General features: G+C 68.8%; 62 protein-coding genes (2 of these 62 running past the window's edge). 40 read left to right on the plus strand and 22 right to left on the minus strand.

Annotated elements, in window-relative coordinates; translation table 11 throughout:
* The 4 genes from nagA to ACWF7A_RS12640 form a co-directional block, all read right to left on the minus strand.
* On the minus strand, positions 1–191 hold the 5' end (the start) of the coding sequence (nagA, locus tag ACWF7A_RS12625) for an N-acetylglucosamine-6-phosphate deacetylase (RefSeq protein ID WP_452250550.1). The gene continues 961 nt to the left of window position 1, outside the view; only the first 191 of its 1,152 coding nucleotides appear in the window; the start codon lies at positions 189–191; its stop codon lies beyond the left edge, outside the window.
* The gene (locus ACWF7A_RS12630) at positions 191–1,099 is read right to left on the minus strand and encodes an ROK family protein (RefSeq protein WP_452250551.1); all 909 of its coding nucleotides are present in this window, start codon (positions 1,097–1,099) and stop codon (positions 191–193) included. Before ACWF7A_RS12630 ends, nagA begins: the two co-directional genes overlap by 1 nt.
* Positions 1,100–1,202: 103 nt before the next feature.
* The gene (locus ACWF7A_RS12635) at positions 1,203–1,784 is read right to left on the minus strand and encodes a GNAT family N-acetyltransferase (RefSeq protein ID WP_452250552.1); all 582 of its coding nucleotides are present in this window, start codon (positions 1,782–1,784) and stop codon (positions 1,203–1,205) included.
* Positions 1,785–1,793: 9 nt separating this feature from the next.
* Positions 1,794–2,357: a SigE family RNA polymerase sigma factor gene (locus ACWF7A_RS12640; protein ID WP_030477748.1), complete on the minus strand. Its 564-nt coding sequence runs from the start codon at positions 2,355–2,357 to the stop codon at positions 1,794–1,796.
* 40 nt (positions 2,358–2,397) lie between these two features.
* Between ACWF7A_RS12640 and ACWF7A_RS12645 the strand changes: the two genes are divergently transcribed.
* Entirely contained in the window at positions 2,398–2,676 is a 279-nt protein-coding gene (locus ACWF7A_RS12645) for a YciI family protein (protein ID WP_452250553.1), read from the plus strand.
* Between the two features lie 64 nt (positions 2,677–2,740).
* Here the strand turns inward: ACWF7A_RS12645 and ACWF7A_RS12650 are convergent, their stop codons facing one another.
* Entirely contained in the window at positions 2,741–3,592 is an 852-nt protein-coding gene (locus ACWF7A_RS12650) for an SDR family oxidoreductase (protein WP_452250554.1), read from the minus strand.
* Positions 3,593–3,637: 45 nt separating this feature from the next.
* On the minus strand, positions 3,638–4,564 hold the full coding sequence (locus ACWF7A_RS12655) for an aldo/keto reductase (protein WP_452250555.1): 927 nt from the start codon (positions 4,562–4,564) through the stop codon (positions 3,638–3,640).
* A 38-nt stretch (positions 4,565–4,602) separates the two neighbouring features.
* On the opposite strand from ACWF7A_RS12655, the gene ACWF7A_RS12660 reads away from it, so the two are divergent.
* On the plus strand, positions 4,603–5,376 hold the full coding sequence (locus ACWF7A_RS12660) for a TIGR03620 family F420-dependent LLM class oxidoreductase (protein WP_452250556.1): 774 nt from the start codon (positions 4,603–4,605) through the stop codon (positions 5,374–5,376).
* Here the strand turns inward: ACWF7A_RS12660 and ACWF7A_RS12665 are convergent.
* Entirely contained in the window at positions 5,366–5,650 is a 285-nt protein-coding gene (locus ACWF7A_RS12665) for a DUF427 domain-containing protein (RefSeq protein ID WP_452250557.1), read from the minus strand. The two genes, ACWF7A_RS12660 and ACWF7A_RS12665, sit on opposite strands and share 11 nt — an antisense overlap.
* A gap of 157 nt (positions 5,651–5,807) precedes the next feature.
* Between ACWF7A_RS12665 and fbaA the strand changes: the two genes are divergently transcribed.
* Entirely contained in the window at positions 5,808–6,842 is a 1,035-nt protein-coding gene (gene fbaA, locus ACWF7A_RS12670; RefSeq protein WP_189157341.1) for a class II fructose-bisphosphate aldolase, read from the plus strand.
* A gap of 49 nt (positions 6,843–6,891) precedes the next feature.
* Here fbaA and ACWF7A_RS12675 read toward each other — a convergent pair whose 3' ends face one another.
* Entirely contained in the window at positions 6,892–7,719 is an 828-nt protein-coding gene (locus ACWF7A_RS12675) for an SDR family oxidoreductase (protein WP_452250558.1), read from the minus strand.
* An 88-nt stretch (positions 7,720–7,807) separates the two neighbouring features.
* Between ACWF7A_RS12675 and ACWF7A_RS12680 the strand changes: the two genes are divergently transcribed.
* Positions 7,808–8,179, plus strand: coding sequence for a winged helix-turn-helix transcriptional regulator (locus tag ACWF7A_RS12680; protein ID WP_452250559.1), 372 nt, complete (start codon positions 7,808–7,810; stop codon positions 8,177–8,179).
* Here ACWF7A_RS12680 and ACWF7A_RS12685 read toward each other — a convergent pair.
* Positions 8,159–9,277 (minus strand): hypothetical protein, encoded by a 1,119-nt coding sequence (locus tag ACWF7A_RS12685; protein WP_452250560.1) that lies wholly within the window; start codon positions 9,275–9,277, stop codon positions 8,159–8,161. The genes ACWF7A_RS12680 and ACWF7A_RS12685 overlap by 21 nt on opposite strands.
* A 427-nt stretch (positions 9,278–9,704) precedes the next feature.
* Between ACWF7A_RS12685 and ACWF7A_RS12690 the strand changes: the two genes are divergently transcribed.
* Both ACWF7A_RS12690 and ACWF7A_RS12695 read left to right on the plus strand, forming a co-directional pair.
* On the plus strand, positions 9,705–10,115 hold the full coding sequence (locus ACWF7A_RS12690; protein ID WP_452250561.1) for a DUF3151 domain-containing protein: 411 nt from the start codon (positions 9,705–9,707) through the stop codon (positions 10,113–10,115).
* Positions 10,116–10,897: 782 nt separating this feature from the next.
* A complete protein-coding gene (locus tag ACWF7A_RS12695) occupies positions 10,898–12,058 on the plus strand; it encodes an FUSC family protein (protein WP_452250669.1) in 1,161 nt (386 codons plus the stop codon).
* Between the two features lie 159 nt (positions 12,059–12,217).
* Here ACWF7A_RS12695 and ACWF7A_RS12700 read toward each other — a convergent pair whose 3' ends face one another.
* Both ACWF7A_RS12700 and ACWF7A_RS12705 read right to left on the minus strand, forming a co-directional pair.
* On the minus strand, positions 12,218–12,847 hold the full coding sequence (locus ACWF7A_RS12700; protein ID WP_452250670.1) for an HNH endonuclease family protein: 630 nt from the start codon (positions 12,845–12,847) through the stop codon (positions 12,218–12,220).
* 104 nt (positions 12,848–12,951) lie between these two features.
* Positions 12,952–13,560: a hypothetical protein gene (locus ACWF7A_RS12705; protein WP_452250562.1), complete on the minus strand. Its 609-nt coding sequence runs from the start codon at positions 13,558–13,560 to the stop codon at positions 12,952–12,954.
* A 110-nt stretch (positions 13,561–13,670) separates the two neighbouring features.
* On the opposite strand from ACWF7A_RS12705, the gene ACWF7A_RS12710 reads away from it, so the two are divergent.
* On the plus strand, positions 13,671–14,960 hold the full coding sequence (locus ACWF7A_RS12710) for an adenylosuccinate synthase (protein ID WP_452250563.1): 1,290 nt from the start codon (positions 13,671–13,673) through the stop codon (positions 14,958–14,960).
* Here the strand turns inward: ACWF7A_RS12710 and ACWF7A_RS12715 are convergent.
* Positions 14,953–16,008 (minus strand): hypothetical protein, encoded by a 1,056-nt coding sequence (locus tag ACWF7A_RS12715; RefSeq protein WP_452250564.1) that lies wholly within the window; start codon positions 16,006–16,008, stop codon positions 14,953–14,955. The genes ACWF7A_RS12710 and ACWF7A_RS12715 overlap by 8 nt on opposite strands.
* A 146-nt stretch (positions 16,009–16,154) precedes the next feature.
* Between ACWF7A_RS12715 and ACWF7A_RS12720 the strand changes: the two genes are divergently transcribed.
* The 4 genes from ACWF7A_RS12720 to ACWF7A_RS12735 are packed head-to-tail and all read left to right on the plus strand — an operon-like array spanning position 16,155 to position 19,810.
* Positions 16,155–16,964 carry an ABC transporter permease gene (locus ACWF7A_RS12720; protein ID WP_452250565.1) on the plus strand — a complete coding sequence of 270 codons (810 nt, stop codon included), beginning with the start codon at positions 16,155–16,157 and terminating at the stop codon, positions 16,962–16,964.
* Entirely contained in the window at positions 16,949–17,650 is a 702-nt protein-coding gene (locus ACWF7A_RS12725) for an ABC transporter ATP-binding protein (RefSeq protein WP_452250566.1), read from the plus strand. Before ACWF7A_RS12720 ends, ACWF7A_RS12725 begins: the two co-directional genes overlap by 16 nt.
* On the plus strand, positions 17,634–18,608 hold the full coding sequence (locus tag ACWF7A_RS12730; RefSeq protein WP_452250567.1) for an ABC transporter substrate-binding protein: 975 nt from the start codon (positions 17,634–17,636) through the stop codon (positions 18,606–18,608). The genes ACWF7A_RS12725 and ACWF7A_RS12730 overlap by 17 nt, the downstream gene beginning before the upstream one ends.
* Positions 18,605–19,810 (plus strand): LLM class flavin-dependent oxidoreductase, encoded by a 1,206-nt coding sequence (locus ACWF7A_RS12735; RefSeq protein ID WP_452250568.1) that lies wholly within the window; start codon positions 18,605–18,607, stop codon positions 19,808–19,810. The genes ACWF7A_RS12730 and ACWF7A_RS12735 overlap by 4 nt, the downstream gene beginning before the upstream one ends.
* A 71-nt stretch (positions 19,811–19,881) precedes the next feature.
* Here the strand turns inward: ACWF7A_RS12735 and ACWF7A_RS12740 are convergent, their stop codons facing one another.
* Complete coding sequence (locus ACWF7A_RS12740; protein ID WP_452250569.1) at positions 19,882–20,979, minus strand: glycerophosphodiester phosphodiesterase; 1,098 nt, start codon at positions 20,977–20,979, stop codon at positions 19,882–19,884.
* Positions 20,980–21,046: 67 nt separating this feature from the next.
* Positions 21,047–22,594, minus strand: a complete 1,548-nt coding sequence (locus ACWF7A_RS12745; protein ID WP_452250570.1) for a Na+/H+ antiporter — start codon at positions 22,592–22,594, stop codon at positions 21,047–21,049.
* A gap of 28 nt (positions 22,595–22,622) precedes the next feature.
* Here ACWF7A_RS12745 and ACWF7A_RS12750 point away from each other — a divergent pair, with 28 nt between their 5' ends.
* The 5 genes from ACWF7A_RS12750 to ACWF7A_RS12770 all read left to right on the plus strand — a co-directional run bounded on the left by ACWF7A_RS12750 (position 22,623) and on the right by ACWF7A_RS12770 (position 28,043).
* Complete coding sequence (locus ACWF7A_RS12750; protein WP_452250571.1) at positions 22,623–22,883, plus strand: UBP-type zinc finger domain-containing protein; 261 nt, start codon at positions 22,623–22,625, stop codon at positions 22,881–22,883.
* A 125-nt stretch (positions 22,884–23,008) separates the two neighbouring features.
* Positions 23,009–24,898 carry a TRAP transporter permease gene (locus ACWF7A_RS12755; protein ID WP_452250671.1) on the plus strand — a complete coding sequence of 630 codons (1,890 nt, stop codon included), beginning with the start codon at positions 23,009–23,011 and terminating at the stop codon, positions 24,896–24,898.
* Positions 24,885–25,865, plus strand: coding sequence for a TAXI family TRAP transporter solute-binding subunit (locus ACWF7A_RS12760; RefSeq protein ID WP_452250572.1), 981 nt, complete (start codon positions 24,885–24,887; stop codon positions 25,863–25,865). The genes ACWF7A_RS12755 and ACWF7A_RS12760 overlap by 14 nt, the downstream gene beginning before the upstream one ends.
* 16 nt (positions 25,866–25,881) lie before the next feature.
* Positions 25,882–27,138, plus strand: a complete 1,257-nt coding sequence (purD, locus tag ACWF7A_RS12765) for a phosphoribosylamine--glycine ligase (protein ID WP_452250573.1) — start codon at positions 25,882–25,884, stop codon at positions 27,136–27,138.
* Complete coding sequence (locus tag ACWF7A_RS12770; RefSeq protein WP_452250574.1) at positions 27,135–28,043, plus strand: ADP-ribosylglycohydrolase family protein; 909 nt, start codon at positions 27,135–27,137, stop codon at positions 28,041–28,043. The genes purD and ACWF7A_RS12770 overlap by 4 nt, the downstream gene beginning before the upstream one ends.
* Here ACWF7A_RS12770 and ACWF7A_RS12775 read toward each other — a convergent pair.
* Complete coding sequence (locus ACWF7A_RS12775; protein WP_452250575.1) at positions 28,033–28,881, minus strand: AraC family transcriptional regulator; 849 nt, start codon at positions 28,879–28,881, stop codon at positions 28,033–28,035. The genes ACWF7A_RS12770 and ACWF7A_RS12775 overlap by 11 nt on opposite strands.
* 232 nt (positions 28,882–29,113) lie before the next feature.
* On the opposite strand from ACWF7A_RS12775, the gene ACWF7A_RS12780 reads away from it, so the two are divergent.
* The 9 genes from ACWF7A_RS12780 to ACWF7A_RS12820 all read left to right on the plus strand — a co-directional run bounded on the left by ACWF7A_RS12780 (position 29,114) and on the right by ACWF7A_RS12820 (position 35,967).
* On the plus strand, positions 29,114–29,575 hold the full coding sequence (locus ACWF7A_RS12780) for a hypothetical protein (protein ID WP_452250576.1): 462 nt from the start codon (positions 29,114–29,116) through the stop codon (positions 29,573–29,575).
* Positions 29,572–30,171: a DUF3558 domain-containing protein gene (locus ACWF7A_RS12785; protein ID WP_452250577.1), complete on the plus strand. Its 600-nt coding sequence runs from the start codon at positions 29,572–29,574 to the stop codon at positions 30,169–30,171. Before ACWF7A_RS12780 ends, ACWF7A_RS12785 begins: the two co-directional genes overlap by 4 nt.
* Before the next feature lie 9 nt (positions 30,172–30,180).
* Positions 30,181–31,473 (plus strand): PPE domain-containing protein, encoded by a 1,293-nt coding sequence (locus ACWF7A_RS12790; protein ID WP_452250578.1) that lies wholly within the window; start codon positions 30,181–30,183, stop codon positions 31,471–31,473.
* A gap of 38 nt (positions 31,474–31,511) precedes the next feature.
* Complete coding sequence (locus ACWF7A_RS12795; protein ID WP_452250579.1) at positions 31,512–32,234, plus strand: ESX secretion-associated protein EspG; 723 nt, start codon at positions 31,512–31,514, stop codon at positions 32,232–32,234.
* A 134-nt stretch (positions 32,235–32,368) separates the two neighbouring features.
* Positions 32,369–32,674 carry a hypothetical protein gene (locus ACWF7A_RS12800; RefSeq protein WP_452250580.1) on the plus strand — a complete coding sequence of 102 codons (306 nt, stop codon included), beginning with the start codon at positions 32,369–32,371 and terminating at the stop codon, positions 32,672–32,674.
* A 1-nt stretch (position 32,675) separates the two neighbouring features.
* Positions 32,676–33,842 carry a transglycosylase SLT domain-containing protein gene (locus tag ACWF7A_RS12805; protein WP_452250581.1) on the plus strand — a complete coding sequence of 389 codons (1,167 nt, stop codon included), beginning with the start codon at positions 32,676–32,678 and terminating at the stop codon, positions 33,840–33,842.
* A gap of 20 nt (positions 33,843–33,862) precedes the next feature.
* Entirely contained in the window at positions 33,863–34,993 is a 1,131-nt protein-coding gene (locus tag ACWF7A_RS12810; protein WP_452250582.1) for a pyridoxal phosphate-dependent aminotransferase, read from the plus strand.
* A gap of 60 nt (positions 34,994–35,053) precedes the next feature.
* Positions 35,054–35,203 (plus strand): hypothetical protein, encoded by a 150-nt coding sequence (locus tag ACWF7A_RS12815; protein WP_166049133.1) that lies wholly within the window; start codon positions 35,054–35,056, stop codon positions 35,201–35,203.
* A 38-nt stretch (positions 35,204–35,241) separates the two neighbouring features.
* Positions 35,242–35,967, plus strand: coding sequence for a potassium channel family protein (locus ACWF7A_RS12820; protein ID WP_452250583.1), 726 nt, complete (start codon positions 35,242–35,244; stop codon positions 35,965–35,967).
* Here the strand turns inward: ACWF7A_RS12820 and ACWF7A_RS12825 are convergent.
* Both ACWF7A_RS12825 and ACWF7A_RS12830 read right to left on the minus strand, forming a co-directional pair.
* Positions 35,911–36,507: an HAD family hydrolase gene (locus tag ACWF7A_RS12825; RefSeq protein ID WP_452250584.1), complete on the minus strand. Its 597-nt coding sequence runs from the start codon at positions 36,505–36,507 to the stop codon at positions 35,911–35,913. The genes ACWF7A_RS12820 and ACWF7A_RS12825 overlap by 57 nt on opposite strands.
* 1 nt (position 36,508) lies before the next feature.
* Positions 36,509–37,450, minus strand: a complete 942-nt coding sequence (locus ACWF7A_RS12830; RefSeq protein WP_452250672.1) for a threonine aldolase family protein — start codon at positions 37,448–37,450, stop codon at positions 36,509–36,511.
* A 183-nt stretch (positions 37,451–37,633) separates the two neighbouring features.
* Between ACWF7A_RS12830 and ACWF7A_RS12835 the strand changes: the two genes are divergently transcribed.
* From ACWF7A_RS12835 to ACWF7A_RS12865, 7 genes are read left to right on the plus strand one after another with little or no spacing between them, the layout of a single operon-like run.
* Positions 37,634–38,152, plus strand: a complete 519-nt coding sequence (locus tag ACWF7A_RS12835) for a SigE family RNA polymerase sigma factor (RefSeq protein WP_452250585.1) — start codon at positions 37,634–37,636, stop codon at positions 38,150–38,152.
* Positions 38,153–38,172: 20 nt separating this feature from the next.
* On the plus strand, positions 38,173–38,847 hold the full coding sequence (locus ACWF7A_RS12840; RefSeq protein WP_452250586.1) for a hypothetical protein: 675 nt from the start codon (positions 38,173–38,175) through the stop codon (positions 38,845–38,847).
* 27 nt (positions 38,848–38,874) lie between these two features.
* Positions 38,875–39,456: a TetR/AcrR family transcriptional regulator gene (locus ACWF7A_RS12845; RefSeq protein ID WP_452250587.1), complete on the plus strand. Its 582-nt coding sequence runs from the start codon at positions 38,875–38,877 to the stop codon at positions 39,454–39,456.
* 57 nt (positions 39,457–39,513) lie between these two features.
* Positions 39,514–40,047 carry a SigE family RNA polymerase sigma factor gene (locus tag ACWF7A_RS12850; protein WP_266035830.1) on the plus strand — a complete coding sequence of 178 codons (534 nt, stop codon included), beginning with the start codon at positions 39,514–39,516 and terminating at the stop codon, positions 40,045–40,047.
* Entirely contained in the window at positions 40,044–40,808 is a 765-nt protein-coding gene (locus tag ACWF7A_RS12855) for a hypothetical protein (protein ID WP_452250588.1), read from the plus strand. Before ACWF7A_RS12850 ends, ACWF7A_RS12855 begins: the two co-directional genes overlap by 4 nt.
* Positions 40,809–40,827: 19 nt before the next feature.
* Positions 40,828–42,246, plus strand: coding sequence for an adenylosuccinate lyase (purB, locus tag ACWF7A_RS12860; RefSeq protein WP_452250589.1), 1,419 nt, complete (start codon positions 40,828–40,830; stop codon positions 42,244–42,246).
* A 2-nt stretch (positions 42,247–42,248) separates the two neighbouring features.
* Positions 42,249–43,034: an MOSC domain-containing protein gene (locus ACWF7A_RS12865; RefSeq protein WP_452250590.1), complete on the plus strand. Its 786-nt coding sequence runs from the start codon at positions 42,249–42,251 to the stop codon at positions 43,032–43,034.
* A gap of 160 nt (positions 43,035–43,194) precedes the next feature.
* On the opposite strand, the gene ACWF7A_RS12870 is transcribed toward ACWF7A_RS12865, so the two are convergent.
* Complete coding sequence (locus ACWF7A_RS12870; RefSeq protein WP_452250591.1) at positions 43,195–43,632, minus strand: hypothetical protein; 438 nt, start codon at positions 43,630–43,632, stop codon at positions 43,195–43,197.
* 88 nt (positions 43,633–43,720) lie between these two features.
* Here ACWF7A_RS12870 and ACWF7A_RS12875 point away from each other — a divergent pair, with 88 nt between their 5' ends.
* On the plus strand, positions 43,721–44,596 hold the full coding sequence (locus ACWF7A_RS12875; RefSeq protein WP_452250592.1) for a phosphoribosylaminoimidazolesuccinocarboxamide synthase: 876 nt from the start codon (positions 43,721–43,723) through the stop codon (positions 44,594–44,596).
* A gap of 50 nt (positions 44,597–44,646) precedes the next feature.
* Positions 44,647–45,297, plus strand: a complete 651-nt coding sequence (locus tag ACWF7A_RS12880; protein ID WP_452250593.1) for a DUF2334 domain-containing protein — start codon at positions 44,647–44,649, stop codon at positions 45,295–45,297.
* On the opposite strand, the gene ACWF7A_RS12885 is transcribed toward ACWF7A_RS12880, so the two are convergent.
* Positions 45,260–45,883 carry an MBL fold metallo-hydrolase gene (locus tag ACWF7A_RS12885; protein WP_452250594.1) on the minus strand — a complete coding sequence of 208 codons (624 nt, stop codon included), beginning with the start codon at positions 45,881–45,883 and terminating at the stop codon, positions 45,260–45,262. The two genes, ACWF7A_RS12880 and ACWF7A_RS12885, sit on opposite strands and share 38 nt — an antisense overlap.
* 264 nt (positions 45,884–46,147) lie before the next feature.
* On the opposite strand from ACWF7A_RS12885, the gene ACWF7A_RS12890 reads away from it, so the two are divergent.
* Positions 46,148–47,074: a trypsin-like serine peptidase gene (locus tag ACWF7A_RS12890; protein ID WP_452250595.1), complete on the plus strand. Its 927-nt coding sequence runs from the start codon at positions 46,148–46,150 to the stop codon at positions 47,072–47,074.
* Here the strand turns inward: ACWF7A_RS12890 and ACWF7A_RS12895 are convergent.
* Positions 47,058–48,038 (minus strand): NAD-dependent epimerase/dehydratase family protein, encoded by a 981-nt coding sequence (locus tag ACWF7A_RS12895; RefSeq protein WP_452250596.1) that lies wholly within the window; start codon positions 48,036–48,038, stop codon positions 47,058–47,060. The genes ACWF7A_RS12890 and ACWF7A_RS12895 overlap by 17 nt on opposite strands.
* 149 nt (positions 48,039–48,187) lie before the next feature.
* Between ACWF7A_RS12895 and ACWF7A_RS12900 the strand changes: the two genes are divergently transcribed.
* From ACWF7A_RS12900 to purL, 4 genes are all read left to right on the plus strand, one after another.
* The gene (locus ACWF7A_RS12900; RefSeq protein ID WP_452250597.1) at positions 48,188–48,727 is read left to right on the plus strand and encodes a hypothetical protein; all 540 of its coding nucleotides are present in this window, start codon (positions 48,188–48,190) and stop codon (positions 48,725–48,727) included.
* Positions 48,728–48,957: 230 nt separating this feature from the next.
* Positions 48,958–49,197 carry a phosphoribosylformylglycinamidine synthase subunit PurS gene (gene purS, locus ACWF7A_RS12905; RefSeq protein WP_189157302.1) on the plus strand — a complete coding sequence of 80 codons (240 nt, stop codon included), beginning with the start codon at positions 48,958–48,960 and terminating at the stop codon, positions 49,195–49,197.
* A complete protein-coding gene (gene purQ / locus ACWF7A_RS12910; protein ID WP_452250598.1) occupies positions 49,194–49,865 on the plus strand; it encodes a phosphoribosylformylglycinamidine synthase subunit PurQ in 672 nt (223 codons plus the stop codon). The genes purS and purQ overlap by 4 nt, the downstream gene beginning before the upstream one ends.
* Entirely contained in the window at positions 49,862–52,114 is a 2,253-nt protein-coding gene (gene purL / locus ACWF7A_RS12915; protein WP_452250599.1) for a phosphoribosylformylglycinamidine synthase subunit PurL, read from the plus strand. The genes purQ and purL overlap by 4 nt, the downstream gene beginning before the upstream one ends.
* A 343-nt stretch (positions 52,115–52,457) precedes the next feature.
* Here purL and ACWF7A_RS12920 read toward each other — a convergent pair whose 3' ends face one another.
* Positions 52,458–53,246, minus strand: coding sequence for a lysozyme (locus ACWF7A_RS12920; protein ID WP_452250600.1), 789 nt, complete (start codon positions 53,244–53,246; stop codon positions 52,458–52,460).
* Positions 53,247–53,288: 42 nt separating this feature from the next.
* On the minus strand, positions 53,289–54,128 hold the full coding sequence (locus ACWF7A_RS12925) for an aldo/keto reductase (RefSeq protein WP_452250601.1): 840 nt from the start codon (positions 54,126–54,128) through the stop codon (positions 53,289–53,291).
* A gap of 78 nt (positions 54,129–54,206) precedes the next feature.
* On the opposite strand from ACWF7A_RS12925, the gene ACWF7A_RS12930 reads away from it, so the two are divergent.
* Positions 54,207–54,784: the 5' portion of a LysR family transcriptional regulator gene (locus ACWF7A_RS12930; protein ID WP_452250602.1), read on the plus strand. 322 nt of this gene lie beyond the right edge of the window; 578 of the gene's 900 nt are visible here — the first part of the coding sequence; its start codon is at positions 54,207–54,209; its stop codon lies off the right edge, out of view.

The following is a 54,784-nucleotide window of genomic DNA, read 5'->3' on the forward strand; positions in this document are numbered from 1 at the left end:
ATGTCGACGAAACCGGGCACGATCGTGCCGCCGGCGACGTTGGTCGTCGGGCCGTCGGGCGCGACGCCGTCACCGACCGCGGCGATCCTGCCGTCCTTGACGCTCACCCAGCCGTTCTCGAGCACCCCTCCCGGCGTGACGACCCGACCCCCGGTCAGGGTCACGTCGACTGGTCCACCCCACGTGCTCATCACGCCTCCAGCGTGTCGATGGCCAGCAACGCCGCGCCGAGGAAGCCCGCCTCGTCGCCGAGCGCCGCGAGCCGAAGCTCCGGTCGGCGCTGGAAGGCGATCAGCCCGTCCAGCCTTTCCCGCAAGGGATCCACCAGCAGGTCTCCTGCCAGCGCGAGCCCACCTCCGAGCACCACGGCCTCCGGGCCGAGCAACGTCGCCAGCACCAGGATCCCCCTGGCGAGCGCGTCCACGGCCTCGTGCCACACGGCGACGGCGTCTTCCTCCCCGTCGCGGACCCTGAGTGCGACCTCAGCGGCGCCCTTGACGGGGGTGCCGGTACGTGCGGTGTACCGGCGGGCGATCGCCGCGGAGGACGCCACTGTCTCCACGCAGCCGATCTGACCACAGGCGCAGGGCACGCCGTGGCCGACGTTCACATGGCCGATCTCCCCGGCGAAGCCCCCGCCGCTGAAGATCTTCCCGTCGAGCAGCAGGGCTCCGGCGATCCCGGTGCCGATCGGCATGATCACCGCGTTGCGCAGGTGCTTGGCGGCACCCATGCGGCATTCGGCCAGGCCCGCGGCGCGCACGTCGTGACCGAACGCGACGGGGACGCCGAGCCGTTCGGTGAGCACGGCGCTGAACGGGAACTGGCTCCACGGCAGGTTCGTCGTGTACACGCCGACGCCGTTCGCCTCGTCCACGATGCCCGGCGCCACGATCCCCACGGCGTCGACGTCGTGCTCGGAGGCGTTGCTGAGCTCGTCGACGAGCTCGGCGATGACGTCGAGCAGGGGCTCCAGCTCACCGGGAGTCGTCCGGCGCGCGTGCTTCTGCGCCGCCACCGCCTCCGAGGTCCCGGTGACGAGCGCCGCCTTGGTTTCGGTGCCACCGATGTCAACGGCGACCACGTGTCTGCGTGCCACGGGATCTGATCCTGCGGCATGGGAGGCCTATTGGTCTATACCAAGTGCCGATTTGGGCGGGTGGTCTTACGAGTTGAAACCGCCCGCATCGGTCAAAACGACCTCAGTGGAGGAAACGGGGAAGTTTGCTTACCACTGGCGGCACGGCGCGTGGCTGACCGGCGGCGGTGCGCACATGCCGGTGTGTGTCTGCGGGTGAGGCGGGCGGCGCGGCGGGAACCACGGCCTGCAGGACGTAGCCGCACTTGGTCGCCACCCGGCACGACGGGTCGTTGCCGACGGCGTGCAGGAGGTCCAGCCGGGTGAGCGCGTGAGCGTCGAACGCCCAGTGTGAAACGGCGTCCACCGCGCGGGCGGCGATTCCCCGTCCGCGGGCCTGGGGCACGGTCCAGTACCCGACTTCGGCAGTACCGGTCGGCCCCGGCTTCACCACCACGTGGCCCACCGGTTCATCGGCCTCGGCGGTCACGGCGAAGCTGAACCGGGTCCCGGCCTCCCACGCCGTGGCCTGGGTGTCGAGCCACCGCCGGGCGTCGGCCTCGTCGGTCAGGGAGGTCGCCAGCCAGCGGCGCAGCAGTGGATCGCGGTGCGCCGCGAGCAGGACCGGCAGGTCGTCCGGCCGCCACGGGCGCAGCCGCAGAGCCGGTGCCGCCCCGGAGGACGGCACGGACAGGATGACCGTCATGGCGCCGGACTAGCCCGCCATGATCTTCTGCAGCGCGTCGAGCGCACGGGACGCCGTCGACTTCACGGTGCCCTTCGAGATGCCGGTGGCCTCCGCGATCTCCGCCTCGGACAGGTCGCCGTAGTAGCGCAGCACGAGCACCTCGCGCTGACGCGGCGGCAGCTGCTGCAACGCCTTGACCACGGCTTGGTGCTCCGCGGTCAGCATCGCCAGCGACTCGGCCGAACGTGCGTTCGCCACGTGCGGGGGCGTGTAGTCGCGGGCCGTCTTGCGGCGGCGCAGCACGCTGCGGGAGCCGTTGACCACGGCCGTGCGGAGGTAGCCGACGGCCGCCTGGGAGTCGCGCAGACCCTTCCAGTTGCGGTGCAGGCCGGTGAAGGCCTCCTGGACCACGTCCTCGGCCGTCGACGGCTCGTCGACGAGCAGCAGCGCGAGCCTGACGAGGCGCATGCGGTGCTGCTTGTACAGGTCTTCGAGCGTGAGGGGCCCTGTGGGAGGTCCTGCGACGCCGTCCTTGATTCGCAGGTTGGTCAGGGTGTCCTGCACGGTGCGCGGGGTTTCTTCGCCAACCACAAGGTAGGACGGTACCGGTCAGCTTCACTACGGTGGTGGCATGGCCCGCTTTGCAGTCGAATTGGTGTTCGGCCCCGATCGCGAGAAGCGCCTCGCGGTGCGCCCCGAACACCGCGAGTACATCGCCTCTCTCGTCGAGAAAGGCGTGATCCTGGCGTCCGGCCCGTACGCCGACGACCTCGGCGCGTTGATCATCTACGAGGCGGCGGACGAAGCCTCGCTCAAGGAGATCATCGCCGCCGACCCGTACACGCCCGCGGGCGTCGCCGAGTGGTCCATCCGAGAGTGGACCCCGCTGATGGGTCCCTGGATCGCGTGACTCGGCCGCGCCTCCGGCGCGGCGGCGAGTTCGTGTCGGTCGTCCGGCCGACACGAACTCGCGATCAACGGCTGGCGGCCTGCCCGCCCGGCCCGACCAGTCCCGAGGTGTCGCTCGCGGCCATCTGACGGTCCGCGTCCGCCACCTCCTCGACCGCCTGGCGGTCCACGACCATCGGCGTGAACGCGCGGAAGTACTTCAGAGCGCCGACCCAGCCGGGGACGTGGACCGCCTTCGACCGCTTCTCGATGCCCCTGACCACGGCCTTGCCGACGTTGCGGACGGGGTACTTCTTGCTCGCCAGCCCGGGCATGCCCTGGCGCAGCTTGCCGAAGACCGGGTGCTCGTCGGCGCTGTTGACCATGTCCGTGGAGATCCACGAGAAGTACGCGGTGCCCACGTCGACGCCCAGGTGCCTGACCTCGGCGCGGAGGCTGTCCGCGAACGCCTCGCAGCCCGCCTTGGCCGCCGAGTAGGCCGCGTTGCCGGGGATGTGGACGATCGCCGCGAGCGACGACACGACCAGGCAGTAGCCGCGGCTGCGGATCAGGTGCGGCAGCGCCGTGCGGACCGTGCGCCACACACCGAGCAGGTTCACCTCGATGACCCGTTCGAACGCCTTCGGGTCCATCGAGCGCACGAACCCCGTGGCCGCGATGCCCGCGTTCGCCACCACGACGTCGATGCCGCCGAAGTGCGCCGCGACCTCGTTCATGACGCGGTCGAGCACGTCCCAGTCGGTGACGTCGGCTTCCCACGCCTTGCCGCCGGTCTCCCGCGCGACCTCTTCGAGCTGGGCTTTCTCGAGCCCGACGAGCGCGAGACGCGCCCCGCGCGCGGCCAGCTGCCTCGCCACCTCGGCGCCGATGCCCCTGGCCGCGCCGGTGATCAGTACCACCTTGCCCGTGACGTCCATGCCCGTCACGGTAACGCAACCTACTCCCAGTAAGCTACTGGCAAGTTAAATTGCGCTGAGGCGGTCCACCTCCGCCTGGGTCAGTTCGAGCGTGAGCACCGGGACCAGGTCGCTGAGCTGCTCCAACGTGCGGGCGGACGCGATCGGCGCGGCCACCGTCGGCTGCTGCGCGAGCCACGCGAGGGCCACCGCCGCGACCGTCGTCCCGTGCGTCTCGGCCAGCTCGTCGAGCACCTCGAGGACCTGCAGGCCGTGCTCGTCGAGGTACTTCGACGCCGCGCCCGCCCGTGCGCTCTCGACCTCGACGCCCGGCCGGTACTTGCCGCTCAGGAAGCCCTTGGCGAGCGAGGAGTAGGTCAGGGTCGCGAGCCCGTGCCGAGCCACGGTGTCCTGCAGCTCGCCCTCGAACTTGTCACGGCTGACCAGGCTGTACTCGGGCTGCAGCGCCACGAACCTCGCGAAGCCCTCGCGTTCCTGGATCTCCAGCGCCTGCGCCAGCCGTTCGGCGGAGAAGTTGGACGCGGCGACGTACCGGACCTTGCCGTCGCGGACGAGCTGGTCGTAGGCGGCGAGCGTCTCCTCGAGCGGCGTACCGGGGTCGTCGACGTGGTTGTAGTAGAGGTCGATGTGATCGACGCCGAGCCGCTTCAACGAGCGTTCGGCGGCGGTCAGCACCGTGTCGCGCTTCTGGTTGTTGAAGCCTGCGAGCATGCCGACCTTCGAGGCCACGACGATCCGGTCGCGGTCGGAGCGCCGGGCGAGCCACCTGCCGAGGATCGTCTCCGACTCGCCGCCGGAGTTGCCCTCGGCCCAGGCCGAGTACACGTCGGCGGTGTCGACGAAGTTCCCGCCCGCCTCGACGTAGGCGTCGAGCACGGCGAACGACTGGGCCTCGTCGGCGGTCCAACCGAACACGTTGCCGCCCAGGCAGAGGCGTGAGACGTCCAGGTCTGAGGAGCTCAAGATCGGCATACTGCGCAAGGTAGTCCGCCGCGACGATTGGGGTTCGCATGCTGGGAACGTTCGGTGTCTGGGGCTCGCACCACGAGTGGGCCGGGAGGTACGGCGAGATCGAGGCGCTCGGCTACGGGACGTTCTGGATCGGCGGCTCACCCGAGCTCACGGCGGTCGAGCAGGCGCTGGGCTCCACGACGTCGATCACGATCGCGACCGGCATCGTCAACGTGTGGCAGTCGGAGCCGGAGGCGGTCTCTGCCGAGTTCCACCGCCTCGCGAGCGACCGGTTCCTGCTCGGCGTCGGCGTCGGCCACCGGCAGATCGACCAGGCCTACGAGAAGCCGTACGCGAAGCTTGTCTCCTACCTCGACCGCCTCGACGTGCCGGCCGACCGTCTCGTGCTCGCCGCGCTCGGGCCGAAGGTGCTGGAACTGGCCGCCGCCCGGACCGCGGGCGCCCACCCGTACCTCGTGCCGGTCGAGCACACCGCCGAAGCCCGCGGGGCGCTCGGCGACAAGCTCCTCGCGCCCGAGGTGACCGTGGTCGTCGAGGAGGACCCGGAAGCCGCGCGGGCCATCGCGCGCGAGAAGCTGGCGTTCTACTTCGGACTCACCAACTACGTGAACAACTGGCGCCGGTACGGGTTCTCCGAGGAGGACGTGAAGGGGTCGGACCGGCTCATCGACGCGTTGGTCGCCCACGGCAGCCCGGACCAGGTGGCCGCGAAGCTGCAGGCGCACGTGGACGCGGGTGCCGACCACGTGGCCGTCCAGTCGCTGAACGGCCACTACGCGGACATCGCGTCGGCCCTGGGGCTCAGGCGCTGATCTCGACGCCCTTCCAGAACGCCACGCGGCCCTTGATCTGCTTCGCCGCGTCCTTCGGCTCGGCGTAGTACCAGGCCGCGTTGGTGTTCTCGGCGCCGTCGACCTGCAACGAGTAGTAGTTCGCGTCGCCCTTCCACGGGCAGTGCGTGGTGTAGTCGGTCGGCGTCAGCACGGCCGGGTCGACGGACTCCAGCGGGAAGTAGTGGTTGCCTTCGACCACGACGGTGTCGTCGCTCGAAGCGATGATCTTGCCGTTCCACGTTGCGGTTGCCATGCCCTCCACTATCCCCCTACCGGCCGGTAGTGCAGATCGGCTGGTCAGCTCGTACTTGATCGATCCCTCTGTGAGGGCGGCCACTGTTACGGCCCCGTGACACCGCCTCGTAGGATGCGGGCTGACACCCGTTCAGGGCGCCTGAGGAGGACCACCGATGCCCATCGCAACTCCCGAGGTCTACGCGGAGATGCTGGACCGGGCCAAGGCGAACGAGTTCGCCTACCCCGCCATCAACGTCACGTCGTCGGAGACGCTCAACGCGGCTCTGCGCGGCTTCGCCGAGGCTGAGAGCGACGGCATCATCCAGGTCTCGACCGGTGGAGCCGAGTTCGCCTCGGGCACCAAGGTCAAGGACATGGTGACCGGTGCCGTGGCGCTCGCGGAGTACGCGCACGTCGTCGCCGCGAAGTACCCGGTGAACATCGCGCTGCACACCGACCACTGCCCGAAGGACAAGCTCGACGGGTACGTGCGTCCGCTGATCGCGATCAGCCAGGAGCGGGTGGACAAGGGCGGCAACCCGCTCTTCCAGTCGCACATGTGGGACGGCTCGGCCGTCGCGCTGGACGAGAACCTCCAGATCGCCTCGGAGCTGCTCGACCTCTCGGCCAAGGCGAAGCTCGTCCTCGAGATCGAGGTCGGCGTCGTCGGTGGCGAGGAGGACGGCGTCGACAACGAGATCAACGACAAGCTCTACACGACGCCCGAGGACTACCTGAAGACCGTCGAGGCCCTCGGCGCCGGCGAGAAGGGTCGCTACCTGCTCGCCGCGACCTTCGGCAACGTGCACGGCGTCTACAAGCCGGGCAACGTGAAGCTGCGCCCGGAGATCCTCAAGCAGGGTCAGGACGTCGTCGCGGAGAAGCTCGGCCTCGCGGCCGGCTCGAAGCCGTTCGACCTGGTCTTCCACGGCGGCTCCGGCTCGCTGCTCGAGGAGATCCACGAGGCCGTGTCGTACGGCGTCATCAAGATGAACATCGACACGGACACGCAGTACGCGTTCACCCGTCCGATCGCCGCGCACATGTTCGCGAACTACGACGGTGTGCTGAAGATCGACGGCGAGGTCGGCAACAAGAAGGCGTACGACCCGCGCAGCTACCTCAAGGCCGCCGAGACGGCCATGGGTGCCCGCATCGCGCAGGCGTGCGAGCACCTCAAGTCGTCGGGCCGCATGATCGCGGGCTGACATCGGTCGTGAGGAGGGCCCCCGGTGTCTGCCGGGGGCCCTTTTGCTGTCAGCGGAAGGCCTCGACGTGGCGCGCGGTCCAGTCGGCGAACGTGCGCGGGGCGCGGCCGAGCACCTTCTCGACGTCCGGGCTCACCGCCACCTCGTCCGGGGTGGGCGATCCCAGGATGTCCAGGGTGTCGTCGGCGAGCTCACCCGGCATCAGCTGTTCCATGCCCGCCTTGGCCTCGGCGCGGGTGAGCTCGTGGAACCGCACGGGTTCGCCCAGCGCGGCCGCGATCGCCTCCGCCTGCTGCCTCGGCGTGATCACCTCCGGGCCGGTGAGCTCCAGCACACCGTTCCTGTCGCTCAGCAGGGCCGCGGCCGCGACCTCGGCGATGTCGGCCGGGTCGATGATCGGCAGGGCGGTGTCCCCGAACGGCGCCGCGACGGTCCGCTGTGCGCGCACGGACTCGGCCCACCACAGCGCGTTGGACGCGAACCCGCCCGGCCGCAGGACCGCCCAGTCGAGGCCGGAGCCGCGCACCACGTCCTCCAGCCCGCGCAGCTCGACCCGCGTCGTGCCGAACGGCCTGGTCCGCACGCCCAGCGACGACAGCAGCACCAGCCGGCGCACGCCCTGCGCGGCGGCCCGTTCGACGATCTCGGCGGGGCTGGCGCCGACGGCGTGCAGGTCGCCGGACAGCAGCAGGAACAACGCCTTCGCGCCCCTCAGGTCGAGGCTCGCCGGATCGGAGAGGTCCGCCACCTGGTGCCGCACGCCGTCCGGCACCTCCGCCGCGTGCCGCGACACGGCCACCACCTGCTCGCCGGCCTCGGCCAGCGCCTTCGTGAGGGGTCGTCCGATGTTCCCGGTCGCCCCGGTCACCACGATCATTTTCCGGCTCCTTCGTCGTTGTTTCAGGCACGACGCTAGGAACCAGGCTTACTTTTCGTAAGGACGTACCTGGAGGTAAGCTCCGGACGTGGAGGTCGGAAAGCAGTTCACGCGGTCCGGTGCGACAGAGCGGTATGAGGTGTTTCACACCACCTGTCCCGCGCGTGAGATGGTCGACCACGTCACCAGCCGGTGGGGCATCTGGGTGCTGATCTCCCTGCAGACCAACGACCTCAGGTTCTTCGAGCTGCGCGAGAGCATCCGCGGCATCAGCGAGAAGATGCTGTCCCAGACGTTGCGCGGACTCGTCGAGGACGGCCTGATCTGGCGCAGGGTGGAGGCGACGACCCCGCCCCAGGTCACCTACGGGCTGACCGAGTTCGGGCGGGACGTCGGCGAGCCGCTGGCCGACCTGTTCGGCCGGATCACCAGCAGGTTGTCAGCCCAGCTCGAGTCGTGACGCGACCATCTGCCGGGTCGCGGGCCGGTGGATCACCATGTCCCCGACCGTCCACAGCACCGCCAGCAGCACGGCCGTGACCGCCGCCGACGAGAACGAGATGGGCGGCCCCCACAGGTACTCCTGCTGGAACCAGATGCCGACGTACCCGACCGTCGTGACGGTGGCGGACCCGAGCACGGCAGCGGCCGGCGTGGGCATCTTCACCAGGTGCGCCGCGTCGATCGCGAGCCCGACGAGGATCAGGAACAGCGGCACCGCGGACTTCGGGAAGTCGATCCCGGCGAGCATCGGCCAGATCAGGCACCGGTACGCGACGTAGCCTGCGGCGACGGCCGTGGCCGCCCAGAGCTTGCCGATCGTGCGCCGCGCGACGACCAGCACGATCGCGGCCGCGACCAGTCCCCAGACCGGGTAGACCCAGTCCGCGATGGGCAGCGCGAAGTGCACGACGGCCTCCCGTCCGACCGGCACGCCGAGCTGGTCCGCGGCGAACTGCAACAGGATCGGCTCGGCCTCGGCCCTACCGCTGTCGTAGGCCTGCAACGCGCGCACGCCGTATTCCTGGTGCTGGTTGGGGAACCAGACGTTCTCCAAGAAGAAGAACCACAGCGCGGCCAGCCCGAACGTCCGTGCGTTGCCCTCGGGGTAGTACTTCATCCAGCCGCGGATCGCGCCGGCGAGCATCACCGCCGTACCGAGGTAGAGCAGCGCGTGCGACCCGCTCCAGCTCGTGATGTCGAGCCCGTTGATCCGGTGGTTGATGATGTCGATCGGCAGGGCGATGAGGAAGATCCCACTTCCGACCTGCATCAACCGGATCGTCAGCTTGTCGCCGCCGTACCCGGTGAACGTGTGGAACAACGTCAGCCCGACCACGATGACCGTGCCGACCGTGTTGATCAGGTGCGGCGGCGCCAGGTCGTCCCTGAGCCACTTGAAGTGCCACGAGACGTCCCACGACGAGCCGATGAGTTTCAGCAGGAGACCGACGAGCCACAGCCGGTAGAGCTGCTTCGTGAGCTCGGCCGGAGTCTCCCTGCCCGGTGTGCCCCGCTCCCAGTACTGGTCCCTGAACCGCCTTGCCCCCTGAATCATCCGCACATCATGTGCTTCGACCTGGGGTCCAGGAAGGCCGATTGGCCCTGGTTTTACCCTGATGTTTCCAATTCGTGTGCACGATGGAGTGAACGACGTTGAACTCGATCGGCTAGTCAGGGCAAGGTGCACGGCCATGAGCTCCGAGACCGACAGGTACAAGGCGACCACGAAGCAGCGGATCATCGCAGGGGTGCTCGTCACCGTGCTGCTGCTGGCCGTGGTGGCGGCTGTGCTGCGGATGTTCATCTAGCCCCGGTTCGTCCAGCCCGGTTCGTCCAGCCCGGTTCGTCCAGCCCGCTTCGTCCAGCCCGCTTCGTCCAGCCCGCTTCGTCCAGCCCGCTTCGTCCAGCCCGCTTCGTCCAGCCCGCTTCGTCCAGCCACGCTTCGTCCAGCCCCGGTTCGTCGATGGGGCACGATGGGGCGCATGGTTGAGAACCTCCTCGGGCCCGAACCGACCCGTCTTCCCGAACGTCCTGAGGCGCAGGCCGCCGCTGACGGTGGTACTGATCCCGCCAAGATCGTGCGTGCTTACCCGGACTTCTCCGAGGCCTGGGCTCTGCTGGCCGAGCGGGCGTTGGCTGGTGGGGATCCTGTTGCTGCCTACGCCTATGCGCGGACCGGGTACCACCGCGGGCTGGACCAGTTGCGTCGGTCCGGGTGGAAGGGGTTCGGGCCTGTTCCTTGGGACCACCGGCCCAACCAGGGGTTTTTGAGGGCTTTGGGGGCTTTGGCCCTGGCTGCTCGGGAGATCGGGGAGGACGAGGAGTGGGATCGGTGTTCCCAGTTCTTGGCTGATTCCGACCCGAAGGCTCCGGCTGCGCTTGGGCTGGTCTGACGCTGACCTTGAGTGGGGCTGACCTTGGGTGGGACTGACCTGGCGTGGGGCGACCTTTGCGTGGGTCACCTTGCGGGCGGCCACCTTGCGTTGCGTGCTTCCCCTGGGGGCTCTGCCCCCAGACCCCCGGCAATCTGATCAGGGGGCCAGCGCTGTGAGCAGGTTGATGGCACGCCTGTTGCTGTGAGCGGCTGCCTGTTGCGTAGCTGGGTGGCGTCGGCGGTGGGGTCCCATCACGAGCCGAGCCAAGAGCGGGCCACACCTGAGAAGGGGTGTCAAGCGGACGAAGAGCGTGTCCGCTTGACACCCCTTCTCAGGTGCAGCAAGTGCTGTGGCGCGACTCGTGATGGGACCCCACCGCCCAGCTCTTATGGAAAGACTGCTCGCCTTCGGCATCGCGTGCGAGAGGGTGGCTCGCCTCCGGCATCGCAGTCGAATAGTGCGATCCGCCCGCCCTACCTGCCCCGCCCTACCTGCCCCGCCCTACCTGCCCCGCCCTACCTGCCCCGCCCCGCCCTGCCGCTTCGCCGCTCGGCCTCCCGCTCGGCCTCCCTGCGCTGCCCGCCCCGTCAGCCCGGCCTGCCTGCGCTGCCGGCCCCCTCCGCTCTGCTTCGCCCACCTTCCCGACCGTGCGCCCTCGCTCTCTCACTCGCTCTCGCCTTCTCCCGTCGGGTGTGAGGTTGCTTGCCCTTGGGCAAGGGAATGCCTGGTCGCGGGTTGTGACTGGTGGCCGTTGGTTCGAGACTGGCGGCGAGCACGCGGAACTAGCGGACGGGGTGTGTGTGGGCGCGGTCAGGGAAGCGGTCGGGCGTGGGCTCGGGCGGTGGCGCGGGGCCGCGTTGCCGATCGTCCAATGTGCTCTGTCCGCTGGGCTTGCCTGGGTGGTGGCTACGGTGCTCATCGGGCACCCGCACCCCTTCTTCGCTCCCATCGCCGCTGTTGTCTGCCTTGGGGTTTCGCTCGGGCAGCGGCTTCGGCGCGTTGGTGAGCTCGTGGTGGGCGTGTCGGTCGGGGTGGGGGTCGGGGACGCGCTGATCAGCTGGATCGGTAGTGGGCCCTGGCAGATCGCGTTGGTCGTGGCGTTGGCGATGTCTGCTGCTGTGTTGTTGGACGGTGGGTCTGTCATCGCGTTGCAGGCCGGGAGCAGCGCTGTGCTGGTGGCGACCCTGTTGCCGCCCAGTGCCGGCGGTGGGTTCGACCGGATGATCGACGCGTTGACCGGTGGGTTGATGGGGCTGGCGGTGGCCGCGCTCATTCCTGCCAATCCGGTCACGGTGGCTCAGCGGCAGCTCAAGGCGCTGACCAACACGCTCAGCGGGGCGCTCAGGGAGCTTGCTGGGGCGTTGGAACAGAAGGATTCGGTCAAGGCCGCTGGGGTGCTGGCCGAGTTGCGGACCAGCCAGACGACCATCGACGACTACAAGGCCGCGTTGCAGACCGGGAGTGAGATCGCGAAGATCGCGCCCATCCGGTGGCGGTCCAAGGACGAGCTCAAGCGGTATCAGACCGCTGCCGGGCCGGTGGACTACGCGATTCGGAACACGCGGGTGCTGGCGCGGCGGACGATGGCCGCGTTGAAGGCCGACGAGCGGATTCCGGACGGGGTGCCGGACGTGCTCAAGGACTACGCGGACGCCGTGGACTGCCTCAAGGGCGAGTTGGAGAAGGGCAAGGAGCCCAAGGCCACTCGGGAGGCCGTGCGGGACGCCGCGCGGGTGCTCACCGCGCGGCGTCTCGGCGGGGACGGGTTCTCGTCCAAGGTCGTGCTGGCTCAGATCCGGAGTGTCGCGGTGGACCTGTTGCAGGCGACCGGGCTCAGCCGGGCCGAGGCCATGGAGGCGTTGCCTCCGCTCAGCCCTCCGGCCGGTGCAGAAGCCCGTGCAGAAGAGAATGCACCTGTTCGTGATCGCGAGGATCGGTCAGGACGCACGAACCGCCCGTGATCGCGTACCACTCTTCCGCGCCCTCGTAGCGAACCTTCGCACTGAGCTTTCCGTCTTCGGCGAGCTCTGTGGACAGTTCCAGGTCTCCCGTCACGACGCCGACCTCGTCGGTCATCACGCCGCCGGGGCCCGCCACGAAAAGCGAGGAGAGTGGCGTCATCAGCACCTTCCGAGCATGCCCGTCAGTTCCGTCTTCTCCGCCGAGTTCACGCTGAGGCTCCAGCGGTACTTGGTGTGTACCCACATCTTCGCGTAGGTGCACCAGTACGTCGTCAGCGGCGGCTTCCACGTCGCCGGCGTCTGGTCGCCCTTGGCTTGGTTCACGTTGTCCGTCACCGCTATCAGCTGCGGGCCCGACATGTCGTTGGCGAACGACTGGCGTTGTGCTGTCGTCCACGATGCCGCTCCTGACCTCCAGGCCGCCGCCAGAGGCACGATGTGGTCGATGTCCACGTCGGAGGCCGCGGACCACGTCGCGCCGTCGTAGGGCGAGAACCACCTGCCCGACGTGGCGGCGCAACTGGAGTCGGTCACCACGTTGGTGCCGTCCCGCTTCAGCACGGCCTCACGAGTGTTGCAGGTACCGGACTGGGTCACCCAGTGAGGGAACTTGTCGCGCGAATAGCCCGTCATCGAGCCGTCGGCACGAACGGTGAGTCCGGCCAATTCGGTCCGGGCGGTGGCGGCGGAGGGGATGTTCGGCGGTGTCGCGAGTGCAGGGGAAACAAAACCAAAGGTGAGAGCTGCTGTGGCAACTAAAACACCAATGGTTCGGTTAACTTTTGACATCGGCCCGACCTTCCTTGTTGGAAAGTGATCGGGCCTACCCTCAGTCACATTATGAAATTGCGCAATGCCTTCGAGTGACACTCAAGTGAATGACAGGCGGATTGCTAGACGCCTCGGACGAGTCTCAAGTCCTCGGTGTGGCGGTACCAGGTCCACTTGTCCATCGGGCGCGGGTGCTTGTGGCCGTCCAGGACCACCGTCGTGGGCAGACAGCCGAGCTGGAACGCCCGCGGCCTGCTCACCCGGACCTTGGAGCCGAACAGGCGCTTGTTGACGATCCGGATCTCCAGGCCGAGGCCTCCGTCCGGGTCCGGCGTGCACTCGACCCGCGACGCCTGGCCGCGCAGCACGTTGTCCGCGTCGCTGTAGCCGACGCCACGAACCGGGGCCAACACGCCGAGACCCACCAGCACACCTCCGACGTCGTCGCGGACGAGCGGGACGGGATCTACGTCACCGTTCAGGGCGACGTCGAGGGCCCGCGCCGGGTCGGTCGAAAGCCCCCAAAGCGCGGCAACGGACGAATCGGCGACGGGCACGTAACCCAGTGCCACGGAGCCCAGCTTCTCCTTGCGCAGCAAGCGCAACGCCACCGCGGCGAGATCGGCGTCGGTGCCCACCACGACCAGCCGGTCGGCGTCCAGATGTGGATCTACGTCGTCCTTGCCGGGGCGTGCTGGGACGGCCACCACGTCGTCACGTTGAGCGATCATTGGCGACTGCGTGTTTCCGCAGGCCAACACGATTCCGCGCACGGTCATCTCCTGGTCTACCCTCACTTACCGGCATTCGCTCGAACCAGTCCAAGTGCTTGGAGTTTCACATGCCGGCCGTCGTGCTGATCGGTGCCCAGTGGGGCGATGAGGGCAAGGGCAAGGCCACCGACATCCTCGGTGAGCGTGTCCAGTGGATCGTTCGCTACCAGGGCGGCAACAACGCGGGTCACACCGTCGTCCTCCCGGACGGTCAGAAGTTCGCCCTGCACCTGATCCCGTCCGGCATCCTCACGCCCGGCGTGAAGAACGTGATCGGCAACGGTGTCGTGGTCGACCCCGGCGTGCTGCTCACGGAGCTCGCGGGCCTGGAGGAGAAGGGCGTCGACACCAGCGGTCTGCTGATCTCGTCGGACGCGCACTTGATCATGCCGTACCACGTGGCCATCGACAAGGTGACCGAGCGCTACCTGGGCAAGGCCAAGATCGGGACGACCGGCCGCGGCATCGGCCCGGCCTACCAGGACAAGCTCGCCCGCGTCGGCGTCCGCGTGCAGGACCTGCTGGACGAGAAGATCCTCCGGCAGAAGGTCGAGGCCGCCCTGGACTTCAAGAACCAGGTGCTGGTCAAGGTCTACAACCGCAAGGCGCTCGACCCCGAGCAGGTCGTCGACCAGGTGCTCGAGCACGGTCAGCACTTCGTGCACCGCATCGCCGACACCCGCCTGCTGCTCAACCAGGCGCTCGACCGCGACGAGATCGTCGTGCTGGAGGGCTCGCAGGGCACCCTGCTCGACGTCGACCACGGCACCTACCCGTTCGTCACGTCGTCGAACCCGACGGCCGGTGGCGCCACGGTCGGCTCCGGTGTCGGCCCGACCCGCATCAGCACCGTGATCGGCATCCTGAAGGCGTACACGACCCGCGTCGGCTCCGGCCCGTTCCCGACCGAGCTCAACGACGACCAGGGCGAGTACCTGCGCAAGCAGGGCGGCGAGTTCGGTGTCACGACCGGCCGCTCGCGCCGCACCGGCTGGTTCGACGCCGTGATCGCCCGGTACGCCTCGCGCGTCAACGGCATCACCGACTACTTCCTCACCAAGCTCGACGTGCTGTCCGGCCTCGAGAAGGTCCCGGTCTGCGTCGCGTACGAAGTGGACGGTCGCCGCGTCGACGAGATGCCGATGACGCAGACCGACGTGCACCACGCCGTCCCGGTCTACGAGGAGCTGCCGGGCTGGTTCGAGGACATCTCGCACTGCCGCTCGTTCGACGAGCTGCCGGCGAACGCCAAGGCGTACGTCGAGCACCTGGAGAGCATCATCGGCGCCCGCGTCTCCGCGATCGGTGTCGGCCCCGGCCGCGACCAGACGATCGTGCGCCACGACGTGCTCAGCTGACAGCTCGCCTCTGGGCCTCGGCCAGCGCGGTCCGCGTGACCTCCAGCTGGTCGAGGCCCTTCAGGAACTCGCTCGTCATCGAACCGTCGTCCGGGCCGGAGTCCCGGAACACGGTGAGGCACGACCGGGTGCCGTTCTCCAGCGACCGCAGCGCGTCCGTCCAGCCCGCGGCGATCTTCGCGGCGGGCGGCGGCGGGAACTCCTCCCGCAACACCGGGCCGAGCGCCTCGCACCCGGCCGCGATCACCGCGGGGTCCGCGGCCCGCACGCCGGCGAAGACCCTCTCACCGGCCTCCACGACGGTCTTCACCCGTTCCCGGCCGCCACCGTCCATCCAGGCCCCCACCGCCGCGTCCTCGTGGCTCTCAGGCCGTCCCGCGGCCGCTCCCAGGGCGACGATCGCGAACGGCACGAGCACCGCGACGGTGAACGCGCGCCACAGCGCCCGCGTGGCTGAGGTGAGCGCGAGGCCCCGGCGGACGCGCGCGAGCTCGTCGAGGACGATCGTGCGAAACGACTCGGGCTCGATGCGCCGCAACGCCATGACACCGACGTTGAGCGCCACGTACCTGCGGCCGTGCGTGCCGAACGTGACGGCGCCGGCGCGGGTCTTCGCGCGATCGACCAGGAACACCGGTGCCTTCGCGAGCGCGGCCCGGGCCACCAGTGAGTCGAGCGGCTCGACCAGTTCCTCCGGGAGCGGGGTCAGGTTTCGCCTGTACCGCAACCAGACCGGGTGCAGCGCGTAGATCAGCGACGTCGCGCCGAGGAGCAGCGCCAGCCCGCCCGCGAGCCACCACGCCCGGCCGTGGACGAACGGCTCCAGGCACGCCCGGTAACCGTCCCATGTGGACTTGTCCACGCCGGGGGTGAGGTAGAAGCCCGACCTCACCTGGCAACGCGCGTCGTCGAGCGGAGTGGCCGAGTTCCACATCGACCCGTACTCACCGAAGATCGCCGCCGTGACCGCGGATGTGAGCAGAGCCAGTGCCGTGAAACGCAGTGCGGTGCCCCAGGGCACCCTCCGTCTGTCCCCCTCCGGATCCATGGCGTGAATCGTGATTGCTGCGGACCCCGCTGTCACTCAGCCGTTGGCAGGAAATATGTCCGTGCGGGGAACATCTCGATGTACGACGGGTTTTCACGATTTGGGCGTCGTTGACTCATCTCGTGGGCTCGCCTGTACTTCCGCCCATGACCTTGTCCATAGCAGGAGTGGCCTCGCGGCCGAAAACCGCGACGCCCGCGCAGGCGCGGAAGTTCAAGCTGCCGCTGCGGTGGATCAGCCCTGTCGCGCTGGTCCTGCTGTGGCAACTGGCCAGCTCAACGGGTGTGCTGTCGCCCGACAAACTCGCTTCTCCGCTCACGGTGGCGCAGTCCGCCGGTGAGCTGATCGCGGACGGCCAATTGGGCGAAGCGTTCGCGGTGTCCATCACCCGTGTCTTCTTCGGATTCCTCATCGGCGGCTTTGTCGGAGTTGTTCTGGGACTCGCCTCCGGCCTTTCCCGGTGGGGCGAGACATTGCTGGACCCGCCGGTTCAGATGTTGCGGACGCTGCCGCACCTCGGCCTGATCCCGTTGTTCATCCTCTGGTTCGGCATCGGCGAGGAACCCAAACTCGCCCTGGTCGCGGCCGGTGTCGCGTTCCCGCTCTACCTCAACCTGCACGCGGGCATCCGGCAGACCGATCCCGGCCTGGTCGAGGCCGCGCGCGTGCTCGGGTACAGCCGGATCGAACGGATCGTGCACGTCGTGCTGCCCTCCGCCGTGCCGCAAACCCTGGTGGGACTGCGGATCGCGTTCGGCACCGCCTGGCTGTCGCTGATCGTCGCCGAGCAGGTCAACGCCGACGCCGGCCTCGGCTTCTTGATCAACAACGCCCGTGAGTTCCTCCGCACCGACGTCGTGGTCGTCGGCCTCGTGGTCTACGCGCTGCTCGGCCTGACCACGGACTTCCTGGTGCGGTTGCTGGAAAGGAGGATCCTGCGATGGCAAAAGCGGTGAGCGTTCGCGGGTTGCACAAGGCTTTCGGCGCGCGGACGGTGCTGGACGGCATCGACCTCGAGGTCGAGCCCGGCGAGTTCGTGGCGCTGCTGGGACGCAGCGGCTGCGGCAAGTCGACGCTGCTGCGGATCCTCGCGGGCCTGGACCGCGACGTCGAGGGTGCGGCCGACGTTCCCGGCACGGTCTCGATCGCCTTCCAGCAGCCGCGTCTGCTGCCGTGGCGCAAGGTCTGGAAGAACATCTCGCTGGGCCTGCACAAGCCGGACGGCCGTGCGGTCGCGTTGAAGGCGCTGGCAGAGGTGCGGCTGACCGATCACGCAGACGCGTGGCCGCTCACGCTGTCCGGCGGTGAGGCGCAACGGGTCTCGCTCGCGCGGGCGTTGGTGCGCGAACCGGACGTGCTGTTGCTCGACGAGCCCTTCGGCGCGCTCGACGCGCTGACCAGGCTCGCCATGCACCACCTGGTGGAAGACCTGTGGGCCAGGCACAAGCCCGCCGTGCTGCTCGTGACGCACGACGTCGACGAGGCGTTGCTGCTGGCCGACCGCGTCCTCGTGCTCGACGAGGGCCGGATCGTCGCCACGCACCACGTCGACCTGCCCCGCCCGCGCCGCCGGGCATCCGTTGTGGAGCAACGCACCCGCGTGCTCGCCGACCTGGGAGTGGACGTTGAAGAAGCTGCCTGACAGAAGCCTGCTGGCCCTCCTCGCCGCGATCCTCTTCGCCACGGGGTGCTCGACGGCCACGCAGGCCCAGGACACCCCGGCCGGCGACGTCGTGCTCAAGGTCGGCGACCAGAAGGGCGGCGCGAAGTCGCTGCTGACCGCCGCCGGACTGCTCGGCGACTTCCCCTACAAGCTCGAGTGGTCCACCTTCACCTCCGGCCCGCCGCTGCTCGAAGCCGCGTCCGCCGGAGCCATCGACGTCGGGGGTGTGGGCAACACACCCCCGATCTTCGCCGCCGCCGCGAACGCCAAGATCGCCGCGGTCGGCGCGTCCAAGGGCAACGTCGACAGCGACGCGATCCTGGTGCCCGCGAACTCGCCCTTGAAGACCGCGGCGGACCTCAAGGGCAAGAACATCGCCGTGGCCAAGGGAAGTTCGGCCCACGGGCAGATCCTCACGACGCTGCGCGCGGCCGGTCTCACGACCAAGGACGTGACGCTGAACTTCCTGCAGCCCGCCGACGCCTACGGCGCCTTCACCCAGGGCAAGATCGACGCGTGGGCGACGTGGGACCCCTACACCGCGCAGGCCGAGAAGGAAGCAGGCGCACGGGTCCTCGCCGACGGCAAGGGCACCGCGAACGGCTACGGCTTCCAGGTCGCGGGCAAGAAGTCGTTGGAGGACAAAGGGAAGGGCGCCGCGCTCAAGGAGTACCTGATCCGGTACTACAAGGCGCAGAAGTGGGCCGACGAGCACCGCGACGAGTGGGCCAAGGCGTGGTCCGCGGAGACCGGCCTGAAGTACGACGTGGCCCGCGCCGCCGTGGAACGGGGAGGCGACCTGCCCGTGAAGCTGGACGACACGGTGATCAAGTCCGAGCAGGAGCTCGCGGACGCGTTCACCGAGGACAAGACCCTGCCGGGAAAGGTCGACTTCGCGAAGTTCGTCGACACGAGGTTCCAGGGAGATCTGGCATGAGCATCACGCTGCACTGGTTCCTGCCGACGTCCGGCGACGGCCGCACGGTCGTGGAGCACTTCCACGCCAACCGCGCGCCTGCCGCTGGGGCCCGTCGCGAGCCGGACATCGACTACCTGGCGCAGATCGCGCGCACGGCCGAGCAGGTCGGGTTCACCGGCGTGCTCACGCCGACCGGGACGTGGTGCGAGGACGCGTGGCTGACCACGTCCGCGTTGATCGCGCAGACCAAGACCCTGAAGTTCCTGGTGGCGTTCCGGCCGGGCGTGCTGTCGCCGACGTTGGCCGCGCAGATGGCCTCGACGTACCAGCGGATCTCGCGCGGCCGGTTGCTGCTGAACGTGGTGACCGGCGGCGACTCCGTTGAACAGCAACGGTTCGGCGACTGGCTGGACAAGGACCAGCGGTACGCGCGCACGAACGAGTTCCTGCAGGTCGTGCGCGGGATCTGGACGGGCAAGCCGTTCACGTTCCACGGCGACCACTACCAGGTGCAGGACGCGACGGTGCTGGCCGCGCCGGACCCGGTGCCGCCGATCTACTTCGGTGGCTCGTCCGACGCCGCTCTCCCGGTGGCCGCCGCCCAGGCCGACGTCTACCTGACCTGGGGCGAACCGCCGGCCGACGTGGCGGAGAAGATCGCGCGGGTGCGGGCGCTGACGGACCGGCCGATCCGGTTCGGCATCCGGCTGCACACGATCAGCAGGGACACGTCCGCGGAGGCGTGGGCGTCGGCCGCGAAGCTCCTCGACGCGCTGGACCCGGCGGCGGTGGCGCAGGCTCAGGCACAGCTGGGAGCGTCGGAGTCCGTGGGGCAGCAACGGATGCTGGCGCTGCACGGCGGTGACCTGACCCGGGGTGTCCGGGGTCTGGAGATCTACCCGAACCTGTGGGCCGGAGTCGGGCTCGTGCGTGGTGGCGCGGGAACGGCACTGGTCGGGTCTCATGAGGAGGTCGCGGACCTCGTCGAGGAGTACCACTCCATCGGCATCGAGGAGTTCGTGCTCTCCGGCTACCCGCACCTCGAAGAGGCGTACTGGTTCGGTGAGGGCGTGCGGCCCCTGCTGAAGCAACGCGGGTTGCTCGACGGGGACCGCACGCTCGCACTCGCCGGCGCCACGACCGGCGACCTCCACCGCGCCTTCGACGCTCAGCAGGGCGCTTCGCGGCACCGGCCCCACGCCCACAGCCAACCAGGATGAGGACGCGGGGCCGGTGCCACGATGCACCCGTCTGACCGCCGAATGCGGGGCGAAGGCCGCCGGTCGTGGCGCTAGCGCTTGACCTTGGCCTCGACGGCCGTGTCGGGGTTGTCCGCGAACACGCCGTCGATGCCCTGCTTGAAGAACAGGTCGTACTCCTCGAAGGCCCGGCCGTACGCGGCCGGGTCGGTCGAGGAGCGGAAGTCCGCGGGCAGGAACGAGTTCTCGTTGCGGAACGTCCAGGAGTGCACGACCAGCCCTGTCCGGTGGGCGTCCTTCACGACGGTCGTCGGCGGCTTGAGGAAGCCGTTCGCGTCGCGCGGGATGATCAGGTCCTTGGTGAGGCCGACGCCGTCCGCGTACGAGCGGACCTCGCGCAGCCCGGCCGGGGTGACCAGGTCGGCGTAGGTGCGCTTGTCCCCGGCGGCGACGAAGTCGTACGGCGCACCCGAACCGTTGACGAGCTGCACGATGGGCACGCGCAGCGACCTGTTGAGCTCCTTGAGGTTCGCGACCTCGAACGACTGCACGAACACCTTGGCACTGCTCCGGTTGAGCCCGTTGCGGTTCAGGGTCTCGACGAGCTTCGGCTCCAGCGCGAGACCGATCGACTTGAAGTACGTCGGGTGCTTGGTCTCGGGGTAGATGCCGATCTCGCGGCGCAGCTCGCGGGACAGGCGCCTGGAGAGGTCGATGACCTCCTGCAGCGTCGGCACCTCGAAGCGGCCGTCGTAGAGCGTGTTGCGCGGGCGGATCGCCGGGATGCGTTCCTTGGCGCGCAACGTCTTCAGCTCGGCGAGCGTGAAGTCCTCGGTGAACCAGCCGGTGACCGCGACGCCGTCGATCGTCTTGGTCTTCTTCCGGTCGGCGAACTGCGGCTTGTCAGCGACGTTCGTCGTGCCACCGATCTCGTTCTCGTGCCGGGCGACCAGCTTGCCGTCCTTGGTGGGGACGAGGTCGGGCTCGATGAAGTCGGCTCCCATGCGCGCGGCGAGCTCGTAGGCCGCGAGCGTGTGCTCGGGCCGGTACGCCGAAGCGCCGCGGTGCCCGATGACGATCGGACCCTTGTCGTCGTGCGCGGAGGCGGAGGGCAGGGACGCCACCACCGCACCCGCGAACACGAGGACCACGGCGGCTAGCCCACGGGCCTTGAACCCTCTGGGATGCATCGTTCGACCTCCCGTTTCGTGTTGAGAGCGGAACCCAAGCATCGCAACACGAAATGCAGGTGAACGGTTACTCACGGGACAGTGCGGCTTCCTCCAGATCCAGCTCGCGCAGCACCCGGAACAGCACCTCGTCGTCGATCTCACCGGCGTCGCGGGCCTTGACGAACTCGTCACGTTCGGCGCTCAGCATCACCCGGCGCAGCCTGCGGTACGCGGCCGCGGGGCTCTCCTCCTCCTGCCGCCCGAGCCGTTCCCACGCGGCGTTGCCCCGGTGCTCGGCGAGCGATCGCAGCTGGTCCCGGACGTGGTCGGGTACCTCGTCGACCACCTCGTCGAGCCTCGTGACGGCCGCCTGCGCGGCCCGGTGCTGCACCTGCGCCTCGGCCAGCGCGTCCTCGCGGGCGTCGTCGCCCTCGAAGCCGATCTTGTTGATCACCCACGGCAACGTCAGGCCCTGCAGCAGCAGCGTCGCGACGGTGACCACGAACGCGCAGAACAGGATGATGTCGCGGCCGGGGACCTCCGCCGGCACCGCTGCCGCCGCGGCCAGCGTGACCACGCCGCGCATGCCGGCCCACGAGATCACCGTCACCTGCCCGAGGTGCGGCGGTCGCTCGCGCTCGCGCACGCGTTTCGACATGTACCTCGGGATGTAGGTGGCCGGGTACATCCAGACGAACCGGGCGAGGATCGCGGCGAGCAGCACGGCACCGGCGCCCAGCAGCAGCGCGGCGTCCAGGTCGACGTCCCGGATGATCGCGGACACCTGCAGGCCGATGAGTGCGAAGACGAACGCCTCCAGCAACGCGTCCAGCGCCTTCCAGACCGCGGCGTCCTGCAACCGGGTCGAGTAGCCGCCACGCGGCGAGTGGTGGCCGATGTAGAGCCCCGCGACGACGACCGCGAGCACACCGGAGACGTGCGCGACCTCCTCGGCGATCAGGTACGCGCCGAACGGCACCAGCAGTCCCAGCGCGGTCTCCAGCACGCCCTCGCAGAGCCGTCGGCGCAGGAACCTGACCACCACGCCGACGACCAGTCCGACCGCGATACCGCCGGCCGTGACCAGCAGGAACAGCCCGACACCCTCGACCGGGTGCATGGCCGCGCCCGCGGCGGCCGCCACCGCGACCTTGAACGCCGTGAGCGCGGTGGCGTCGTTGATCAGGCTCTCGCCGACCAGCAGCGTCATCGCGCGCCGTTGCAGGCCGAGCTTGCGCCCGATCGCGACGGCGGCGACCGCGTCCGGCGGTGCCACGACCGCGCCCAGCACCAGTGCCGCCGCGAACGGCAGGTCCGGGAACACCAGCTTCGCCGTGACCCCGACGACCAGCGTCGTGAACAGCACCAGCCCGACCGCGAGCAGCCCGATCGGCCGCAGGTTCGCGCGGATGTTGAGGTACGAGCTGTCCAGTGCCGCGCTGTAGAGCAGCGGGGGCAGCACCACCAGCAGGATCAGGTGGGGATCGAGCTCGAACTCCGGCACGCCCGGTATGAACGAGACCACGAGCCCGACGGCGACCAGCACCAGTGGCGCCGACCAGTTCAACCGGCGCGAGATGGCCGTGACGACCAACGCACCGAGGAGCAGCAGCAGAAGTTCAGGCCCGACCATGCGCTTATTTTGCGTAATGATGGAAGCCATGACCTGTTCGCACGTGGGTGCGCTGCCCCACTCGGTCACGCCGGAGTCGACGCAGGACTGCGTGGACTGCCTCGCCCTGGGCGAGCGCAACTGGGCTCACCTGCGGATGTGCCTGTCCTGCGGGCACGTGGCGTGCTGCGACTCGAGCCCTCACAAGCACGCGACCGCGCACTTCGGCGCGTCCCAGCATCCGGTCATGCGCTCGTTCGAGCCGGGCGAGGACTGGCGCTGGTGCTATGTGGACAGAACTGTCGTCTGAGCAGGCGGTCCGAGTCTTTGCAGTTCCTTTGGATTGATCCCCTGGGGCTGTGATCGCCCCCACAGTACGGTCGGTCCGTGGCCAACCCGGACCTCGCCCGCATCGTCGCGGAGCACGACGAGGAGATGCCGTCGCGTTCGCTCTCACCCAGGTGGGAGCGGGCGCTGTGGATCGCCGGCCTGCTGATCGCCCTCCTGGTGCTCAAGCAGGTGTTCTTCCCGTTCGCCAAGGGGAGCCAGTACTACCTGATCATCTTCCTGGCGGTGACGCTGCCGCTGGTGTTCCTCGCGTACGGCCGCGGGCACACGCCGCCGTGGTGGGACTGGGTGCTGGCCGGTCTGGCGTTCGTCGTGGGCGCCTACCCGCTGTTCGGAGGCTTCGACGAGTTCCTGAACCGGCAGGGCCAGCTCTCGACGCTCGACGTGATCGCGGGCTCGGTGCTGCTGGTCCTGATCCTGGAGGCCTGCCGCCGCACGACCGGGTGGGTGCTTCCGGTGGTGTGCCTGGCGTTCATCGCCTACGCCTACTACGGCGGGTTCCTGCCGCCTGCCTGGTCGATCTCGCACTCCGGCGTCGACTTCCCGCAGATCATCAACGGGTTCTTCAACGACGCCAGCGGGTTCTACGGGACGCCTTTGGACGTCGCCGCGACCTACATCGTGCTGTTCACGATCTACGGCGCCGTGCTGAACGCCTCCGGCGCGGGCAAGTTCTTCGTGGACGTCAGCTTCGCCGCGTTCCGCAAGTCGCGGACCGCGCCCGGACGCACCGCCGCGACCGCGGGCTTCCTGCTCGGCACGGTCTCCGGTTCCGGTACCGCGACGACCGTGTCGCTGGGCGCCGTGACGTGGCCGATGCTGCAGAAGGCCGGGTATCCCAAGGAGAACGCGGGCGGGCTGCTCGCGGCATCCGGCATCGGCGCGATCCTGTCGCCGCCCACGCTGGGCGCGGCGGCGTTCATCATCGCCGAGTACCTGCAGGTCTCGTACCTGGAGGTGCTGATCTGGGCGATCATCCCGACGCTGCTCTACTACCTGGGCATCGCGCTGGCCGTCGAGGCCGACGCGCGGCGGTTCGGTGCCCGTCCGGTCGACGTGGACGCGCCTCGGTTCTGGGACGTGCTGAAGCTCGGCTGGTACCACTTCCTGTCGCTCGGGATCATCATCGTGTTCCTGGCGCTGGACATCCCGGTCTACAAGGCCGTCGTGTACGCGACCGGTGTGGCCGCCCTGTTCGCGTTGATCAACCACCGGCGTGAGTGGCTCCGGCTGATCGCGGACGCGCTGTCGGTCGGCGTGCGCTCGGCGTTCCCGGTGATCGCGGTGTGCGCGGCCGCCGGCGTGGTGACGTCGACGATCACGAAGACCGGGCTGGGGCAAGCGCTTGCGGGGTCGTTGGTGGACCTCGCGTCGGTGTTGACCTCGGAACCCGTCGTGGTGCTGATGCTGACGGCGGTGCTCGCGGCCGTGGCGGTGTCGGTGCTCGGGCTCGCGGTGCCGGTGACGGCGTCGTTCATCATCTCGTGGGTCGTGATCGGCCCCGCGTTGATCACTCTGGGCGTCGAGCCTGCCGAGACCGCGATGTTCATCTTCTACTACGCGGTGCTGTCCGAGGTGACCCCGCCGACCGCACTCGCGGCCGTCGCGGCGGCGGCGCTGACCGGCGGCGACGTGATGAAGACGATGTGGCAGACGTGGAAGTACACGCTGCCCGCGTTCCTCGTGCCGCTGGCGTTCGTGCTGACCGACGCCGGCGCCTCCCTGCTGCTGCGCGGTCCGTTGCTCGACTCGGTGTGGGCGTTCGGAGCGTCCGCGCTGGGGGTGGCCGCCCTCGCCGTGCTGACGGGCGGCTGGTTGTTCGGTCCCGCGCGCTGGCCGGAACGCCTGCTGTGCGTGCCGGCCGCGTTGTTCCTGCTCTACCTGCAGCCGTTGACGATCGCCATCGGGGCCGGGTTCCTCGTGGTGGCCGTGGCGGTACACCTGGTGACCCGTAGGAGGGTTCGTGAAGCTGCATAAGTACGCGATCGGCGCGATCGCCTTGGCGCTCGTGGTCTCCGGGTGTGGCGGCAAGCGCACACCCACCACGCCGGACGCTTCGGGAGGCACTGCCTCCTGCGAGGCCTCGGACGGACGGATCACGATCGCGACCGGCAACTCCGGTGGCGTGTACTTCGTGGTCGGTGGTGGCCTGGCGAAGCTGATCTCCGACAACTCGAAGCTGAAGGCGTCGTCCGCCGAGACCGGTGCGTCGGTGCAGAACATCCAGCAGCTCGTCGCCGGCACCTACGACATCGCGTTCTCGCTGGCCGACACGGCCGCGGACGCCGTCAACGGCACGGGTGCGTTCAACGGCAAGAAGGAGAAGATCGCGGCGCTGACGCGGATCTACCCGAACTACACGCAGGTGCTCGTCCGGGCGGACTCCGGGATCAGCTCGATCGCGGACATGAAGGGCAAGCGGATCTCGACCGGATCGCCCAAGTCCGGTACCGAGGTCATCGCGGGCCGCCTGCTCAAGTCGGCGGGTCTCAACATCGACTCCGACGTGCAGGCCCAGCGGTTGGACCTGACCAAGACCGCGGACGGCATGAAGGACGGCAGCATCGACGGCCTGATCTGGTCAGGCGGTCTGCCGACGCCGCAGATCACGGACATCACCACGTCGCTGAAGGACAAGGTGAAGTTCGTCGACATCACCCCGCTGCTGCCCGAGATGAAGAAGATCAGCCCGGTGTACGACACGGCGCCGATCCCGGCGGCGACCTACGGGGTGGCCGAGGTGTCCACGATCGTGGTGCCGAACCTGCTGCTCGTGCGCGAGGACTTCGCGGCCGGCAACGCCTGCGCCGTGACCAAGCTGATCTTCGACAAGAAGGCTGACCTGGAGAAGGTCCATCCCGCCGTGAAGGACATCGCGAAGGACAAGGCATCGGCCACCGACCCCGTCCCGCTGCACCCTGGGGCGAAGCAGGCACTGGGCTGAACTACTCTGGGCTCTCGTGCGCGTCCTGGTCATCGGGTCTGGAGCCCGTGAGCATGCCCTTGTCCTCGCGTTGTCGCGCGACCCGAAGCTGACTGCCTTGGCGTGCGCGCCGGGCAACGCAGGCATAGCCGGGCACGCCGAGATCTGCGGTGTGGACGTGTCCGACGCTGCGGCCGTCGCCGGCCTCGCGAAGGAGTGGAAGGCCGATCTCGTCGTCGTCGGCCCCGAACAACCTCTGGTGGTCGGGGCCGCTGACGCGGTCCGGGCCCTCGGCATCCCGTGCTTCGGCCCGTCGAAGGCCGCCGCCTGCATCGAGGGGTCCAAGGCGTTCGCCAAGGACGTCATGAACGCGGCGGGGGTGCCGACGGCGCACAGCGAGGTCGTGGACAACCCGGCCCGTCTGGACGCCGCTCTCGGGCGCTTCGGCCCGACGTGGGTGGTCAAGGACGACGGTCTCGCCGCGGGCAAGGGCGTCGTGGTGACCTCGGACCTGGCGGCCGCTCGTGCGCACGCCATGACGTTGCTCGACGGCGGCCACCCGGTGCTGCTGGAGTCGTTCCTGGACGGTCCGGAGGTGTCGCTGTTCTGCGTCACCGACGGCGAGACCGTCGTGCCGCTGATCCCGGCGCAGGACTTCAAGCGCGTGGGCGACGGCGACGCGGGCCCCAACACCGGTGGCATGGGCGCCTACGCGCCGCTGCCGTGGGCGCCAGAAGGCCTGGTGTCCGAGATCGTGACGCGGTGCGTGCAGCCCGTCGTCGACGAGCTGCGCGCCCGTGAGACGCCGTTCGTCGGCCTGCTCTACGCGGGCCTCGCTCTGACGTCCAACGGCGTGCAGGTGATCGAGTTCAACTGCCGCTTCGGCGACCCGGAGACCCAGTCGGTCCTGGCGCTGCTGAAGTCCCCGATCTCGGCGTTGTTCCTGGCCGCCTCCACCGGTGAGCTCGCCTCGTTGCCCGCTCTGGAGTGGGAGAACGGCTACGCCGTGACGGTCGTGGTCGCGGCCGAGGGCTACCCGAACCGCCCGCGCACCGGCGACGTGATCACCGGCGCCGAGGCCGAGGGCGTCCTGCACGCGGGCACCCGCCGCCGTGAGGACGGTGCCGTGGTCTCCACCGGCGGCCGCGTCCTGTCCGTGGTGGGCACCGGCAAGTCGCTGTCGAAGGCCCGCGACCGCGCGTACAAGCGCATCGCGGACATCCACCTCACCGGCTCGCACCACCGCTCGGACATCGCGTCGAAGGCCATCGACGGGAAGATCACCCTGCCGTGAGCCTGCTGGGGTGCGTGCTGGGCGGGGCCGTCGGTGACGGCCTGGGCGCGCCGATCGAGTTCTCGTCGATCGACACGATCCGCCACCAGCACGGCCCCCTGGGCGTCGTCGACCTCCCCTCGCTGGAGATCACCGACGACACCCAGATGGTGCTCTTCACCCTGGAAGGCCTCCTGCTGGCCCGCCAGCACGGCGTGGACCCGTTGCTGACCGTGCGGGCCGCCTACGGGCGCTGGCTGCACACGCAGGGCGGCCCGCTGGTCGCCTCGGACGGCTGGCTGATGTCGGACCAGCGCCTGCACTCAAGGCGGGCGCCGGGCCACACGTGCATCACCGCGCTGAAGCACAACGAGAAGAACGACTCGAAGGGCTGCGGCGGCGTGATGCGAGCCGCACCCGTGGCCGTCTGGTCGTCCGACGTGCGCGAGGTCTTCACCCTGGCCGTCGGCACCGCTCAGATGACGCACCACCACCCGAGCGGCTACCTGTCCGCAGGAGCCCTGGCAGTGATCGTCCAGGCCCTGCTGGCCGGCTCGGACCTGGTGTCGGCCGTGGGCGTGGCCCGCGCGGAGCTCGTCCGCTGGGACGGCCACGAGGAGCAGACCTCGTTGCTGGACAAGGTGATGGGCCTCGGCCCGCTGACCCCGGAGGAGATCGCCTCCGAACTGGGCGGCGGCTGGGTGGGCGAGGAAGCCCTGGCCATCGGCCTGCACGCCGCACTGGTGGGCACGGACTTCGCGTCCGCGGTCCGTCTCGCCGTGAACCACTCGGGCGACAGCGACTCGACGGGTTCGATCTGCGGCAACATCCTCGGCGCCCGCGACGGCGTCACCGTGATCCCTGCGGACTGGCTTTCCGTCCTGGAACTACGAGACGTGATGGAACGCCTGGTCCTCAGCTGGTGACAGGGATCCACAACTCGGCAGTGGCCTGGTCGCCGTCGATCTGCGTGCGCAACATCGACGGCCCCTCGACACTCTCGTAGCTGTTGGACGGGAACCACTGCGTGTACACGTCACGCCACATGTACTGAATGGTCTCGGGATAGGGCCCACTCGCCGTGAACACGGCCCACGTGTTCTTGGGCACGTCGAGCGTCTCCATGTCCTCCGGCGCCTCCTGGCTGGTCACCACACCCTGGAAGTAGTCGAGCATGTCGCCTTCCTCGACCCCTTCCTGGTTGAAGGTGAGCGACAACATCCCGGCCGGCTCCCCGTCACCGAGCGCCTTCATCCGGTCGAGCGCCGGCATCCCGATGCCCTTGACGAACTCGACGATCGCGGGGTTCATCCCCAGGTGCACCAACGGCACCCGCGTCCCCCGTCCGACAACCCGGAACGCGTCCTTCTCAACAACCCGGTACTCCATGCTCGTACTCCCCTCCACAACAAGTCTGAACGTGAGAATCTGCTGCGACTGCAACGCCTTCTTGCTGGCCCGAGCCTCCTGAGGCCCAACCCCGTGCATGGCCTTGAAGGCCCGCGCAAAGGCCTCGTTGGACCCGTAGCCCCACCGGACGGCGATGTCGAGCAACGAACCCCGTCCACTGAGGACCTCGTTCGCCGCCTTGGTGAGCCGCCGCCGCCGGATGTACTCGCTCAGCGGAATCCCGGCGAGCGCGCTGAACATGCGGCGCAGGTGGTACTCGCTGGTTTCCGCGATGCGTGCAAGCACCTTGACGTCGACCTCGCCTTCGAGGTCGTCCTCGATGCGGGCCATGGCCTCGTTGAGTCGCTCTAGCACGTGGTCAAAGCTATGGGGCTGGACGCGGTCTCACCCGACTTGCTGTGCCCTGTTCGGTCGCCTTCCGAGCCTCGCGTTCTGTTGGGCGCATGGCGCCACCAGGTACGACACTGAGGGTGATGTGGAACCGACGAGGGGTGGTCTTCGTCCAACTACAGGTGCGTCTTACGTAGGCGTTGGTAGCCTGCGAAGCGGGACCGAACCGTTACCAACCGTACGGGGGTAGGACGTCGTGGCACAGGAGAACGTGGGGGCGGATGCCGTTCTCGGCGCCGCTGCGGGAGCGGCCGGTGGCGTGGCGGGCGTGGCTTTCAGCGCCTTGAAGGCCGCCAACTCGGTCATGGACCGGGTCTCGGAGAGCTTCGCGGGCGGTGGGACCCAGAAGTTCCGGGTCGAGAAGGACACCGTCCTTCAGGCGGGCAAGGTCGTCCACGACCAGTGGAGGCTGCTGGACGACGAGTACAAGGACAAGGCTGAGCTGCTGCGGATCAGGACCGCGAGCGGCGACAAGGTCACCGCGGACGTCGTCGAGGCCTGGAACGACCGACTGGTCATCAACGACGACTCGTACGGGAATCGGATCAAGGCGTACATCGATGCTTTGAAGAACCTCTCGGACCAGCTGAAGGCGTCTGCGCAGCAGTACGGTTTCACCGACGAAGAGATCTCCGCGACGTTCGGGCCGAAGTCGTGACTCTGAAGCTTTCTGCGCTGGCGACCGTGCTTGTCTGCGCGGCGGCGGTTTCGGCGTGCACGACCAGCGGTGAGAAGGGCAACCCCACCGCTGCGCCGCCGACGGGTTCGACCGGAAGCGATTCCGCGGGCACCCTGCCCGCGCGCCCGTCGAGCCTGAAGGTCGATTCCGTGGATGCTTGCAAGCTGCTCACGGCGGACCACATGAAGCAGATCGGGGTGGATGCCGCCGCCCCCCGGGAAATGGACCTGGTGGAAGGTCAGAAGTCACCGGGTTGCCGCTACTCGGGCGACGGAGGCTTCGGCTACACGGTGGGTGCGGTGACGCACAAAGGCGTGTCCTACTGGCTCGAGGGTGACGGCAACACCAACGGCAAGATCACAAAGGTCGCGGACTTCGGCGCGGTCGAGATCACGCTGAAGGGCGGCACCGGCTTCGACTGCTCGGTCGCGATCGACGTCGCCGATGGTCAGCAGCTGATGGTCAGCTACATCCCGACCACGACCTCGGAATCAAAAAAAGATCAATCCGTTCTGTGTGGAAATGCCGAAAAGGCCGCCGGGTTCGCGCTCGCGACACTGAAGACATTGAAGTGAGGGGGAGTCATGTCGGGTTATCGACAGCTGACTGACTGGAACTTCGACGGTTGGTCCAACGGGGAGCTCGCGAGCGAGGTCCAGAAGCTCTCGGGCAGCTCGATGGCCGCTCGGTTCAGCGAGGCCTCCGAGGCGTTGCGCTCGCTGGCGGGCACGCTGGAATCCGTCGACCAGACCATCCGGGACCAGCTCAAAGTCCTGAAGATCGACTGGGACGGCGCGGCCGGAAAGAAGAGCCAGGAGAAGACGGACGTTGTCGCCGCCGGTCTGGAGCAGAGCACCCAGGCGACGACCCAGAGCTCCCAGGCCATGACCCAGCAGGGCGAGAGCACCAGCCAGGCCCGCCACAGCACCCCGCCGCCGCAGGACCTGCGTGGGGACACCGAGCAGAACTTCGGCGACAAGGTCGGTGGCTTCTTCGGCATCGAGACCGACCACGCCAAGGAGGTCGCGGCGACCAACGCGGCCCGTCAGCAGGCCATCGACAGCCTGAACGGCTATGTCAACGGCAGCCAGAATTCGCTCAACGGTTTCCGCGCGCCGAACACGCCGCCGGACATCGTCGTGGCCAGTGGCGCGGTCGCCCCCTCCGTCGGCTCTCCGGTCGGCATGCCCACCGGTGGCCCTCCCGGCATCACCGGCGGCGGCCCCGGCTACACCGGTGGCCCAGGCACCCCCGGCTCCCCGGGCTTCACCGGCACCCCGGGCCTGACCCCGGGCGCCCCGGGCAACACCACCGGCGTCCTCCCCGGCGCCAACACCGGCACCCCGGTCGCAGCCGGCCTCGGCCTGCCCAAGCCCTCCGGTGTCCCGTCGTTCGGCACGGCAGCCGCGGCGCTCGGGGCTGCTGGTCTCGCCGGCGGCGCGACTGGTGCTCGTGGTGCGCAGGTGGTCGGCGGCGGACGTGGTCCGAGCCAGGCCCCCAAGACGCCCATCGCGCCCACCGGTCCCAAGGGTGCGCCCAGCACGATCGGTGGCGGCAAGTCCGGCGCCGGCGGTGCAGGTGCTGGTGCCGGCGGTACCGGTGCGGCCGGCAAGGGACCGGGCGGTGCTATGACGCCCGGCGGTGCCAGTGGCGTCGGGCCCGAGGCCGGTCGTGGTGGTGCTGCGGCTGCGGGCAAGGGTGGTGTGGCCGGCAAGGGCGGCGGTTCGCTCATGTCGCCCGCTGCCAGTGCTGCCAGGGGTGAGGGCGAGGAGGACGGCGAGCACGTGCGCAAGTACGGCGTCGACTCCGACGAGATGTTCGGTGATGACCGCATGGTGGTTCAGTCCGTCATCGGCGAAGACCCGAAGGACAAGTAGATCCCTTGAGCTCACCAGGTTCTGTGGTTCTGTCCACAGTGGAGTTCGCCGTGGTCTGGGAGGCGCAACGCCTCCCGGCCGCGCACGTCGCGCTGGACACGCGGATCCCCTCCATCACCCACACCGAGAAGTCCGAGGTGGTGAAGCGGGCCTGGGAGTCGTTGGAGGCGCGCGGTCTCGCCCGCAACGGGCGGGTCGTGCCCGAGCTCGCGGACGGGTTCGCGTTGCTCGCGAACCACCAGGTGTCGATCGACCTGTGGATCTGGGCCGACCGGCAGATCAGCGGGCTCGCGGCGGCCATCGGGGACGAGGCGATCCTGGCGGTGCAGGATCGTGACGAGATGTGGTTGATCGAGGCCCGTGGCACGGCGCTCGCCGAGGCCGCGGTGTCGGTGGCCGGGGAGATGCGCTCCGGGTTCGGGCGGTCGATCAGCATGCCGTACGACGAGCTCGTGGCCGCGGCCAAGAACGTCGGGCTCGACGCGCAGCGGATGATCACCATGCTGGAGCGGCAGGGAATGCGGCTCGGTGACGCCCAGGAGCTCGCCGGAATGCTCGACGGCATGTCCACGCGCGGGCAGTTCGGAGTGCAGCGCAACGGGCGGCGCGCCAATCGTGTCGTTTCCTTCCACGACACGCACAACGGGCGTTATCTCCGTCAGCTCAAGCCGAGTAGCGACGGGCGTCAGTGGTGCACGATCACGCCGGTCGACAACCATCGGTTGGCCGGGTCGATCTGGGAGCTCTTGCAAGAAGTCTGATCACGGAACCCCCGAACGTGCCCGCCCGTCGAACTCGACGGGCGGGCATCGTCGTCTCGAAAGAGCGAATCGGCGCACTGCCTGGTGCGATTCGTTCTAAGGTCGATGGGTAGACGTTGAGGGGGTAGGCCAGCATGGCTGCGACGAAGTTCAACACTGAAGCCATGGAACAGTGCCGAACGACCGTGAGCAGTCAGGCCGGACAATTCGGCGCGATCGGTGACGGCTTTTCCGGCCAGTACGGCAATCCGGACATTTTCGGAAAACTCGGCTCTTCCGGCGCTATCTCCGGTGCGGTGTCCGCAATGGACCAAGCGGGCGCGCAGGAGTTCGAGGCGGCCGAGAAAGTGCTGCGCAAGGCGGAAAGCTCACTCGACAAGATCCAGACCGAAGTCGCGGACGTCGAGGAGACCAACAAGAACTCGCTGAGGATGGTCTGACGTGAGCGCGATGGACGAGGTCGCGGCGCTGCCCGGTGGCGCGGAACTGGCGGCGCTCGCGGACAAGGTCGAGACCGCGCAACCCCAGGCCGTGCGCGACATCGCGAACCGCTGGAAACAGGCGGCAGGCAAGTGCGGCGACCAGACGAACGCCCTGCAGCGCTCCGTCACGCAGCTCGAGGGCGCCTGGGAGGGCAAGTCCGCCGACGGGTTCGTCGCCTACATGACCACCGTGACGAAGTGCGGCACCTCGATGGCCGAAGCGCTCAACAACGCCGCGGCCGACCTGGAGGCGGCCGCTGGTGCGCTGGAGACCGCGAAGACCTCGATGAGCCGCATCTGCGAGAACCTCCTCAGCCGCGCCCGGCAGACTCGCCAGCAGCTCCACAACCAGCCGCAGGAAGACGTCGACAGCATCATCCGCGGCTACTGCGCCGAGGCCACCAGCGACGCGAACCCCGTTGTCTCCCAAGCGGAAAGCGCGGTGAACGCCGCCGCCGGAACGCTGAAGGGCCGCCCCGGCGCGCTGACCCCGAAGTTCTCGACGCTCCAGGACCCGGTCACCGAGTCCTTCACCCCGGCCCCGGGCAAGCCCGTCGAGTGGGCCCCGACCCCGCCGCCCGACGAGTCGACGAAGCCTTCGTCCACATCGGACCCGAAGCCCGCACCCGCCACGCCCCAGCACGGAGGCGGCGGTGGTGGAGGTGGCGGCGGCGCATCCGGAGGCGGCGGTGGCGGCGGAGGTGGTGAGGGCGGCGGCATGGGCGGCCTCGGCTCCAGCGGCGGCCCGCCCTCGGGCAGCCCGCCGCCCGGCAACGTCGAGGAGTGGATCCGCGAGGCCATCAAGATCCTCCAGGCCGCCGGGATCCCGGTCACCGACGAGAACATCGACGAGATCTGGAAGATCATCGAGAAGGAGTCGAGCGGCAACCCGCACGCCATCAACCTCTGGGACTCCAACGCCCAGGCCGGCACGCCCTCCAAGGGCCTCATGCAGTGCATCGACTCGACGTTCAACGCGCACAAGCTGCCCGGCCACGACGACATCTGGAACCCGATCGACAACATCGTCGCGGGCGTCCGCTACACGTTCTCGCGCTACGGCGGCTTCGAAGGCCACCCCGGCCTGAAGGCGATGTCCCAGGGCGGTGGCTACCAGGGGTACTGACCTGCGGTTAGCCTGACGGCATGCTGACCGTGGCCGCCCGCGCCGACGTCCCGCCCTTCCACGTCATGGACGTGCTGTCCGCCGCCGCTCTCAGGCAGCGGACGCACGGTGACGTGATCTCCCTGGCCGCGGGCCAGCCGTCGAGCCCCGCACCGCGCCCGGTGCGGGAGGCCGCCGCACGGGCCCTGGAGAACCACGCGCTGGGCTACACCGAGCAGCTGGGGATCCCCGAGCTGCGGCAGGCCATCGCCGGGCACTACCGGCGGCAGTACGACCTGGACGTGAGCGCGGACGACGTCGTGGTCACCACGGGGTCGTCGGGGGCGTTCACGCTGGCGTTCCTGGCCGCCTTCGACGCCGGTGACAGGGTTGCGCTGGCCCGGCCCGGCTACCCGGCCTACCGGAACATCCTGAAGGCCCTGGGGTGTGAGGTCGTCGAACTGCCGTGCGGCCCGGAGACGCGGTTCCAGCCCACGGTCGAGATGCTCGATCCGGGGCTCAAGGGCGTGATCGTGGCCAGCCCCGCCAACCCGACCGGGACGACGGCCGACGTCGAGCCCATCGCCCAGTGGTGTGCCGCCAACGGGGTCCAGCTCATCAGCGACGAGATCTACCACGGCATCAGCTACGGCGAGCCCCTCCGGTGCGCCTGGGAGACCAGCCGGGACGCGATCGTCGTCAACTCCTTCTCCAAGGCGTTCGCCATGACCGGCTGGCGGCTCGGGTGGATGCTGCTGCCAGAACGGCTGCGCAGGGCCGTGGACTGCCTGACGGGCAACTTCACGCTCTGCCCGCCCGCGCTGGCGCAGTACGCGGCCGTCGCGGCGTTCGAGGAGGAGTCGTACGCGGAGACGGCCGGGCACCTCGAGCGGTACCGGGTGAACCGGGACCTGCTGGTGAAGGGGCTGACGGATCTCGGCATCGACCGGCTGGCTCCCGCGGACGGGGCGTTCTACGTCTACGCGGACGTGCGGCACCTGACGGACGACTCGATGGGGTTCTGCAAGAAGCTGCTCGCCGACACCGGCGTGGCGATCGTGCCCGGGATCGACTTCGACCCCGTGGACGGTCACCACTTCGTGCGGATGTCGTTCGCGGGGTCGACGGAGGACGTCGAGGAGGCCCTGCGGCGCCTGAAGGCCTGGCTCTAGAGCGCCGAAGCAACAAAACCGGCCGGCCGGACGTTCACAGTTCGAGGAAGGGGAGGTCCTATGTGGGCGATCATCGGGTGGCTGGTGGCGATCTGGATCGTGCTGGCCGTCGTCGGAGCCGTGGTGAAAGGCCTTTTCTGGCTCGCTGTGATTGGAGGACTACTCCTCGCAGGCACGGCGGCTTACGGTGCGATCAAATCCAAGCGATGAGTCTGGATTAATGCGAACGCACCACTCACCATGAGGCGGTGTTGTTAGCCAACGAGGCCCGCCTCGAGCGGTGGGAGCGGAAGGTCGAGTGGCCGTTGACGGCACTCGCCGGAGTGTTTCTTGCCGCCTACGCGTGGCAGGTCTTCGACGATCACGGGGCGATGCACGTGCCTCTGGAGATCGCGTTGTGGCTGATCTGGGCGTTGTTCGCGGCGGATTTCATCACCAGGATCACGTTGGCGCAGAACAAGCTGAAGTTCCTGCGAACCCATCTTTTCGATCTTGCCGCGGTTGTTCTGCCGATGGTGCGGCAGCTCAGGGTGCTCAGGCTGATCACGGTTCTCACGCTGCTGAACAAGAAGTTCCAGCACAAGATCAGGCAACGCGTCAGCATTTACGTCGCGGGCGTGACGGCAATCGTCGCTTTTTGCGCGAGCCTTGCCGTGCTGGACGCGGAAAGGCACGCGGAGAACGCCAGCATCACCACGTTCGGCGACGCGCTGTGGTGGACGCTGACCACCATGTCGACGGTCGGCTACGGCGACCGCTACCCCGTCACGGGTGAGGGGCGGCTCGTCGCGGGGCTGCTCATGGTCGGCGGCATCGCGCTGCTCGGTGTCATCACCGGCACGATCGCCAGCTGGCTCGTGGAGAAGCTGCGCGGTGTCGAGGAAGCAGAGCTCGAGACCGCGCAGGAGCTCCGGAACCTAAGGACCGAGATCGCCGAACTCCGCAAGGAGCTCGGCGCGCGCAGTGGCGGCTGACGTCCACAGGCGCGCGTCCCAGCCCGCGATCAACGCACCCTCCACGTTGGACAGCCGGTCGTCGAAGAAGATCAGGTCCGACGACCCGATCACCTCCGCCGCACGCGCCCAGATCGCCGCGTCCGGCTTCGCGCACCCGAGGTCACCCGAGAAGATCAGGTGCCGGAAGTGCTTGGCCCACGGGGTCTTCTCGGCCAGGCGCCCGAACGTCGACGGAGCGTTCGACAGCAACGCGAGCGGAACCCCTGAAGCCGACAGGTCCTCGATCAGCGCGACGGTCTCCAGCACCGGGTCGTCGAGCCAGCCCGCGTTGTCCATCGCGGTCAGCTCGCGCACGAGCACGTCGTCGAGCGGCACGCCCAGCGCGGAACCGATCCGCCCCCAGTAGTCGGCGTCGGACCCGCCCCGGTCGTACGCGTCGCGGTCCCAGTACACGGTCTCGAACGCCTCGAACGACACCCCCAGCCGAGCCGCCATCGCGGGTCGTGCCGGGTTCCTCTGGCTGATGACCTCGCCGAAGTCGAACACGATCCAGCGCATCTCAGACGTCCTCTCGCAGCCGGCGAAGCACCTCGGCGACGTCGGACGAGTCCACGTCGCCGTGCGTCACGAACCGAACCTTGCCTGACATGGGACTGGCCAGGACGCCGAGGTCGCGCAGCGACAACAGCGTCTTGTCCAGGTCGGGCACCGACGCCAGCACGATGTTCGTGGCGGGCTCGTCCACCTCCCAGCCCAGCGCCCTCAACCCGGAAGCCAATCCATTGGCATTGGAATGATCGGTCGCCAGGCGGTCGATCCGGTCGAGCGCGACTAGACCCGCGGCCGCCAGCACCCCGCCCTGCCGGACCCCGCCACCCAGCATCTTCCGGACGCGACGGGCCTCCACGACGAACGACGCGGAGCCCGCCACCACCGATCCGACCGGTGCGCCGAGTCCCTTCGACAGGCACACCTGCACCGTGTCGACCCCCAGGGTCAGCGAGGTCAGCGGCACCCCGAGGGCGACCGACGCGTTCCACAGCCGCGCCCCGTCGAGGTGCACCGCGAGCCCCGCGGACCGGGCGGCGGCGACCAGGGCGGCGTGCTCGTCGGCCGTGGTCACCGTGCCGCCTGCCGCGTTGTGCGTGTTCTCCAGGCACAGCAACGTCGTGCGCAGCCCGTAGTACGGAGACTCACCACCGGCGGCGGCGGTCACCGCGGAAGGCGAGACGACGGGGAGCGCGTGCGGCATCCCGCCGGCCAGCCACGCGGCGGTCCCGAGCTCGGCGTCCAGCACGTGCGCGCCGAGCGGGGCGAGGAACCGGTCCCCGCGCGACAGGTGCAGGTACAGCGCGATGAGGTTGCCCATCGAGCCGGAGGGAACCCAGAGGGCGGCCTCGACGCCGAGCAACGACGCCACCCGCTCCTCCAGAGCGGCCATGGTGGGGTCGTGGTCCAGCACGTCGTCGCCCACCTCGGCCGCGGCCATCGCCCGGCGCATGGCCTCGTCGGGCTGGGTGACGGTGTCCGAGCGCAGGTCAATGGGGGTCACAGCCTCGATCACATCACATCAGGTGAACGACCGAGGGGGTGATGTAGCTCTCGCCGGTGGTTCGTGCAACCGTTGGCGCACCGGTTTCCGTCCTGTCAGTGCAACTCGAGGAACGAGCGGAGAGCAGTCCGCGTGGATCAGCGCGACGAGCAGGAGTTCGCGGAGTACTTCGTGGCTCGCCGTGAGGCTGTGCGCCGAACGGCATACCTGCTGTGCGGCGACTGGCACCGCGCTGACGACTTCGCGCAGACGGCGTTCGTGGCACTGCACAGGAGGTGGCGGAAGATCCGGGACAAGCAGGCTCTCGACGCCTACGTCCGGCGCAGCGTCGTGCGCGCGGTGATCGACGAGTCACGTCGCCCCTGGCGGCGCGAGAAGTTCACCGACGAGATGCCGGAAGCGCCGACGACGGACAACGAGATCGGTGAGACGGTCGCGACCCGCGAGGCGTTGATGAAGGGCCTGCGCAGAGTCCCGCCCAGGCAACGGGCCGTGCTCGTGCTGAGGTTCCTCGAGGGCCTCGACGTCACGGCCACGGCCGAGGCGTTGAAGTGCTCGGAAGGAACTGTGAAGAGTCAGACCGCGCGCGGGCTGGCGGCGTTGAGGGAAGCTCTCGGCGACGCCGTCGACGACCTGCGACCGGCGTCGTGACCAGCGAGAGGAGGACGTAGATGGACGAGCAGAAGCTCGCGGACCTGTTCCGCGACGCCGCGCACGACGCACCGCCGGCGTCCTTCGACGCGGGCGACGTGCGCAGGGCCTCCCACCGCGCCGCCGTGCGCCGGCGCAACTCGATCGCCGCCGGCACGGCCTTCGTCGTGGTGCTCGGCTTCGGCGGGGTTTTCGCCGCCAACAGCTGGGTAAGCCACGACACGGGCGGTTCGGCCGTCGCGGGTTCTGGGCAGAACAAGGACAACGCGGCAGAATCTCCGATGACCCCGTTGGAGGCGCAACCTCCCACGAACTTCTCCGGTGAAAGCAAGTCCACGCAGGGGGACGTGCAGACGCCGGGAAGCACTGGCCTTGGTGCCAGTGAAAGCACAGTGCAGGGCTGTGCAGGTGTGGACCGAGAGCTCGCCGACGCCCTCGCCGTCGAGCTTTCGGTCTCACCGGACTTCGCCGTGGCGCCCACGCAGAGCTGCACGACGGACTCCCGCTCGGCCGCGTTCAAGATCGACGGGCTGACGATCACCGCGATCGTCACGTCGGGCCCGGTCGACGCGCCGCCCGGTGCGGCGAAGCTGAAGACCGAGAAGGGCCAGGACCTCTACGTGTTCACCGAGGGCGACGGCGAGCTGAAGGGGCAGGCCAAGCGGTTCGCGGACGCACTGGCCCCGAAGTTCTGACGGTCCGCCCAGTACCCTGGCTCGACTATGACGGCAGCAACTCCCAAGGGTGAGCGCAGGCGGCAGGCGCTCGTGGAGGCCGCGTCCGGCCTGTTCGCGGAGGGCGGGTTCGACGCGGTCAGGCATCGCGCGGTCGCCGAACGCGCAGGTCTGCCGCTCGCGTCGACCACGTACTACTTCGACTCGCTGGACGAGCTGATCACCGCGGCCGTCGAGTTCCACGGCCGCAGCGAGCTCGCGAGCTTCCGGAAACGGCTCTCGTCGATGCCCGAGCAGATGACCGACGACGTGCTCGTCGAGTTCATGCTCGACCTGCTCGTCGGGGAGGACGCGACGGACATCGAGGCCGTGCTGCTGCGCTACGAACGCCTCGTCGCCACCGGCCGCCGCCCGTACCTGCGGCCGTTGATGCGCGTGCTGTCGACCGAGCTGCGCGAGCTCGTCGCCGACGTCTTCGCCCGCTCGGGCCGTGCCGTCGACGGGGACCGGGTCGAGGAGCTGATCGCGCTGGTCGACGGCTCGGTGGTCAACTCGTTCATCGAGCTCAAGTCGGATCCGCGCGGGGTGGCCGCGAGGATGCTCCGTTCGGCCCTATCGCGTCACGCGTGATGCAACCTCACGTTCCTCCGATGCGTTCCCCTGGTTGAGGACGCGAGAGGGGATCGCATGCGCAAGGCCGATGAACAGGGCTTTCGTGAGTTCGCGGCAGCCAATGCCGCGTCTTTGCGACGTACTGCGTACCTCTTTTGTGGCGACTGGCACACAGCGGAAGACCTGATGCAGTCGAGCCTCATGAAGATGTACCTGGCGTGGAAGCGGATCAAGGACCTGGACAACCTGATCGCCTACGCCCGCAAGGTGCTGCTGCGCACCTGGCTGGACGAGAAGCGCAGGCCGTGGCGCAGAGCCGAGCAGCGCGACGGAGAGCTGCCCGACGCCGCCGATGCCACGGTGGACCCGGACACGACCAGCGCCAAGCTGTGGGCGCGTGAGCTGGTGCACACCGCGCTGCTTCAGGTGCCGCCACGTCAACGGGCGGTGCTCGTGCTGCGTTATTTCGAAGACCTGTCGGTCGCCGAGGTCGCGGTGGCCATGGGATGCACCGAGGGAACGGTCAAAAGCCAGACGGCGCGTGGCCTCGCGACGCTGCGCACCATCGTGGAGAAGCTCGACAGCAGTTCGGGGAGGGTCGCGTCGTGAGTGAGCAGGAGATCCGCGAGGGAATGCTGCTGGCCGTCTGGGACGAGCCGCCCCTCGACTTCGACCCCGACACCCTGATCAGGCGGGTTGAACAGAAAAAAAGTCGTCGTCGAGCGCTGGTCGCTGTGGGCGTGGCTACGGCGCTGATCGCCGTGGCGTCGTTCTCGCTGCCCGGCCTGCTGCCGCGCGACCAGGACGCCCGCCTCGGCGCCGAGACCGCGACGAGTGAGCCGTCGACACCGGCGGAGAAGCCGGAGCGACGGGCCCAGCGCATCGGCGACGGTCTGGCGGAACGGCTCAAGGACCGGATGCCGAACGTCAAGGACGTCTACGCGTCGTTCGGTCCCGGCCGCAGCGGCATGTCCATGCCGTACCAGACGAAACCCCCGCAGTGGCGGGACGGCGACACCGAGTTCTCCGGCTACCTCTACCTGAGCGACGAGATCGGGCCGACCGCGTTGCGCGTGTCGGTGCGCAAGGAGAAGTTCTCCAGCGAGCTCTTCTGCTCCGGCGCGGACATGTGCCAGGAGCTGTGGAAGAACAACGGGTCGGTCCTCTACGGCAGCGAGTTCCGGCACAGCGACCCGCAGGTCCAGCAGGTGGGTGTGCTGCGGTCGTTCGACAGCGGGCTGATCGTGGAGGTCATGGCGTACGCGCACAACCCCTCGAACGGCAACGGCCAGCGGCAGACCGTACCGGTGGGCGTGGCTGTGCTCACACAGCTGGTCACGGACCCCGGCATCGTCTGGGAGACGGGCTGAGGTGCACTAATCTGAGGACGTGACGAAGCCCCGCATCGCCAACGTCCTCGCAGGTCGGTACGCCTCCACGTCGCTCGCGACGCTGTGGTCGGCCGAGCACAAGATCGTGCTGGAGCGCCAGCTGTGGCTCGCGGTGCTGAAGGCGCAGGCGGCCGCGGGCATCGACGTTCCGGCGACCGCGGTCGCGGACTACGAGCGCGTGCTGGAGCAGGTCGACCTGGAGTCGATCGCCGCGCGTGAACGGGTGACGCGGCACGACGTGAAGGCGCGCATCGAGGAGTTCAACGCGCTTGCGGGCCACGAGCAGGTCCACAAGGGAATGACCTCGCGCGACCTGACCGAGAACGTCGAGCAGCTGCAGGTGCTGCGGTCGCTGGAGCTGATCCGCTCCAAGGTCGCCGCGGTCCTCGGCCGTCTCGCGCGCCTCGCCGCCGAGCACTCCGACCTCGTCATGGCCGGTCGTTCGCACAACGTGGCCGCGCAGGCCACGACGCTGGGCAAGCGCTTCGCCACGGGCGCCGACGAGCTGCTGGTGGCGTTCTCCCGCCTCGACGAGCTGATCGCGCGCTACCCGTTGCGCGGCATCAAGGGCCCGGTCGGCACGGCGCAGGACATGCTCGACCTGCTCGGCACGCCCGATAAGCTGCAGGAGCTGGAGCAGACGGTCGCGGGCCACCTCGGCTTCGAGCGCGTGCTCACGTCCGTCGGCCAGGTCTACCCGCGCTCGCTCGACTTCGACGTCGTCTCGACGCTCGTGCAGCTCGCCGCGGCGCCGTCGTCGGTGGCGAAGACGATCAGGCTGATGGCGGGCCACGAGCTCGTCACCGAGGGCTTCAAGCCCGGCCAGGTCGGGTCCAGCGCGATGCCGCACAAGATGAACACCCGCTCGTGCGAGCGCGTGAACGGCTTCGCGGTGATCCTGCGCGGCTACCTGTCGATGGTCGGCGAGCTCGCGGGCGACCAGTGGAACGAGGGCGACGTGTCGTGCTCGGTGGTCCGCCGGGTCGCGCTGCCGGACGCGTTCTTCGCGTTCGACGGGCTGCTGGAGACGTTCCTGACGGTGCTCGACGAGTTCGGCGCGTACCCGGCCGTCGTCGCCCGCGAACTGGACCGCTACCTGCCGTTCCTCGGCACGACGAAGGTGCTGATGGCGGCCGTGCGCGCGGGTGTCGGCCGCGAGACCGCGCACGAGGCCATCAAGGAGAACGCGGTGGCCGTCGCGCTGGCCATGCGCGAGCAGGGCCTGGCGCAGAACGACCTGCTGGACCGGCTCGCCGCGGACTCCCGCCTGCCGCTCGACAAGGCCGGCCTGGACGCGCTGCTGGCCGACCGCCTGTCGTTCACCGGCGTGGCGTCGGCGCAGGTCGCGTCCATCGTCGAGCAGGTCGCCGCGGTCGTCGACAAGTACCCGGCCTACGAACCGGAGCCGATTCTGTGATCGTGTCCGACCTGGTCGTCTACCCGGTGAAGGGATGCGCCGGGTACTCCGTCGCGTCCTGCGTGGTCGAACCGACCGGCCTGAGCGACGACCGGATGATGATGCTGGTCGACGACGAGGGCGTGTTCCTGTCGCAGCGCAAGGTCCCGGCGATGGCCGCGCTGCGACCGTCCGTCGTGGACTCGGCGCTGACGGTCGGCGGCGAGTCCTTCCCGGTCGTCCTCGACGGACCTCGGGTCCCGGTCGTCGTGCACGCCTGGCACGGCCTCGGGATCGACCAGGGCGACGCGGCGGCGACGTACTTCTCCGACGTGCTGGGGAAATCCGTGCGACTCGTGCGCACGCCGCCGGACATCCACCGCGAGACGACGGGTGAGACCACGGGGGTCGTCGGGTACGCGGACGGCAACGCGTTGCTGGTGCTCTCACTGTCCTCCTTGGACGGACTGAACGAGCGCATCCTCGAACGCGGCGGCGACCCGGTGCCGATGAACCGCTTCCGTCCCAACGTGGTCGTGTCCGGCTGGTCGGAACCGCACACGGAGGACCGGGTGCGGCGCGCGACCATCGGTGACGTGGAACTGGCCTACGCCAAGGACTGCGTGCGGTGCGCCGTGCCGATGGTCGACCAGGAGACGGGGCTGAAGAACGGTCCCGAGCCGATTCGCTCGCTGGCGACCTACCGGCGTGACCCCGACGGCGGCGTCACGTTCGGCATGAAGGCGCAGGTCGTCCGGACCGGCACCGTCGCGGTGGGCGACAAGATCGACGTGCTGGAGTGGGCCTAGGCGCTGTCCTGCAAGTCTCGTTGGGCGACAGTAGCGGCCGAGGGATCCGGAGGTGGCACCGCCGCAACGCCCGAATACGCCCGGTATGAGGGCGTCGCGGCGGCACCGCCTCCGGGTCTCTCGCCCGCGCCTGTCACCGAACGAACTTGCAGGACAGCGCCTAGGCCTTCTGCCAGCGCAGGCGGTCGCCGCGCTGAGGATCCTTGCGGCACACCAGCTTCTCGCCGATCAGGCCGATGCCGGTCGCGCCCTCCGGGTCGCACCGCGCGCCCTCGTTGACCAGAAGTCCCTGCTGCGGCGGGATCTCGCTGGTCGTCGTCTGCTGCGCCGGCGGCTGCTGCACGGGCGGCGGCTTCGGCTGCGTGGTCCTCGTCGTCGTGGTGGTGGTCGTGGATGACGACGTTGTCTTGACCGAGATGTCCGCGACGTCCGGGGTCGGCACGATGCTCACCGACTGGGTCGAGCTCGTGTTCGGCGCACCGCCGGAGGACGGGGACGAGATGGGGCTGGAGTCGAAGCTCCACCCGGCGATGCCCAGCACGATCAGCAGGGCCGCACTGGCCAAAGCTGGGATCCACAGGGCCTTTCTGGTGAACACGGGTGCACCTTAAGCTTCTTTTCGCTTGATCTGTAGAGGTGCGGGGTGTACATCGGTCACCGAAACAGGGGCACGTAGGCTGACCAGCGTGCCTACGCTTGCTGACTACCAGCACGTCGCCCGCGGCAAGGTTCGCGACCTGTACGACGTGGACGACGAGCTGCTGCTGTTCGTCGCGTCGGACCGCATCTCGGCGTACGACCACATCCTGAGCTCGGAGATCCCCGACAAGGGGCGCGTGCTCACCGCGATGAGCGTGTTCTGGTTCGAGCGGCTCGCCCCGAACCACCTGGTCGCGTTCGACGACCCGCGCATCCCCGCCGAGGTCCGCGGCCGCGCGTTGCTGGTCCGCAAGCTGCAGATGGTCGACGTCGAGTGCGTGGCGCGCGGTTACCTGACGGGCTCCGGCATGGCCGACTACACCGCGACCGGTGCGGTGTGCGGGATCGAGCTGCCGGCCGGGCTGGTCGAGGCGTCCGAACTGGACCCGCCGATCTTCACGCCCGCGTCGAAGGCCGAGATCGGCGCACACGACGAGAACGTGTCGTTCGACGTCATCGCCGAGAAGCACGGCGTCGAGCTGGCGTCGAAGCTTCGTGACCGGACGATCGAGCTGTACAGCGAGGCGCGCGCGTACGCGTTGACGCGCGGCCTGATCCTGGCGGACACGAAGTTCGAGTTCGGGCTGGACGCCTCCGGCGAGCTGATCCTCGCGGACGAGGTGTTCACGCCGGACTCGTCGCGCTACTGGCCGGCCGAGGGCTACGAGCCGGGGCGCGTGCAGCCGTCGTTCGACAAGCAGTTCGTGCGCGACTGGCTGACGTCGGCTGAGTCGGGCTGGGACCGCAAGTCGGACGTGCCGCCGCCTCCGCTGCCCGCGGACGTCATCGAGGCCACCCGTGCGCGGTACATCGAGGCGTACGAGCGGCTGACCGGCCGGTCCTTCGCTGACTGGCTCGCCTGAGTTAGCTCGGCTTTCACGCGGATGTCACCACGGCATGGCGCACTCGTACCGTGCACTCACAGCTCGTGGTCTCTCTGTCCGGCATCGGTCCGCAGAACCTCGACCGATGCGCTGATCTCGCCGCGGCCCTCGACCCGCGGCAGGTGCCGTTGTCGCTGCTCGTAGTACCTCGCGAGCTCGGCAGGGCGCAGGAATGGGTGCGGCAGCGCGCGTCGCTCGGCGACGCCGTCGTGCTGCACGGTCTCGGCCAACGGCGGTTGCCGGCCTATGAAGCCGGGTTGTTGTTGATGGGCGCCCGTCTGCAGATGGATGCCCTCGGCCTCAAGGTCGACACGTTCGCCCCACGGCGAATCGTGGCGTCGCCCGGGACGTTGATCGCGCTGGCCAAGCACAAGTTCCAGCGTTGCGCCGACGCCCACGCCGTCCGGGAGGTCGGCAGCGGGCTCGCCACCCTGGGCCGCCTGCACGCGCTCACCGAACGCAGCAGCTTCGGTGAGCTGCGGTCGCTGGCGCTGGTCTACGCGGCGGCCAGGTCCGCGCGCCGCGGTGGGCTGACCCGGATCACCGTCGACGCCCGTGACCTGCACCGTCCCGGAGCGCGGCAGGCCGTGCTCGACGCCGTGGACATCGCCCTCGCCCACGACGCCGCGCCGACCACGTACGTCAGACTGCCGTCGCCTCGCCTGGCGTCAGCAGCCTGACCTCGGTGCCGTCCGGTTTGAGCAGGTCGAAGAACCGGACGGCCATCTGCGGGCTCGCCAGCGTCTTCTCGTGGATCGGCACGGCGACGCGCGGCTTCACGGCGCGCAGGAAGTCGACGGCCTCGCCGGTCTTCAGCCACGGCGCGCCCGCGGGCAGTCCGAGCACGTCGACGTCCTCGTCCGGCACGAACAGCGAGTCGCCGGGGTGGTAGAACGCTCCGTCGCCGATCACGTAGGCGGCGTTCGGCACGATCGGGATGTCCTGGTGGATCACCGCGTGCTGGCCGCCGGTGACCTTGACCTCGGTGTCGCCGACCTTGAAGGTGTCACCCGGCCGGGCGACGGTCGCGTTCTCGACGGTGGGCGCCGTGCCCTCGTCGACGATGAGCTGCGCCTGCGGGTTGGCCTTGAGCAGCGCGGGCAGCTTCTCGGCGTCGATGTGGTCGAAGTGCTGGTGCGTGACCAGCACCGCGTCGAGGTCCGTGAGGTCCTCGAACCCCGTGGAGAACGTGCCGGGATCGATCAGGATGCGCGTCGAACCCGAGTCCAGCAGCACGCAGGCATGACCGAAATGGACAACTTTCACGAATTCCTCCATTACCGACGTTTGGCGGGCTGACACGGTCAGGTGACGTCGGAAGTATCAAAAGGCATGAGGAAAACCCTGCAACTCCTCACGGCACTGGCGCTTGCCCTGCCGATGACGACCATCGTCCCTGCTACCACCACCTCTACACCTGCCGAGGCCTCGTCGCCGCAGACGCAGGAAATCGGAACTGAGGAATCCGTCTCAGTCCGCGTGGGTGGCACGAATCGTTCGACGTTGATCGAACGACCGGGGTCCGGTTACGTGAAGCTGCATTTCACGGACCTGCGGATCCTGCCCGGTGACGTGCTCACGGTGTCGAACCCTGACGGCACCGAGAAGTACACGTACACGAGAGACCTGAAGTCCTCGCTGACCGCGACGCTCGACGCGTCCGGGTTCTGGGCCATGTCGATCACCGGAGACCGTGCGCTGGTCTCCGTGACGAACCCGCTGTCGCGCGTCCGGATCGACAAGCTCACGCGCGGCTACACCGAGGCCGAGATGTCGTCGCAGCCGTCCGTGCAGAGCATCTGCGGCACGAACGACTACAAGGACGCGGTCTGCTACCAGTCCAGCAACCCGACCGAGTGGGGCAAGACCGCGTCCGTGGCGAAGCTGCTGCGCAACGGCAGCTCGCTGTGCACGGCGTGGCGCGTCGGCCCGAACAACCGCATGCTGACCAACGAACACTGCTTCACCAGCACCAGTGGCATCGAGGTGTGGTTCAACTACCAGTGCCCGACCTGCGGCGGCACGGCCTCGGCCACCGTCACGAAGGTGCTGGCGGCGTCGGTCCTGAAGTACAGCGCCGCACTCGACTACACCCTCTTCACCGTGAACAACTTCGCGGCCATCAGCTCGTTCGGTTACCTCGAACTGGACGCGCGCGTTCCGGCCGTGGGTGAGGAGATGTACATCGTCGGCCACCCGGCCGGGAAGCTGAAGAAGCTGTCGTTGCGCGACAACAACAACGGCGGCGGCTACTGCGTCGTGCGTGCCGTACGCGTGAACGGCAGCTCGTCGCAGTCCGACATCAGCTACATGTGCGACACCGAGGGCGGCTCGTCCGGCTCACCCGTGCTGTCGAGGCGCACGCACAAGGTGATCGGGCTCCACCACTTCGGCGGCTGCCCGAACCAGGGCGTGCGCATCGACCTCGTCGCCGCGCAGATCAACTCACTGCTGTAAGGATTTCCTGCTCTTCGGCTGCCGTGAGCCCGGCCTTCCGGGCCCGGTCCACCCCGAGGCCGCGTTCGTACTCCAGCGAGTCGAGCGCGGTCTCGGCCAGCGGCCTGACCCGCAACCCGTTCGCCAGCGCGTTGCTGACGTCCCGGCCGACCATCTTGGCCCACGCCGCCGGCAACCACAGGGGCAGCGACCGAGGCCCGGACCACGGGTTGATGCCGAGCTCTTGGAGAACGCTCTCCGGGACCGACACGAGCTGCGTCCCCGCCGGAGCCGTCGCGCCCGCGATCTCGCCCATGGCCATCTGGAACGGCATGACGGGCCCGGTCGAGTCGTACGTGCCGGTGACCCGCTCCTCGGCCGCGAACACGATCCACTGCGCCAGATCCCGCGCGTCGATGTGCTGGAATCCCAGGTCAGGGCTGTCCGGCACGACCACGCGCCCACCCTGCGACATCCGAGCGGGCCAGTACCCGAACCGGTCGCTCGGGTCGTCCGGCCCGGTGATGAGCCCGGCCCGGACGATGAACTCCCGCCCGGCCATCGCCTCTCTGACCGCGTTCTCGCTGGCCACCTTGATGCTGCCGTAGCGCTCCGCGGTGAACTCCTGCGAAGGGTCGTCCTCCAAGGGCGGCAACAACTCGTCACTGCCTGTCGCATGATCCGCGTAGACGGAGATGCTGGACACGAACGTCCAGTGCGGCGTAGTCCCCCCGAACGCCTCGAGCGCGTCCCGCACCCAGTTCACCGAGTACTTGGACACGTCGACGACCGCGTCGAACTGCTCCCCGGCCAACGCGTCGAACGCGCCGGGCCTGTCCCGGTCCACCGGAACGAGCCTCGCTCCCGCCGGCACCCCGCCGGAGGCACCGCGGGCAGCGCAGATCACGTCGTGGCCGCGACGGACGGCCTCCGCCGTGATGGCCTTGCTGAGGAACACGGTTCCGCCGAGCACGAGGATCTTCATGATCCCCAGCATCCGTCCGATCGGGCCGCGGTGCCACCGGTCTCGCTTTCGGCGAAATAGCTTGGTGGAATAGGTCCAAGGTGAGGTCGTTCGGACCCGATCAGTTGGACTTGCTGAACCGCGAGTCGTAACCGGCCGATGGACGATCCGTGAGTCTGCACGCCTTCGTCGATGAGTCGCGACGAAACAACACGTACCTGCTGGCGGTGGCCCTGGTGCCACCCGGTCGGCTCCACACGTTCCGCAAAGCCCTGCGCTGTCTGCTGATGTCCGGCCAGCGGGAGCTGCATTGCAAGAAGGAGACCCCCAGTCGCCGCAAGGCCATCACATCACGGCTGGTGGAAGTTCAGGTCTCCGTGCGGCTGTACAAGCGCAGTTGCGACCAGGGCGACGAGCAGGCACGCCAAGCGTGCCTCCGGCGGCTCGTCGAGGATCTGCTGAACGCCGGTGCTCATCGGCTCGTCCTTGATTCGCGTGCTCAACGAGACCAGCACGACCTGCTGACGATCCGAACGTCGCTCGGACGCGTCGCGTTGTCCACGAACCTCGTCTACGAGCACTGCCGCGCCAGCAACGAAGAGCTGCTGTGGATCGCGGATTTCGCGGCCTGGTGCTACGGCTCCGGCGGTGAGTGGCGAGAGCGGGTGATGCCCATCGTCGAGTCGATCGTCGACTTGGACTACCCCTAAAAAGCGCGATACCCAGCCGTCGACCGTCCGGACGTGGGCTGGGTACACTTCCTCGGCTTACGGGCCTCGGCTGTCACCACTTTACCAAACCGCCGGTGCGAGACAAGCTCGTTCACCCGAAGGTGGCCCGGCGGCGATGTGCCCCCGAACACGTGTCTCGGGGATGAACTCGCAGCTCAGGTAGGCTCCCGAGGTACCGCCAGCCCCTCCAAACCCGGGAGCAGTCTGTCGTGGCCCGAGTCGTCGTCGACGTCATGCCGAAGCCCGAAATCCTCGACCCCCAAGGCCAGGCGGTGGCGAACGCGCTGCCTCGTCTCGGCTTCGAGGGCATCACCGCCGTCCGTCAGGGCAAGCACTTCGAGCTGGAGGTCGCCGACGACGTCGACGACGCCACGCTCGCCAAGATCGCCGAGACCTTCCTCGCGAACCCCGTGATCGAGGACTGGACCGTGCGCAGGGTCGAGGCATGAGGGTCGGTGTCATCACCTTCCCCGGCACTCTCGACGACGTCGACGCCCAGCGGGCGGTGAGGTACGCCGACGGCGAAGCTGTGCCGCTCTGGCACGGCGATCACGACCTCAAGGGCGTTGACGCGGTCATCGTGCCCGGTGGGTTCTCGTACGGCGACTATCTGCGGTGCGGTGCCATCGCGCGGTTCGCGCCCGTCATGCAGGAAGTGATCGAGGCCGCGAACAAGGGGATGCCCGTTCTGGGCATCTGCAACGGTTTCCAGATCCTCGCCGAGGCCCACCTGCTGCCCGGCGCGCTCACCCGCAACCACAGGCTGCACTTCGTGTGCCGCGACCAGTGGCTGAAGGTCGAGAACACCAGCACCGCGTGGACCGGCCGATACGACCTGAACGCCGAGATCCTCGTGCCGCTGAAGTCGGGTGAGGGCGGCTACCAGGCCGACGAGGACACCCTCAAGGAGTTGGAGGACAACCACCGCGTCGTCTTCCGGTACGTCGGCGACAACCCCAACGGCAGCCGCAACAACATCGCCGGCATCACCAACGCCAGGGGCAACGTCGTCGGCCTGATGCCGCACCCCGAGCACGCCATCGACGCGCTCACCGGCCCCACGGACGACGGACTGGGCATGTTCCTGTCCCTGCTCGACACGGTGGTGAAGGCATGATCGACACCGTCAAGAACGCCGAGGCGACGCCCGAGCAGGAGCAGCCCTACAAGGAGCTGGGCCTCAAGGACGACGAGTACGCGCGCATCAAGGAGATCCTCCAGAGGCGCCCCACGGACGCCGAGCTGGCCATGTACTCGGTCATGTGGAGCGAGCACTGCTCCTACAAGTCGTCCAAGGTGCACCTGAAGTACTTCGGTGACACGACGACCGACGAGATGCGCAGCAAGATGCTCGCGGGCATCGGCGAGAACGCCGGTGTCGTCGACATCGGCGACGGCTGGGCCGTCACGTTCAAGGTCGAGAGCCACAACCACCCGTCGTACGTCGAGCCCTACCAGGGCGCCGCGACGGGTGTGGGCGGCATCGTGCGGGACATCCTCGCGATGGGCGCGCGGCCGCTCGCGGTCATGGACCCGCTGCGGTTCGGCAGGCCCGACGCGGACGACACGAAGCGCGTGCTGCCCGGCATCGTCGCGGGTGTCGGCGGCTACGGGAACTGCCTCGGCCTGCCGAACATCGGCGGCGAGGTCGTGTTCGACGAGTCCTACCAGGGCAATCCGCTGGTCAACGCGCTGTGCGTCGGTGCGATGCGCACGGAGGACCTGCACCTCGCGCACGCGAGCGGCACCGGCAACAAGGTCATCCTCTACGGCGCGCGGACGGGCCTCGACGGCATCGGCGGGGTCAGCGTCCTGGCGAGCGAGACGTTCGACGACACCGCCGGCAAGCGCAAGAAGCTGCCGAGCGTGCAGGTCGGCGACCCGTTCACCGAGAAGGTCCTGATCGAGTGCTCGCTGGAGCTCTTCGAGAAGGGCATCGTCGTCGGCATCCAGGACCTGGGCGGCGCGGGCCTGTCCTGCGCGACGAGTGAACTGGCGTCCGCGGGTGACGGCGGCATGCACGTGTGGCTCGACCGCGTGCCGCTGCGGGCCACCGGGATGACCCCGGCCGAGATCCTCTCCAGCGAGTCCCAGGAACGCATGTGCGCGGTGGTCGAGCCGGCCAACGTCGAGGCGTTCATGGAGGTCTGCGCGAAGTGGGACGTCATCGCGACCGAGATCGGTGAGGTGACGGAAGGCGACCGCCTGGTCATCACCTACCACGACGAGGTCGTCGTGGACGTGCCTCCGCGCACGGTCGCGCACGAGGGCCCGGTCTACAACAGGCCGATCGAACGCCCCGCGGACCAGGACGAGCTGCAGGCGAACACCCCGGACGGCCTGCCGCGCCCGGAGAACCTGCTCGACCTGATCAAGACCATGGCGGCCAGCCCGAACCTGGCCTCCAAGAAGTGGGTCACGCAGCAGTACGACCGGTACGTCCGCGGCGGCACGGTCCTGGCGCAGCCGAGCGACGGCGGCATGATCCGCATCGACGAGGAGACCGGCCGCGGCGTGGCCCTCTCCACCGACTGCAACGGCCGCTACACCAAGCTCGACCCGTACGAGGGCGCGAAGCTGGCACTGGCCGAGGCCTACCGCAACGTCTCGGCCACCGGCGCCACCCCGGTCGCCGTCACCAACTGCCTCAACTTCGGCTCGCCGGAGGACCCGGCGGTCATGTGGCAGTTCGAGCAGGCCGTGAAGGGTCTGGCGGACGGCTGCGCGGAGCTCGGCATCCCGGTGACCGGCGGCAACGTCAGCTTCTACAACCAGACCGGCTCCACGGCGATCCTGCCGACGCCGGTGGTCGGCGTGCTCGGCGTCATCGACGACGTGCGCCGCCGCATCCCCACCGGGATCGGCGCCGAGGCCGGCGAGACGCTGCTGCTGCTCGGCGAGACGCGCGACGAGTTCGGCGGGTCGGAATGGGCCCACCACGTGCACGGCCACCTGGGCGGCCTGCCGCCGAAGGCCGACCTGAAGCGCGAGAAGCTGCTCAGCGAGGTCCTCGTGGCGGGCTCACGCGACGGCATGGTCTCCGCCGCGCACGACCTCTCCGAGGGCGGCCTGGCCCAGACGCTGGTCGAGACGTGCCTGATCGGCGAGGTGGGCGCACGGGTCTTCCTGGAGGGCGACCTGTTCACCGCGCTGTTCAGCGAGTCGGCCGGCCGCGTGCTGGTCGCCGTGCCGCGCACCGAGGAGCAGCGCTTCACCGACATGTGCACCGCGCGCAGGCTGCCGTGGCGCAAGGTCGGCGTCGTCGACCCCGAGTCCCACGCCCTGGAGATCCAGGGCCTGGGCGAGCTCCCGCTGGACGAGCTGCGCGAGGCCTGGGAGGGCACCCTCCCGGCACTGTTCGACTAGAACGACCGCAGACGCACACGAGGGCCTCGTCGTCGCAGACGGGGCCCTCGTGAGTGCAGCGCAGCGATGCCGCAGGCGAGACGCAGACGGGCGCGATGCGAAGCGAGCCGTAAGAGCTGAAGGGCCAGTTCAGACTGGGCAGTGGCGATGCGGAGCGAGCCGTGTGAACCTGCTGCCTGGCATGGGTAGCGGTGCAGCCCCAGTCGCGGCCTTTGATTTGTCACTGCCTGACGGACCACCCACGCAAGGCGACTCGCCAGCACAGCAAGGCGACCCCTCCGCTGGAACCGGCACCGACCAACGCAACTGCACCAGCGCAGGCCCGTGACCAGCCCAGCCGTCCTCAGCTCGCGGCGATCCGCTGCAACTGCTCGAACCGCCCGTTGAACAGGTTCTGGTCACCGGGGAAGAGCCCGGCCGCCTGCCACTGCCAGATGGTGTGGAAGTCGAACCCCATCGGCAGCGCGCCGAGCTTCGAGTTGTAGTGCGCGATCCACAACGGGTTGTTGTCCCCGAACTTCACCGACCCGCCGACGCACTTGTTCCACCAGCTGGTGGACGTGTAGATCGCCGGATAACGCCTGGTCCGAGCGAACACCGTGTCGCTGAACTCCTTGACCCAGGCCGTCATCGCGGTCTGGTTGAGGCCGTAGCAGACGTCGCCGTACGGGTTGTACTCCATGTCGAGCGCGGGGGGCAGCGTCTTGCCGTCGGGTGACCAGCCGCCGCCGTTCTCCACGAAGAAGTTCGCCTGCTGCACGCCGTTGGCGCGGTCGGGCAGTGCGAAGTGGTACGCGCCGCGGATCATGCCGATGTTCAGGGAGCCGTTGTACTGCTGGGTGAACTTGGGGTTCCGGTAGTGGACGCCCTCGGTCGCCTTGACGTAGCTGAACCGGGCGCCTTTGTCCCAGGAGGACTTCCAGTCGACGTCGCCCTGGTGGCTGCTCACGTCCATGCCGGGCACCTTGCCCTCGGTGGGCGGTGACTCCGAACGGAGGCCACCGCCACCCTCGTGTTTGAGGATCTGGGATCCCGCCGTGTGGTCCGCGGAGCCCTCGGGCAAGGGCGCCGCGGACGCGGGTGCCGGCGTCAAGCCGGCGACGATCGCCACGATGCTGATCAAGGTCCGCATGGAGTAGATCGTGCGACCATTTGTCGCAATTTGCTACCGGGGTCACCCGTCCAGGCGGGACAGCTCCTCGGCAGACAACTCCAGGTGGGTGGCCTTGGCCGAATCCTGGATGCTCGCCGGTCGAGATGCACCCGGAATGGGGACTACCACTTCGGACTTAGCGAGCATCCACGCCAGGCAGACCTGGTGGGCGCTCACGCCGTGGGCGTCGCCGACCTCCTTGAACGGACCGCTCAGGGCACCCGCCTTGCCGATGCCGCCGAACGGGCTCCACGGCAGGAACGCGATGCCGAGCTTCGCGCACAGCTCCAGCTCGGGTTCGCTCGATCGGAACAACGGCGAGAACTGGTTCTGCACGGCCGCGAGCCGGCCGCCGAGGATGTCGTTGGCCTGCACGATCTCGTCCGGGTTGAAGTTCGAGACGCCCGCGTAGCGGATCTTGCCGTTGTCCAGCAGCTCTTTCAGGGCGCCGACGGACTCGGCGATCGGCGTCTTCGGGTCCGGCCGGTGGAACTGGTACAGGAAGATCTGGTCGACACCGAGCCGCTGCAACGACCCGTCGACGGCCTTGCGCAGGTACTCCGGCCGACCGTCGAGCTCCCAGCCGCCGCCCGGCACGCGCGTGTGCCCGCCCTTGGTCGCCACGAACACCTCTTCGGAACGGCCGCGCAGCCCCTCGGCGATGAGCAGCTCGTTGTGGCCGAAGTCGGTGTCGTCGAGCGAGTAGGCGTCGGCGGTGTCGATGAACGTCACGCCCGCGTCCAGCGCGGCGTGGATGGTCTCGACCGCCTGGGCCCGGTCCGGCCTCCCCTGCACGGAGATGGGCATGCCGCCCAGGCCGATGGCGCTGACTTCCACTTCTCCGATACGACGCTTCTGCATGCACTCCACTCTGGACCCTCGCGATTAAGCTGTCCAACGCAGAGAACTGATCTCATTGAGCACCGCAGGTGATGAATCGTGGAACTCAGACAACTGGAGTACTTCCTCGCGGTCGCCGAGGAGTCCCATTTCACCAGGGCCGCGCGCCGCATGCACGTCGCCCAGTCGGGTCTCTCGGCGTCGATCAGGGCGCTGGAGGTGGAGCTGGGCGCGCCGTTGTTCCTGCGCACCACCCGCCAGGTCGAGCTGACGCAGGCCGGGCGCGCTCTGCTGCCGGAGGCACGCCGGGCGCTGGGCAGCGTCGAGGCGGCCAGGGACGCGGTCGCGGCGGTGCGGGGGCTGCTGCGCGGCACGTTGTCCGTCGGCAGCCTGCAGTGCCTGCACGTCGTGCACCTGCCCGCGGTGCTGTCGCGGTTCCACGAGCTGCACCCCGGCGTGGAGATCAGGATGCGTCAGTCCGGCAACGCCGAGCTGGTCGAGGAGGTGCGCGCGGGCAGGCTCGACCTCGCGTTCGTCACGCGTCAGCAGAAGATCGCGGACGACCTGCGGGTGACCACCCTGTCCCGGGAACCGCTGGTGCTCGCCTGCGCGCCGGACAGCCCCTTCGCCGAACGGGAGTCGGTCGCGCTCGCGGACCTGGCCGGTCGGCCGTTCGT

Source organism: Lentzea sp. NPDC055074 (assembly GCF_053608005.1).

Coding starts and splice junctions, on each gene's coding strand:
- ACWF7A_RS12650 (WP_452250554.1), bottom strand. CDS start 3,592: ATGGACGTCACGGGCAAGGTGGTACTGATCACCGGCGCGGCCAGGGGC.
- ACWF7A_RS12700 (WP_452250670.1), bottom strand. CDS start 12,847: ATGTCAAAAGTTAACCGAACCATTGGTGTTTTAGTTGCCACAGCAGCT.
- ACWF7A_RS12840 (WP_452250586.1), top strand. CDS start 38,173: ATGGACGAGCAGAAGCTCGCGGACCTGTTCCGCGACGCCGCGCACGAC.
- ACWF7A_RS12825 (WP_452250584.1), bottom strand. CDS start 36,507: ATGCGCTGGATCGTGTTCGACTTCGGCGAGGTCATCAGCCAGAGGAAC.
- ACWF7A_RS12790 (WP_452250578.1), top strand. CDS start 30,181: ATGTCGGGTTATCGACAGCTGACTGACTGGAACTTCGACGGTTGGTCC.
- ACWF7A_RS12690 (WP_452250561.1), top strand. CDS start 9,705: ATGGTTGAGAACCTCCTCGGGCCCGAACCGACCCGTCTTCCCGAACGT.
- ACWF7A_RS12705 (WP_452250562.1), bottom strand. CDS start 13,560: ATGATCGCTCAACGTGACGACGTGGTGGCCGTCCCAGCACGCCCCGGC.
- ACWF7A_RS12685 (WP_452250560.1), bottom strand. CDS start 9,277: ATGATTCAGGGGGCAAGGCGGTTCAGGGACCAGTACTGGGAGCGGGGC.
- ACWF7A_RS12800 (WP_452250580.1), top strand. CDS start 32,369: ATGGCTGCGACGAAGTTCAACACTGAAGCCATGGAACAGTGCCGAACG.
- ACWF7A_RS12815 (WP_166049133.1), top strand. CDS start 35,054: ATGTGGGCGATCATCGGGTGGCTGGTGGCGATCTGGATCGTGCTGGCC.
- ACWF7A_RS12635 (WP_452250552.1), bottom strand. CDS start 1,784: ATGACGGTCATCCTGTCCGTGCCGTCCTCCGGGGCGGCACCGGCTCTG.
- ACWF7A_RS12725 (WP_452250566.1), top strand. CDS start 16,949: ATGGCAAAAGCGGTGAGCGTTCGCGGGTTGCACAAGGCTTTCGGCGCG.
- ACWF7A_RS12850 (WP_266035830.1), top strand. CDS start 39,514: ATGCGCAAGGCCGATGAACAGGGCTTTCGTGAGTTCGCGGCAGCCAAT.
- ACWF7A_RS12715 (WP_452250564.1), bottom strand. CDS start 16,008: ATGGATCCGGAGGGGGACAGACGGAGGGTGCCCTGGGGCACCGCACTG.
- purQ (WP_452250598.1), top strand. CDS start 49,194: ATGAGGGTCGGTGTCATCACCTTCCCCGGCACTCTCGACGACGTCGAC.
- ACWF7A_RS12755 (WP_452250671.1), top strand. CDS start 23,009: ATGCCGTCGCGTTCGCTCTCACCCAGGTGGGAGCGGGCGCTGTGGATC.
- ACWF7A_RS12845 (WP_452250587.1), top strand. CDS start 38,875: ATGACGGCAGCAACTCCCAAGGGTGAGCGCAGGCGGCAGGCGCTCGTG.
- ACWF7A_RS12810 (WP_452250582.1), top strand. CDS start 33,863: ATGCTGACCGTGGCCGCCCGCGCCGACGTCCCGCCCTTCCACGTCATG.
- ACWF7A_RS12735 (WP_452250568.1), top strand. CDS start 18,605: ATGAGCATCACGCTGCACTGGTTCCTGCCGACGTCCGGCGACGGCCGC.
- ACWF7A_RS12665 (WP_452250557.1), bottom strand. CDS start 5,650: ATGGCAACCGCAACGTGGAACGGCAAGATCATCGCTTCGAGCGACGAC.
- ACWF7A_RS12710 (WP_452250563.1), top strand. CDS start 13,671: ATGCCGGCCGTCGTGCTGATCGGTGCCCAGTGGGGCGATGAGGGCAAG.
- ACWF7A_RS12830 (WP_452250672.1), bottom strand. CDS start 37,450: ATGCGCCGGGCGATGGCCGCGGCCGAGGTGGGCGACGACGTGCTGGAC.
- ACWF7A_RS12745 (WP_452250570.1), bottom strand. CDS start 22,594: ATGGTCGGGCCTGAACTTCTGCTGCTGCTCCTCGGTGCGTTGGTCGTC.
- ACWF7A_RS12920 (WP_452250600.1), bottom strand. CDS start 53,246: ATGCGGACCTTGATCAGCATCGTGGCGATCGTCGCCGGCTTGACGCCG.
- ACWF7A_RS12720 (WP_452250565.1), top strand. CDS start 16,155: ATGACCTTGTCCATAGCAGGAGTGGCCTCGCGGCCGAAAACCGCGACG.
- ACWF7A_RS12895 (WP_452250596.1), bottom strand. CDS start 48,038: ATGAAGATCCTCGTGCTCGGCGGAACCGTGTTCCTCAGCAAGGCCATC.
- ACWF7A_RS12660 (WP_452250556.1), top strand. CDS start 4,603: ATGCTGGGAACGTTCGGTGTCTGGGGCTCGCACCACGAGTGGGCCGGG.
- fbaA (WP_189157341.1), top strand. CDS start 5,808: ATGCCCATCGCAACTCCCGAGGTCTACGCGGAGATGCTGGACCGGGCC.
- purL (WP_452250599.1), top strand. CDS start 49,862: ATGATCGACACCGTCAAGAACGCCGAGGCGACGCCCGAGCAGGAGCAG.
- ACWF7A_RS12740 (WP_452250569.1), bottom strand. CDS start 20,979: ATGCATCCCAGAGGGTTCAAGGCCCGTGGGCTAGCCGCCGTGGTCCTC.
- ACWF7A_RS12675 (WP_452250558.1), bottom strand. CDS start 7,719: ATGATCGTGGTGACCGGGGCGACCGGGAACATCGGACGACCCCTCACG.
- ACWF7A_RS12655 (WP_452250555.1), bottom strand. CDS start 4,564: ATGCCGATCTTGAGCTCCTCAGACCTGGACGTCTCACGCCTCTGCCTG.
- ACWF7A_RS12750 (WP_452250571.1), top strand. CDS start 22,623: ATGACCTGTTCGCACGTGGGTGCGCTGCCCCACTCGGTCACGCCGGAG.
- ACWF7A_RS12645 (WP_452250553.1), top strand. CDS start 2,398: ATGGCCCGCTTTGCAGTCGAATTGGTGTTCGGCCCCGATCGCGAGAAG.
- ACWF7A_RS12925 (WP_452250601.1), bottom strand. CDS start 54,128: ATGCAGAAGCGTCGTATCGGAGAAGTGGAAGTCAGCGCCATCGGCCTG.